Source organism: Lysobacterales bacterium (genome assembly GCA_014946745.1).
Classification (GTDB): domain Bacteria; phylum Pseudomonadota; class Gammaproteobacteria; order Xanthomonadales; family Xanthomonadaceae; genus Aquimonas.
The window spans coordinates 1,722,668-1,780,338 of the sequence record JADCRD010000001.1; the positions used below are offsets into that span (position 1 = coordinate 1,722,668).

Genomic DNA, 57,671 nt, shown 5'->3' on the forward strand with positions numbered 1-57,671 from the left:
TCTGCTGCGCAGCGGCCGTGCTGCACCAGAGCGCCAGCACCAGCAGGGCGAGCCCGCGTGCTGTCTGGCGCAGCGCCGGGCAAGCCAGCGTTCGATAGAGCTTGAGGCGAATAGACATGGGCGGATCTCGCTGCTGGCACACGGAGCGAGCACGCCCCCCGGCCGTGCACGATGGCCGCAGTATGCGCCCGCCAACATCGCGAGCAAACGCCTGCCAAGGAAGCTCGGGTTTATCGGAGCTGGCGGCGCGCCCAGGATGGCGCGCACGCGGACCAAGCGCGTCAGTGCTCGCTCCAGCGGAAGCGAGTCCGGCGACGCCGGACTCGCGACCACGCATCACCTTCGGGAGGGATTGAATCCGCCTTGCTTCAGTTCGGCTGGGCCTCGATGTGGTCGCGCACGAAGCGATCCAGCAAGCGGACCCCGTAGCCCGTTGCCCCCAGCGGCATGGTCGGCAGCGCGGGATCGTCGCGCCAGGCCATGCTGGCGATATCGAGATGCGCCCAAGGCAGCTCCGGCGCCACCCACGCGCCGATAAAGAACGCCCCCACGCCAGCGCCCGCTCGGCTGCTGCTGCCGCCGTTGCGCAGGTCGGCGATCGGCGACTCCAGATCCTTGGCATAGCTCGGGTGCAGCGGCAGGCGCCAGACCTCTTCGCCGCTGGCCGCACCCGCGGCCTGCAGCTGGGCGGCAAGCGCATCGTGACGGCTGAACAGGCCCGCGTACTCATCGCCCAGCGCCGTCACCTGCGAGCCGGTCAGGGTGGCGAGGTCGATCAGCAGGCGCGGCTTCAGCTCACGCTGCGCCCAGGCGATCGCGTCGACCAGCACCATGCGGCCTTCGGCGTCGGTGCTCATGATCTCGAAGGTCTGCCCGCTCAGCGTGCGGATCACGTCGCCAGGTCGCGCCGCCGTGCCCGAGGGCATGTTCTCGGCGAGCGCGGCGATGGCCACCGCATTCACCGGCGCGCCGCGACGCGCCAGCGCGAGCACCGCGCCGGTGACGCTGGCCGCACCGGTCATGTCGTACTTCATGCGCCACATGTCCTGCGCCGGCTTGATCGAGATACCGCCGGTGTCGAAGGTGATGCCCTTGCCGACGAAGACCAGCGGCGCCTCGCCGCGGCGCCCGCCCTCGTAGTGGACGGCCAACAGGCGCGGCGGGCGCGCGCTGCCCTGTCCCACCGCCAGCATCGCGCCCATGCCGAGCTCGGCCATGGTCTTCTCGTCGAGCACGTCGATGCGCACCTTGTCGGCGCCCGCGAAGGCCGCACGCGTACGCTCGACGAAGCTCTCGGGGTAGATCACATTGGCCGGCTCGCTGACCAGCTCGCGGGCGAAGCGCACGCCCTCGGCCACCGCGCGCCATTGCGACTCCCAGGCCCGACGCGAGGCGTCGGCATCGGCCGTGCGCAGCACTGCACTGCCCTGCCCCAGCACAGGCTGGCCGGGCTTGGGGCTGCGGTACTGGCGGAAGGTGAACTGACCGAGTTCGACACCCAGCGCCAGATGCGCGCCAGCGGCCGGCAGCGAGGCCTCCGGCCACAGCACCTCGATGCGCGAGGCCGCACTCAGCACACCGGCCTGACCGACGAGCCCGCCGACGTCCTCCAGCAGGCGTGGGCTCGCCGCATCGGTACCAGTGCCGATCACGATGACCTGGGTGTAGGGGCCGACGCCGTGCAGGTTCAGCACGGTGCCGCGATCGCCGAGGAAGCCGGCGTTGGCCACGGCCCGCGAGAGCGCGCCTTCGGCAATCGCGTCGACCTCCGCAAAGGCGCCGGCAGGCGCGGAATCGCGCGGCAGGGTCACGGCCACCGCGCCCTCGCGCGGCACGGCATAGGGCTCGAAATCGAGCGCGCGCTGGGCCTGGGCCGCGAAGGCGGCAAGGCTGGCAAAGCAGACGAACAAGACGCGGGCGACAGCAGGTCGATGGGAGAACATCAGGGCATCCGTGATCGGAAAGGGGCATGCGCCGCAGCGCGCGCCAACGCTGCAAAGTCGCGGCGATCCCGGCATGTCCCAGAAGGCCCATCTTTCACGCGTACTCGACAACTTCGACCACAGCCTGCGCCGCCGCGCGCCTGTCCGCCTGCGCTGAACCCCGGCGCCCGCTGGCTCCGACATTTTGCTGCTCAAGCCTCTGGAAATTGCCCATGTTTTCTCCGCCCGCAGGCACCCGCTGCAGCCACTTCCCCTGCCCTTCGAACCTCGCCTTATGCAAGCGGAAAAGGACGCAAAGGCTCGGTCTGACGGCCGCCCTGCTGGCCTTGCTGTGGTCCGCGACCAGCTGGGCGCAGTCACCGGCCGTCGTCGAGCTCGCCACTGTCGAGCGCAGCGCCTTGAGCGAAACCCTCAGCCTGCCCGGCAGCCTGCGCGCAGTGAACGACGCCCAACTGTCGCCGCGCATCGAGGGCCTGATCGCCGAGCTTCACGTCGATGCCGGCGCGCGCGTCGAGGCGGGCGCCGCGCTGCTGCGCCTCGACGATCGCTTGGCGCGACTCGGCATGGCAGCCCTGGAGTCCGAGGCCGCCGCCGCAGCGGCCGCCCGCGACGAGGCCCAGCGTCGTGTGGACGAAGCTGCGCCCCTGGTTGCGCAGCGCAGCCTGCCGGAGACCGAACTCGGCGCACGCCGGGCTGCGCTGGCCGAGGCCGAGGCCGCCTTGAGCGCGGCGCGCGCGCGGCTCGCCACGCAGCGCGAGCATCTGGATCGGCACCTGCTGCGCGCGCCCTTCGCGGGCGTGGTGGCGGCGCGCCTGGTCGACATCGGCGAGTGGGTCACCCCCGCCAGTCCGGTGCTGCAGCTGGTCGATCTGGACGCCGTGCGGCTTGAGCTGCAGATTCCGCAGGAGCGCTTCGCCGACATCGATGCCGAGACCCCGGTCGAGATCGAGCCCGACACCGCGCCCGGCACCCGTATCGCCGCGCGCATCAACGCACGCGTGCCGGTGTCCGGCGCCAGCGGTGCGCGCACCTTCCTGCTGCAGGTGGTGCCCGCGCAGACCCCCGTGTCCCTGCTGCCCGGCACCTCGGCGCGCGCGCACTTCCGTCTCAGTGGCGGCGCCTCATTGAGCATTCCGCGCGACGCCCTGCTGCGGCATCCCGACGGCGGCTACAGTGTGTTCGTCGCGAGCGAAGCCGAGAGCGGGCTGCGCGCGCAGCGCCGACCGCTGCAGTTGGGCCGCGAGTCCGGACAGCGCGTTGAAGTCCGCGAAGGCCTGCGCGAGGGCGAGCAGGTGGTGGTGCGCGGCAATGAAAGCCTGCAGGACGGCCAGCCGATCCAAGCGCGCGCGGCCGAGGGCTGAGGACCATGCTCGAAGCCCTGGTCAAGCGCGGCACACTGGTCACCGTGGCAGTGCTGATTCTGTGCGTGCTGGGCGTCGTCGCCGCCCTGCGCATCCCCGTGCAGATGATTCCCGACCTCGAGGTGCGCACGGTCAGCGTGCTCACGCGCTGGCCCGGCGCAACCCCGCAGGACGTGGAAAAGGAAATCCTGATCGAGCAGGAGCGCTTCCTGCGCAGCGTGCCGAACCTGAAGCGCATGGTGTCCTACGCACGCACCGGTGAGGCCAGCATCGAGCTGGAGTTTCCGTTCGGCGTCGACATCAACGAGGCCCTGATCCGCACCAGCAATGCGCTGTCGCAGGTCTCGGGCTATCCGGAAAACGTCGATCCGCCGCAGCTGCTCACCAGCAGCTTCAGCAACAACGCCTTCATGTTCTATGCGCTGGCGCCCCTGCCCGGCAATCCGCTGAACCTCGACGTCAACATGCTGCGCGACTTCGTCGAGGACGAGGTGCGGCCGCGCATGGAGCGCGTGCCCGGGGTCTCGCAGATCAACGTGGGCGGCGGCGCCGAGCGGCAGGTGCAGATCCGCGTCGATCCTGCGCGCCTGGCCCAGCGCGGGCTGAGCCTCGACGACGTGCGTCAGGCCGTTCGCGCACGCAACCGCGACAGCTCCGGTGGCGACATCGACAGCGGCAAGCGCCGCTATCTGGTCCGCACGGTCGGCCAGGTCGCCGACGCGGAGGCGCTGCAGGACCTGATCCTGCGCCGCGAGGGGGACGCCATCGTGCGCCTGCGCGACGTCGCCGAGATCGAACTGAGCCATTTCGAGCTGCGCGGCCTCGCTTTCGCCGACGGCCAGCTGCGGCTGAACCTGTCGGTGCAGCGCGAGCCCGGCTCCAACGTCGTCGCCATCAAGAACGCGATGCTGCAGGAGGTGGAGCGCATCAATCGCGATCTGCTCGCGCCGAACGGCTTGAGCCTGCGCCTGTTCAGTGACGACGTGCGCTACGTCCGCGACTCGATCCAGAACGTCTGGACCAATCTTGCGCTGGGCGCGCTGTTGGCCTCGGCGGTGATGCTCTACTTCCTGCGCAGCTGGCGCACCACGCTGGTGGCCATGATCGGGCTGCCGATCTGCACGCTTGCGGCCTTCCTCGGGCTGATGGCGGCCGGCCGCACGATCAACGTGATCTCGCTGGCCGGCGTGGCCTTCGCGATCGGCATGACGGTGGACAACACCATTGTCGTTCTGGAGGCGATCGAGAGCGCGCGCCGACGCGGACTGGCGCGGATGCAGGCGGCCGTCGAAGGCGCGCGCGAGGTGTGGCCGGCGGTGCTGGCCTCGACGCTCACCACCGCCCTGGTGTTCGCCCCCGTGCTGTTTGTGGAGCAGGAAGCCGGCCAGCTCTACTCGGACATCGGCATCGCGATCGCGACGGCGATCCTCGCTTCGATGCTGGTGGCGATCGGCATCATTCCCGCGGCCAGCGCGCGCTTCTCGCGGCCGGCGCGCAGCGAGGCCACGCTGCCGGGCGATGCGCCCATCCTGTCCGCGCCCAGCGCCTGGCTGATCGCGACCCCTCGGCGTGCGCTGGCCTGCGTGTTGGCGACAGTCGCGATCACGCTCGGCGTGGTGATCGGCCTGGCGCCCCCAGCGGAGTACCTGCCCGAGGGCGAGGAGCCCAAGGCCTTTACCCGCATGATCGCGCCGCCGGGCCAGAACCTCGCCGAGATGGAGCGCATCGCCGCCGAGATCCGCGACAAGATCAACCCGGCGGTCAACGGCGAGCAGGCCGCATTCGAGCGCGGCGAGCTGCCGATCCCGCCGATCAAGTACTACTCGATGAACGTGAGCGCCGGCAGCCTGATGGTGCTCAGCGAGCCGGTCGACGGCGATCAGCTGCAGGCGATGATGGACAGCCTCAGTGAGCTGTTCCGCAGCTACCCGGGCATGCGCGCATTTTCCGCGCGCGGCTCGATCATCTCCAGCAACGATGGCGGCACTCGCGCGGTGGCGATCGAACTCTCCGGCACCGACATGGGCGGGCTGTATCGCACCGGCGAGGCGCTGCTGCGCCGCGCCGGCGCGCTGTTCGAGAACCCGCAGCTCAGCAGCGAGCCCTCGGCCCTGTCGCTGGATCAGCCGCTGGTCGAGGTACGTCCGCGCTGGTCGAGGTACGTCCGCGCTGGGCGCGCCTCGCCGAGGTGGGCTTCGATGCCAACAGCTTCGGCTTCGCGGTGGCGGCGCTGTCGGACGGCGCCTTTGTCGATCAGATGCTGATCGAGGACCGCCCGGTCGATGTCTTCGTGTTCAGTGGCGCCGGCAATCGGCAGACCCTGCAGGACCTGCCGCAGCAGCCGGTGCTGACGCCCAGCGGTGAAGTGCTGCCGCTGTCGGCGCTGGCGGATCTGGTGGAAACGGTGGACAGCGACTCGCTGCGCCGCGTCGACGGCCGCCGCACGGTCACGCTGTTCGTGATCCCTCCGCGCGCGGTGGCGCTCGAAACCGCCGTGCAGCGCGTCCAGGACGAACTGCTGCCGGCCGCGCGCGCGGCCGGCGACATCGCGCCGGGCGTCAGCGTCGACTTGAGCGGCGCGGCCGACCAGCTCGACGCCACCCGCGAGGCCCTGGTCGGCAACTTCGCTGTGGCGCTTCTGCTGTCCTATCTGCTGCTGGTGGCGATCTTCACCCACTGGGGCTACCCGCTGCTGATCCTGGTGACCGTGCCCACCGGCGTGGCCGGCGGCATCCTCGGTCTGCTCGCCCTCAACCTTGCCGGCAGCGCCTCGGCGGCGCTGGGCCTGGGCGGCTTCAGTCAGCCCTTCGACATGATCACCATGCTCGGGTTTCTGATCCTGCTCGGCACCGTGGTGAACAATCCGATCCTGATGGTGGATCGCACGCGCACCAACCTCGACCGCGGCATGGGGCTCGACGCCGCCATTCTCGATGCCGTGCGCGCGCGCCTGCGGCCGATCCTGATGTCCACGCTCACCACCGTGTTCGGCTTGGCCCCGCTGGTGCTGGTGCCCGGCGCGGGCACCGAGCTCTATCGCGGCGTGGGCGTGGTCGTGCTGGCCGGCCTGCTGTGCTCGACCCTGGTGACGCTGAGCTTCCTGCCCTGTCTGCTGCGGCTGGTGTTGGCGCGGTTTCCCGGCCAAGGCTTGGCGGCTCGTTGAAGAGATCCCTTCCGGGGAGCTTTTCAAGTCGGCGGTCCGGCGCAGGTCCGTACCGCCCCACGACACTCCATCACTGACGCGCTTGCTTCGTGGTCTCGGCCCTCCCTGGCCGGGCTGGCAGACTGCTTTTCAACAGCCTGCCAGGGCGGCCCCGCGCTGCAGAAGCCGGAGACCCAGGCTGTGGCATGAGGCAACTCAGGCCAAGTCACGCCAACGGAAGCGGCGGCGCAAAAGCGCCGCCGCTGCCTGTCCCGACCGCTGAATCGTCACACCGGACGCGGCTCAGCTGCGCCCCAGCTCCATCACTTTGCTCCAGGCCTTGACGAAGTCCTGCGCGAACTTCTCGCCGCCGTCGCTGGCGGCATAGACCTCAGCGACCGCACGCAGCTCGGAGTGCGAGCCGAAGATCAGGTCGACCGGCGTCGCCGTCCACTTCAGTTCACCGCTGGCACGATCGCGGCCCTCGTACAGGCCCGGCTGGTTCGACGCCTTCGACCACTGCGTCGAGAGGTCGGTGAGGTTGACGAAGAAGTCGTTGCTGAGCACGCCGGGCCGCGCGGTGAACACGCCGTGCTTGGCGCCGTCGGTGTTGGCGTCGAGTGCACGCAGACCGCCGACCAGTACGGTCATCTCGGGCACGCTGAGATTCAGCAGGTTGGCGCGATCGACCAGCGCCTCGGCCGGCGACAGCGCGCTGCCTTCGCTGAAGTAGTTGCGGAAGCCGTCGGCCGCCGGCTCCATCGCTGCGAAAGACTCGACATCGGTCTGCGCCTGCGCGGCATCCGCGCGACCCGGAGTGAAAGGCACCTGCAGGCTGTGGCCCGCGGCCTTCGCCGCCTGCTCGATCGCCGCCGCGCCGCCCAGCACGACGAGATCCGCGATCGACACCTGCTTGCCGCCGGTGGCCTTGCGGTTGAACTCGGCCTGGATGCCGGCCAGTGTCTGCAGCACCTTCTGCAGCTCGGCCGGCGAATTGGCCGCCCAGTCCTTCTGCGGCGCCAGCCGCACGCGGCCGCCGTTGGCGCCACCGCGCAGATCGCTGCCGCGGTAGCTGGCTGCCGCCGACCAGGCCGCGCGCACCAGCGCCTGCACGCTCAGGCCGGAGCCGAGGATCTCAGCCTTCAGCGCGGCGATGTCCTGCGCGTCGATCAGCGCGTGCTCGACCTTGGGGATGGGGTCCTGCCACAGCAATTCTTCCTGCGGCACCAGCGTGCCCAAGTAGCGCGAGCGCGGGCCGAGGTCGCGGTGGGTCAGCTTGAACCAGGCGCGGGCAAACGCATCGGCGAACTGCTCGGGATTGTTCTTGAAGCGCAGCGAGATCTCGCGATAGGCCGGGTCCTCGCGCAGGGCAAGGTCGGTGGTGAACATGATCGGCGCGTGCCGCTTGGTCTTGTCGTGCGCATCCGGCACCAGATTGGCGCCCTGGCCATCGGCCGGAATCCACTGGATCGCACCGGCCGGGCTGCGGGTCTGCACCCACTCGAAGGCGAACAGGTTGTCGAGGTAGTTGGTGGTCCAGGCGATCGGGTTGACCGTCCATGCGCCTTCGAGGCCGCTGGTGATGGTGTCCGCGCCCTTGCCCGTGCCGCACTTGTTGTTCCAGCCCAGGCCCTGATTCTCGATCGGCGCGCCGGCCGGTTCGACCTCAAGACAGCCCTCGGGCTTGCGTGCGCCGTGGGCCTTGCCGAAGGTGTGGCCGCCAGCGATCAGGGCGACGGTCTCCTCGTCGTTCATCGCCATGCGGCCGAAGGTCTCGCGGATGTCGCGCGCGGCCGCCAGCGGATCGGGCTTGCCGTTCGGGCCTTCCGGGTTGACGTAGATCAGGCCCATCTGGGTGGCCGCCAGCGGCCGCTGCAGCTTGCGGTCACCGGCATGGCGGGCGTCCTCCAGAAACTTGCTTTCCGGCCCCCAGTACGTGATGTCGCCTTCCCAGTCGTCGACGCGGCCGCCGGCGAAGCCGAAGGTCTTGAAGCCCATCGACTCCAGCGCGACGTTGCCGGCCAGCACCATCAGATCGGCCCACGAGATCGCGCTGCCGTACTTCTGCTTGACCGGCCACAGCAGGCGGCGGGCGCGGTCGAGATTGACGTTGTCAGGCCAGCTGTTGAGCGGCTCGAAGCGCATCTGCCCGCCGTCGGCGCCGCCGCGGCCGTCGAAGGTGCGGTAGGTGCCGGCGCTGTGCCAGGCCATGCGGATGAAGAAGGGTCCGTAGTGGCCGTAGTCGGCCGGCCACCAGTCCTGCGAGGTGGTCATCAGGGTCTTCAGGTCGGCCTTGACCGCTTCCAGGTCGAGCCGATTGAACGCGGCCGCGTAGTCGAAGTCAGCGCCCATCGGGTTGGACGTCTGCGCGTGCTGGCGCAGCGGACTCAGGTCGAGGCGCTGCGGCCACCAGTCCTGCGTGTCCTTGGGGGGCTGGGCGAAAGCGGTGCCGCTCCAGCCCGCGGTTGTGAGTGCCGCGGCCAGTGCGAGCGTCAGCAGTTTTTGGGTACGCATGGAAGTCTCCAAGGGTTCATGGGAATGCGGCGAACAGCCGCGTGAAGACTAGGCACTGGCGAAACCGGCGTTAAATCGATTCTCTGAACCTCAGCGATCAAGCCTGGCTATCGCCACGGTGGCGCCTGCGGCCGCCGGGCTTGCGCACGCGCGGACACGACACGACACTGGCCACACCTTCACCCGCTTGCACTGGAATCTGACATGACAGTCTGCGGACGCCGCTGCGCGCGCGTCTTTCTGGCCGCGGTCGCACTGGGCTTGAGTGCCCTGCCTCCGACCTTCGCAGCGCCACCAGCGGAAAGTGATGCGCCGGCACCAAGCGCGGAGAGCCTCCGGCAGGCCGCCGGGCCCCAAGCGCAGATCGGTGCGCCTGTCCGATGGCTGGGGGTGCTGCGCGCCGCCACCGTCCGGCTGGACGTCGGCTGTAGCGGAACGCCTGCAAGCGAGCGCTGCATCAACCTCAATCCGGTACCCGGCCAGATCAGCAGCTTCAGCCTCGACGAACTGGGCGCCCTGCAGCTGCCCGCAGGCGCAGCGCGGAGCCTGGTCTGTGAGTGGGTGACGCCGCGCTTGAGCTACACGATGAGCAACCTGAGCGCGAGCGTGCAGAGCGCCTTCTTCCGCGTGTCGCCCGTGCTGGTCATCGAAAGCGACGCTCTGCGCGACCCCGGCCTGCTGGAGCCGGGCACCGGTCGGCCCTATGGCGGACGCATGCAGGTGCCGCTGGAGTCGCCACTGCAGGACAGGCGCAGCCTGAGCCCGGGTGAGCGGATATCGAGCCAGTCCACCCACGGCTACAGCTGCACTGAGGGCGTGCTGGATCGCGAGGCCTTGATCGCCCGACGCGGCTTCAGCGCGGCGCAAGCGGATGCCCTGTTCGCCGCCCCCATGCGACTCAGCCTGAGCCTGCAGGGATCGGTGCGCTACGTCGACAGCGCCAGCCTGAGCTATGGCCTGCGCTTTCTCGGCGATTGAGGCCGGTCGTCGAGCCGTGCGCGGCGAGCGGAATCCGCGCGCTGCCGGGACGCGCTGCGGGAAGACTGCGCGGCGCACAGGCCGAGGGCTCAGAACCGCCCGACAGTCCGCGACCCCACGCAGCGAACGTCGCGAGGCGCGCCCAGCGTCGCCCTCGCTACGACCGGGGCCGCCTCGCGGGCGGTTCCCGGTCGCACGCCGAAGCGCTTACTCGAACTGGATGACCAGTTCGTCCTCGCAGAAATCGAACTCGACCACGTCGGAGTCGCTGCCATCGGCAAACGCGGCCATGAAGTACCACACGCAGCCGCTTTCGTCGGTGCTGGAAGCCCAGACCATATCCGCGGTCACGCCCGCGGGGATGCCTGCGCCGATGTCAAATGCGCCCCAGTCTTCGCCGTCCTCGGACACGACCACGGCGACGATGTCCTGACCGCTGTTGTTCTCGATCTGGAACTGGTACTCGGCGAAGGCCGCCGGCGAGGCCAACAGCAGAACAAACGCACACAGCCATCCACGCATGGGAAACCCCTCGAACTGGCGCCGCTCGGGCCCGATGCCCGGCGTGCGCGACAGCACGACAGGCAAGAACCCTGCCACGCGCGCGCAGCGCTTCTCGACGCGCCGACCCGGCGCCGCGCCGCCGCCAAGTGACGCCAGCGCGGGGGGCTGGCTATGCTCGCGCCCCCGGATCTCGACTGGATCGACCATGCGCCCCCGAAACGCCGCCCTGCTGCTCTGCCTTTTCGGCGCCACCACGCTTCAGGCCCAGCCGCTTCCGGGCGGCGGTATCAACGCCGGAGCGCTGGCCGAGCACATCCGCGTGCTGGCCTCCGACGAGTTCGAGGGCCGCGCGCCGGCCACGCCGGGCGAGGACAAGACGGTGGCCTACCTGGCCGAGCAGTTCGAGCACGCCGGCCTCGAGCCCGGCGGCGAAGACGGCGGCTGGACGCAGCGCGTCACCTTGGTGCGCAGCGAGATCAAAGGCGCCGTCCAGGCGCAGTTCGAGATTGGCGACGCCATCCAGACCCTGGCAAACAGCGAAGACATCGCCGTCGAAAGCCTGCATCCGGCCGAGCGCGTCGACCTCAAGGGCGTACCGGTGGTGTTCGCAGGCTACGGCGTACACGCGCCCGAGCTTGACTGGGACGACTTCGGCGACATTGACGTGCGCGGCAAGCTGCTGGTGGTGCTGGTCAACGATCCGGACTTCGAGACTGGCGAGGGCCGCTTCGGTGGTCGCGCCATGACCTACTACGGCCGCTGGACCTACAAGTACGAGGAGGCCGCCCGCCGCGGTGCCGCTGGCGTGCTGATCGTCCACGAAGACGCCCCAGCCGCCTATCCCTGGGCCACCGTGCGCAACGGCCGCAACGGGCCGCAGCTCGACATCGTGCGCAGCGATGCCGAGCGCTACCATCTGAAGATGCGCGGCTGGATGCAGCGCGCCACGGCCGAGCGGCTGTTCGCTGCCGCGGGTCTTGACTTCGAAGCCGCCAAGAAAGCCGCGCAGGCGCCGGGCTTCAAGGCGCACGCGCTGGACGGGGCCGCGCTCAGCATCGCTTTCGACGTGGAACACAGCCGTATCGTCAGCCGCAACGTGCTGGGCCTTCTGCCCGGCGGAGGCCGCGCCGATGAAACCGTCATCGTCTCGGGCCACTGGGACCACTTCGGCATCACCCCGAATGCCGACACCAGCGGCGACACGCTGATCAACGGCGCGGTCGACAACGCCACCGCGCTGGCCTCGATGATCGAACTTGCACGCGTGTTCGCCGCCGGCGAACGGCCCCAACGCAGCCTGCTGTTCCTCGCGCCCACAGCGGAAGAAAGCGGCCTGCTGGGCGCCAAGTACTACGTCACCCAACCGCTGCGCCCCTTGGCCACCACGGCGGCCGTGATCAACATCGAGATGTGGAGCCCCGACGGCCCGACCCGCGACATTTCGTCCTGGGGCCTGGGCAAGGTCTCGCTGGAGCGCAGCCTGGAGGCAGCCGCGGCCATCGACGGCCGGACGCGCTCGCTCGACGAGAATCTGGCGGCGGGCCTGTTCTACCGCGCCGACCACTTCGCCTTCGCCCAAGCCGGCGTGCCGGCGCTGACGCTCGGCCCCGGCACCGATCTGATCGAGGGCGGCGTCGAAGCCGGCAAGGCCGCGCGGGCCAGGTACTTCGCCGAGCGCTACCACCAGCCGTCCGACGAGTACGACGAAAGCTGGGACATGCGCGGCCCCACGCTCGACACCCAGACGGTGTATCGACTGGTCGACTCCCTCGCCCGCAGCAGCGACTGGCCGCAGTGGGATGCCGCCAGCCAGTTCGCCGCCGAACGCGCCAAGAGCGAGGCGCAGCGCGCCTCGCGCTGAGCCCGCCCGCCCGCGCCAACGGAAACCGCCGCATGCGCACCTTCGTGCTCAGAGCCCGCGCCGCGCCCACCGACAGTCAGGCCCTGCTGGCCAACATCGGACGCGAGGCGCACACCGAAATCCTTGCGCATGCGCTGATGAATGCGATCTTCGTCGCGCAGTCGCATCGGCCGGATGTGGTGGTCTACCTCGTGCTTGAAAGCACCCGCGACTATTCGCGCACGCTGCGCTTCGAGGCCAGCGCTCTGCAGGACCTGGGCGGCTTCGATGAGCGCCGCCTGCTGGCGCGCATCGCCAAAGCGCTGGACGCTTCCGTCGGCATGGGCAAGGACGAAACGCGCGGCGTCGAGCCAGGCCTCAGCGTCGCCACGACCAGCTTCGAGAGGCTGGTGCAGCGGCTGGCCGAAGACCACACGCTGTACATGCTGGATCGCAGGGGCTCGCCGATCCGCGAGCGGGCCATCGCGGTCAACCCCTGCTTTCTGCTGACCGACCATATCCCGATGCCCAAGAACGCGATCCGCGGGCTGGAGCGTCTGGGCGCAGAGAAACTCTCGCTGGGCCCGAAGATGCTGTTCGCGTCGCAGTGCGTGGTGCTGATCCACAGCGAGCTCGACCATCGCGAAGGCTGAGCCTGGGCGGCCGGGCCCGTGCGGCGCGCTGGATCGCTACGGCTTTCGAATCGCAGCGCGCACGTCAGACATCCGCGGCCAAGCTGTCATCGGCCGTCGACCGCGGGGGCGCGGGCTGACGGGCCCGCACTCGCCATTCGCTGGGCGTGCAGCCCATCGCTGCCTTGAAGGCACGATTGAAGGGCCCCAGTGAACCGAAACCAGCATCGAGGCTGATGTCGAGCACGCTGCGTCGCGGCTGTTGCTGCAGCAAGCGGCAGGCATGCTCGATGCGATAGCGGTTCACCCACTGGTTGAAGTTGGCCGCACCCAGCACCTGATTGATTACGCGGCTGACGCGGTGCTCCTTGCTGCCGACATGGGCGGCGAGGTCCGCGACTTTCAGCTCGGGCTGGCGGTACAGGCGATCGACCTCCAAGGCCGCGACCAGAACGACCGCGAGCGCCTGCGACTCCTGGCATATCACCCCAGCCGGTGCGGGTGCGGGTGCGGGCGATACAACAGGGGATGCCCTTTCCGGCGAGCGACGCCGGAGTTCCAGGGCGATGTGGGTGAACACCAGAATCGACAGGGCGCAGCTGAGCACGACCAAGCGATGCGCCGACAGCCAGGCGGGCTCGCTCGATGCCAGAGCGCCTGACAGGGTGCCCAGCAGTACACAGCCACCGTAGACGGCCATGAAGCCCAGGCGCAGTCGTCGCTCCGCTGCCGCTGCGGCGCGATAGCCTCGAAGCGCCTCGGCGAAGGCCAGCACCAGTACGGTCGAACTGGCAAGCGTCAGCAGCTCTCCCAGCACCGACAGGGCCAAGCCCCCGGCCCCCGCGGTCTTCAGCGCGCGGTAGGCCACGATCAGCACGGCCACGCTGGCTGCCGCTGCAAGGTGCGCGGGCCCGACGCCGCCCTCGCCGCGAAACAGCGCGCGCGCGACCAGCCAGTAGGCGTTGCAGGTCGCGCACCCGCCGACCGCCAGCAGAAGCAGCGCCCAGGTCGGAGCCGTGCTCCACACGGGTCCGAGCAGACTCAGTGCAAGCGAGCCACAGAACACTGCAAACAGAAGCTCGGCGGTGGACTTCCGGGGGCGCCGCAGCAAGATCAGAACCGAAGCCAGGGCCAAAGCCACGACGAGGCCGGTAAACACCTCTTCGACACGTTCCATGCGCGCACTCCCGCGGTTCGACGCGCCAAGCCTGGGCAGCGCGGCTGCGCTTTGCAAGCCGGGGCGTCTGAACGTCCGGTTGCCGCGCGTGGCCTCATCGCGATGCGGCTGGCCGATTCGCGAATCGACAGGACTCGCCCCGACGACTGCAGGACGCTGAGCGCACGCCCTTCTGGATGCCCCTCATGCCCTACACCCCCACCGCGGGCTCACGCGCTCTGTCTCTCGCCGCCGGGCTCTGGTTCCTCGTGGCCGCCGCGGGCCAGACGGCCTTTGCCGCCTTTGTCTTGGCGTTCGTTCTGCCGCGCCTCGTCGCAGGCGACCTGCCGGGCCTCAACGACAAACCGCATATCACCGGCTACCAGCCCGGCGACACGCTCGGCAACACTCAACTGCTGGGGCATCTGCTGCTGGGTGCGCTGATGACCCTGTCCGGTCTGATCCAGCTGCTGCCGGCCCTGCGCCAGCGCTGGCCCGCGCTGCACCGCTGGAACGGACGGATATTCATGCTCAGCGCGTTCATCACCACGCTGAGCGGCTTCTACCTGACCTGGATACGTGGCTCCCAGCTCAACCTGGGCAGTGCACTCTCGACCAGCGCGAACGGCGTGCTGATCCTGATCGCCCTCGCGCTGGCCTGGCGCGCCGCCCGCAGCCGGGACCTGACCGCGCACCGCCGCCACGCGCTGCGCGCCTTTCTGCTCGTCAACGGCGTGTGGTTCCTGCGGGTCGGCATGGTGCTGACCGGCATGGCGCTGGCTGCCGTCGGCGGCAGGCTCGATGTCAACGGCCCGGTCTTCCTCGCGGTCAGCGTGCTGAGCTGGCTGTTGCCGCTGGCCCTGCTTGAGCTGTACTTCGCGGCACAGGCATCGCCGCGCGCCGGCTTTCGCTATCTCGTCGCAGGTGCTTTGGGCCTGTCGGCCCTAGCGACCGCAGCGGGCGGCCTCGCCGCCTGGCTGTTCATGTGGGCGCCCCGGCTGTAGCCGGGCGAACCTGACCCAGGCCGCACTCAAGCGCTGTCGCGAGCGCCGGCGTACAGGGCCATCAGGTGCACGTCGACATAGCGGCCGCCGCGCAGCGCATAGCCCCGGCTCGTGCCCTCGCGCACAAAGCCGTGGCGCGCGAACAGCGTCTGTGCAGCGGCGTTGTCGGTGTAGACCTCCAGCTCGATGCGGCGCACGCCCAGCCAGCCAAAGCACAACTCGATGGCGCCGCTCATCAGCGCGTGGCCAACGCCGCGACCGCGAGCCCCTTCATCCACCCCCAGGCCGATATTGGCGACATGCGCGCGCCGCGGATTCTCGAAGCGCTCGACCCCAATCTGCCCAAGCACACGGCCATCCACCTCGGCGACCAGGCTGTGGAAATGGGTGTGCAGTCGACCCAAGCGCTGCTGCCAGAGCTCGGCGCTGGGAAACGGCAGCTGCAGGGTGTTGGCATAGACCGAAGGCTGCGCGTAGAGGGCGCGGATGGCTTCGATATCGCGGGCTTCGCTGTGTCGGATGTGCATGCCCGCAGCTTGCCGCAGCGACGGCGCGTGAGACAAGCCTCGGCGCGAAGCTTGCATCCCCGCGCACCGACTGGGCGCTGCAGGTGCCAAGGCCGTACGAGCGGGGACGGCCCGGCTATGCTGCAGCGCGTTCCCACCGGAGGATGCGCGTCGCCCGCGCATCCGCCCGCAGCACATGGAGTGCGGTAGCCGCATGTTCAATTTCTTGAAGCGTCTCTTTGGCGGCGCAACCGCCGACAAGCCGGCGGATCGGGCCTTCGCCGCGCTCAATCAACAGGCACCGATCAAGCGGGAACAGGGCAAGCCGCACACGGACGGCGCCGCCAGCGAGAGCTTCATCTGCCGCGAGACCATCCTTGGCCGCGACCAGCGGGTCGCCGGCTATCACTTCCTGCTCCATCAAGCCACGCGCGCTCGCCTTGTCAGCCGTAGCCGTCGCATCCACCACGTGTACGCCGAAGTGCTGGTGCGCAATCTGATCAAGATCGACGTCGGCCGCCTGCTCGGCCACCGACTCGCATTCTTCGAGGTGCCGGATTCCTTCCTTCGGCACGAGGCCCTGATCGAGCTGCCGCCCGAAAACGCCGTGTTGACCCTGGTGGCCTTGCCCGATCCGGATGGCCCCTCGCCCGCCGAAGTGATCGAGCAGGTGCGCGAGCTGCGCCGGCGCGGATACCGGTTCGCGGTCAACGCGATGTCGCAGGAAGCCCCGGGGGCCTATCTGCTCGCGGAAGCCGACTTCGTGATCGTCCGCGCCGACCAGGCCGACCCCAAGCGCCTGCGCGACTTCTCCGAAGCGCTGGCGCGCGCCGACCACAAGCGGCAGTGGCTGGCCAGAGAGCTGCCCAGCCACGATGAGTTCACGCTCTGCTTCAACCTGGGCGCGAGCCTGTTCCAAGGTCCCTTCGTCACCCGGCGCGAGGACTGGAGCAGCAATGCACTCGGCCCCAATGCGGCGCGCATCGCCGATCTGCTGTCGCGCTTGCGCCGCGATGTCGACACCCGCGAGATCGCCGAGGTGCTGAAGCAGGATCCGGCGCTTTCGCTGCGCCTGATGCGCTACATCAACTCGGCTTCGATGGCGCTGCGCGAAGAGGTCACCAGCATCGAGCGCGCCTTACTGCAGCTGGGCCGCGAAAAGCTCTATCGCTGGCTCAGCCTGCTGCTGTACGGCGCCGACAGCCGGAACCCCGCTGCGTCCGCCCTGCTGGAAGCCGCCCTCGTGCGCGCGCGCATGCTCGAACAGCTGGGTGCGGATCGACCCACTGAAGCGCGCGACGCCCTCTTTCTGGTCGGCCTGCTGTCACTGGTCGACGCAGTGCTGCAGGTGCCGATGCCGCTGGCGCTTGCCCAGCTCGCCCCCTCGCCCGAGATCGAAGCCGCGGTCGCCCGCGGCGAAGGCGAAATGGCCGAGCTGCTCGCCCTGGCGGTGGCCTGCGAGGGCAGCGATGCGGATGCGATCCAGCGCGCAGCACTACGCTGCGGCGTCGATGCGGCGACCGCCAGCGCTGCACATGTCGAGGCCCTAGGCTGGGCGCTGCAGGTGACCCAGGAGTAGCGCGCGGCGCTGACCGCCGCGGGCGCATGCCTGCCCACGGTCCGAGACGCCTTCCGCTGCCGGCTCCATCAACGCAAACGGCCGACGGAGTACTCCATCGGCCGTTTGTGTTCATGCTGACGGGTGAACGGCGATGCGGCCGTTCGCCCGTACGCGCGGCGACGCGACTCAGGCGTTGACCGCCTTCGCCACCTCGGCGTAGTCCTCGATCTGGTCGAAGTTCATGTAGCGGTAGATCTGATCGCCGTTGGCGTTGATCACGCCGATGTCCGCCATGTACTCCTCGCGGGTCGGGATGCGACCCAAGCGCGAACAGATCGCAGCCAGCTCCGCCGAGCCCAGGTAGACGTTGGTGTTGCGGCCCAGGCGATTGGGGAAATTGCGCGTCGAGGTCGACATGGCCGTGGCGCCCTCGCGAATCTGCGCCTGGTTGCCCATGCACAGCGAGCAGCCCGGCATCTCCATGCGTGCGCCCGCCGTGCCGAAGGTGCCGTAGTGGCCTTCCTTGGTCAGCTCGGCCGCGTCCATCTTGGTCGGCGGGGCCACCCACAGGCGGGTCGGGATATCGCGCTTGCCCTCCAGCAGCTTGGCCGCGGCGCGGAAGTGGCCGATGTTGGTCATGCACGAGCCGATAAAGACCTCGTCGATCTGCGCGCCGGCAACATCGGACAGGGTCTTGGCGTCGTCCGGATCGTTCGGGCAGCAGACGATCGGCTCAACGATCTCGGCCAGATCGATCTCGATCACGGCAGCGTATTCGGCATCGGCATCCGGCTGCAGCAGCTGCGGGTTGGCCAGCCACTCCTCCATCTTCTTGATGCGGCGCGCCAGCGAGCGGGCGTCCTGATAGCCCTCGGCGATCATCCACTTCAGCAGGGTGATGTTCGAGTTCAGGTACTCGATGATCGGCGCCTGGTCTAGGCGCACGGTGCAGCCGGCGGCCGAGCGCTCGGCCGAGGCGTCGGCCAGTTCAAACGCCTGCTCGATCTTCAGTTCAGGCAGGCCTTCGATCTCGAGGATGCGGCCGGAGAAGATGTTCTTCTTGCCCTTCTTCTCGACCGTCAGCAGTCCGGCCTTGATGGCGTACAGCGGGATCGCATGCACCAGATCGCGCAAGGTGACGCCCGGCTGCATGCGGCCCTTGAAGCGGACCAGCACGGATTCCGGCATGTCCAGCGGCATCACGCCGGTGGCGGCGGCAAACGCCACCAGACCCGAGCCGGCCGGGAAGCTGATGCCGATCGGGAAGCGGGTATGGCTGTCGCCGCCGGTGCCGACGGTGTCCGGCAGCAGCATGCGGTTGAGCCACGAGTGGATGATGCCGTCGCCGGGACGCAGGGACACGCCGCCGCGGGTGGAGATGAACTCCGGCAGGGTGTGGTGCGTCTTGACGTCAACGGGCTTGGGATAGGCCGCGGTGTGGCAGAAGCTCTGCATCACCAGATCCGCCGAGAAGCCGAGGCAGGCGAGGTCCTTCAGCTCGTCGCGGGTCATCGGGCCGGTGGTGTCCTGCGAACCCACCGTGGTCATCTTCGGCTCGCAGTAGGTGCCGGGGCGGATGCCCTTGCCTTCGGGCAGGCCACAGGCGCGGCCCACCATCTTCTGGGCCAGGGTGTAGCCCTTGCCGCTGTCGGCCGGCGCCTGCGGCAGACGGAACAGGGTCGAGGCCGGCAGGCCCAGCGACTCGCGCGCCTTGGCGGTGAGGCCGCGGCCGATGATCAGCGGAATGCGGCCACCGGCGCGCACTTCGTCGAACAGGACATCGGACTTCACTTCGAACTCGGCGATCACTTCGCCATTCTTCAGTGCCTTGCCCGCATAAGGCTGCAGTTCGATGACGTCGCCGTGCTCCATCTTCGAGACGTCCAGCTCGATCGGCAGCGCGCCCGCGTCTTCCATGGTGTTGTAGAAGATCGGCGCGATCTTGCTGCCCAGGCAGACGCCGCCGAAGCGCTTGTTGGGGATGTAGGGGATGTCCTCGCCGGTGAACCACAGCACCGAGTTGGTGGCCGACTTGCGCGATGAGCCGGTGCCCACCACGTCGCCGACGTAAGCGACCAGATGGCCCTTGGCCTTGAGGTCAAGAATGGCCTGGATCGGGCCGCGCTTGCCGTCCTCTTCCGGCACGAAGGCCGCGCCTTCGCGCTTGTTCTTCAACATCGCCAGCGCATGCATCGGGATGTCCGGGCGCGTGGTCGCATCAGGCGCGGGCGACAGATCGTCGGTATTGGTTTCGCCCGGCACCTTGAACACGGTGAGCGTCAGGCTCTGCGGCACTTCAGGGCGCGAGGTGAACCACTCGGCATTGGCCCAGCTGTTCAGTACGGCCTGGGCATGGGCATTGCCGGCCCGTGCCTTCTCTTCGATGTCGTGGAAGGCGTCGAAGATCAGCAGGGTGTTCTTCAGGGCATCGGCGGCGACCGCGGCGACCGCGGCGTCATCCAGCAGCTCGATCAGCGGGTGCACGTTGTAGCCACCGAGCATGGTGCCCAGCAGCTCGGTGGCGCGGGCGCGGCTGATCAAGGGGTTGCTCTCGGTGCCGTGGGCGATCGCCGCCAGATAGCTGGCCTTGACCTTGGCCGCATCGTCGACACCCGCCGGTACGCGGTGGCTCAGCAGCTCCAGCAGGAAGGCCTCTTCACCGGCCGGCGGCGCCTTCAGCAGCTCGATGACCTCGGCGGTCTGCTGGGCGGACAGCGGCAGCGGCGGGATGCCCAGCGCGGCGCGCTCGGCAACGTGTTGGCGATAGGCTTGGAGCATGGGGAAGGTCCTTCAGGCATGGGACGCCGCGCGCATCGCAGCCACAGCCGCGGATCGGCCAGTGGCAGCGCACGGTGGAAAGTGAAGACCAAGATGGGGACCTGCGCTCGGCGGAGCAAGCCGGCCTTCACGGCCGCAGATTTTCGCCCGCCGGGCCGATGGGGGCAATACAACTTTGCGGCAGCCGCACGAGTTTCCTTGAGCGGCGGAAGCGATTCGCGCGGGCGACGCCGCGCTCAGCCGCGCTCCTGCGGATTTCCCAAACCCGCCGGCCCGGGCAGTTGCGAGCTTGCTCGCAGCCGCAGGGCTCGGGGTTGCCGCTGCTCAGACACGTGCCGATCGCCGTGTCGCCTGCAAGCAGGCTCCTACTGGGGCGCGGTTCACTCCAGCTCGCTGCCAAGCTGGGCGCGCGGCGCATCTCACGAAGCTCCAGCAGCCAGCGCCCAAGCCTGGCTGCCTTCCCTCGCTGCGCACCGATGCTTGGCTGCGGTGGGAGCGAACCAACTCGCGACCGCAGCGCTTGGGGCTTGCCACGCAAACGCAATCCGCTTGCCGTGTGCCGCGCAGGCCCCGAGCTGCCAATCCGAGACTACTTCTGCTTCCACTCGCCCGAGGCGTCCTGGTACCACCAGCCGCCGCGGGCACTCGCGATCCACTGCCGCGCAAAGGTGTCCCGGATCTGCGCTTCCCACTCCGGGTGGCCATTGGCGACAGCGATTTCGCGATAGACCGCGCTGCGGTCGCGGTTGTCGTCGGCGACCGCCTGATTCACCGCCGCGCGGTCGCGCAGGCCGATCTGGCTGGCGTCGCGCAGGCTGATCGTGCCGTCACGCGCCAAGCCCAGCGCACCGGAGTCGAAGTGCGGGGCCAAGGCTGACTGGAAACGCTCCGTCATGCGGGTCTGGATGGCCTGGATGGCCGGCGTGCGGATCTTGATGTCGGCGGTCTGGGCATGCGCCACCGGGAACACGAAGTCGAGCACCGCCGTGCCCAAGGCAGCCATACCGCCGCCCTGCCCCGCCTCGGGCTTGGCCTCGGGCTGCGGCTGCGGCTGCTCGCCGATGACGGTCTCGACAAACTCGCGCGCCGCCTGCTGCGCCTCGGCCGCCGGGAAGTAGACGTTGATGGTGACGCACGCGCTCAAGGACAGCAGCGCCGCGGCAGCGAACAGTTTCCAAGGCTTGAACATCGCGTGTCTCCCGTCGACAGGTGCGGCGAGGATAGTCGCACGGCAGCGTGACGGCAGTCGGTGTCCGTGCTTGCCGCAGCGCGGGTTCAGCCAGACGGGCACCGGGTCGGCAATCGAGGGACGCCAGATTCAGACGGCAGGCGTCGCAGCGGCGGACGCCGACGGAGCCAATCGCCCGCCGGGGCAATCAGGGCCCGATCCAATGCGCCACGCGAATCTGTCCGGCCCCGCCATCGCCGCGCATCCAGCCCAGCCAGCGGCCGTCCGGTTCGCGTCGCGCCAGTCCGCGGACCACCCCGTCGGCGTCGATCAGCAGCAGCGGCTCGCCTGTGGATTGGAGCAGCTCGAACTCGACTCGGCGCCCGGGCTCACCCAGCCGATTGTTGACGACGCTCACGCGCAGCAGATCTACCTCGACCGCGGTCCACAGCGCCGGATCGATTGTCTGATCCAGCTGCTGCGTCTGCGGCCAGGCGAACACCGCCGCGCCGGCCTGCTGCAGCAAGGGCAGCGCCTTGGCGAGGTCCTTGAGTTCGGTTTCGCCGAGCGACAGGCCGGGCTCGATCACGCCCACTGCCGCGGCCAGGGCGCTGCGTTCGGCGGTCTCGGTCTGCCCCATGCCCAGTCGATACATCCACAGCTGGCTGGGCAGCAACAGCACGCTCACCATCAGGACCAGCGCCGCGCCGCGCGCAGGCTTCAGCACGTCAAGCCCGACCAGCAGCAGCCCCGTCCAGAACAGCGAGGTCCACACCAGGTAGCGCGGAGCGAGCAACTGATCGGCGTGCTCTTCGAAGTAGCTCGCGCGCACCACCACGATCAGGCCCCCGACGCAGAGCGCGAAGGCCGCGGTCGCGGTGCCGACAACGCTGAGCGCGGCCCTGGACCTCCAGCTCCGCCACAGCGCACCAGCGAACAGACCCAGCCCGAGCAGGCCCCAGGCCAAGTGCGGCCAGCGCGCCAGCATCACCGGGCCGGCCGACTGTTCGTAGGCCGCAGCGATCGGCCCGGTGACGGCCCGTAGCAGGGTCGTTGGCACCCGGGCGGCGATCTCCGGATCCCACAGCGGCCAGCTGGCGAACAGCGACGGCCCGCCCAGCCAGCGCAGCAGTGACTCGATGCGAGCGGACACACCCGCCACGCTGACCGACTCCGCGGTGCCATCGCGCAGCGCGAACATCAGTAGCAGCACGCCGATCATCGCGCCCCCCACCGGCAGCCATTCCCGCAGCGGCGCCCGCCGCAGGGCCAGCACCAGCAGCACGGCCGGAAACACGGCGAGACCGCTGCCGAAGGACAGGCTCGCGAAGACCGCAGATGCGCCTGCCAGCACGGCCGCGCCGACGCCACCCCGCCAGGCCAGCAGCAGACCCGCGAACAGGCCCAGGGTCACCGCGTAGGCATGCACGGTCTCGTTGGCATGCATCAGCGCCCGGAAGTTGCCCACCCAGAACAGACCCAAGGCCAGCGCCAGGGCGACGGCACAAAAGCGCGCGGGCTCGAGCGCGGCGCGTCGCAGGCCCAGCACCGCGACCAGCCAGCTCAGCAGTGCCAGCAGCACACCGACGGCGGTCTGCAGGCGCTGGTTGGCGGCGAACCATTCAAGCTCGGCCACGCGCACCAGATCAGGAAACAGCTCCAGATGCCCGTTGTCCGCGCCCAGCACGTTGCGCGGAAAAGGCTCGCTCAGGAAATGCGCGAGGAAGCGCCAGGCGTCGGCATAGGGCACCTGCGGTGCCTGCAGCATGACGAACAGACCCCAGCCCACGACCAGCACGGCAGCCAGCGCAGTGGCCATCGCCCAGGCGCGCGATGGCGCTGCAGCCTGCTCAGACGTGGCGGCTCTCCAGAAGAAGAAAGGCGCGCTCGTCATGCTGCTGCGAGGACGGGTCGGACGCCCGGGTGTCGCCGACGCGGCGCTGCGCGACCACGTTCCAGCCGCAGCGATCGGCCAGCCTCAGCAGGCCCGGCATCGAGAAGATCCAGTAGTTGGTGGCGTCGTTGTTGCATTCGGTGGGGTCCAGCAGGTAGGCCAGCGGCGCCTGTTCAAGTGCCACGCGGCGGTCGACGGTGGCGCGCGCGATGCGGGTGCTCACGATGCAGTAGCGGCTATGCCGGGCCAAGCTCTCCAGCACATAGAACGGGTTCTTCAGGTGGTAGAGGATGCCGAGCAGAAAGACCAGTCCGTAGCGCTGACGCGGCAGCGCGAACTGGCTGTCGAGGTCAATCTCGTGGATACCGACGTTCGACCGCAAGAGCTCGTGCAGCCGGCGCGCGCCGCGGAGCCCGTTCCAGTTGGTGGCCGGCCAATCGAGCACATCGATATCGAAGCCCTGACGCTCGAAGAAGTAGGCGAGATCGCCATCCGCGGCACCGATGTCGGCCAAGGGCTGCCCCTGCAATGCATCCAGCAGCTGCCCGTACTCTTTGCCGAGTAGACCCTCGATGTGCCAGAGGTTGGAAAGGATGTCGTAGCCGTACCAGGTGAAGTCCTGCGGTGGATTGTCCGCCTTGATTCGCCGCAACTCGGGATGCCATGCGGCCGCACGTTCGATGACCCGCGCGTAGAAGAGCTCGCTCATGAAAACCTCGCACAAAAAGAACAAAGGCCGGCAGGTGCCGGCCTTTGAACTGTGCAGCGCAAGCTCAGCTTCGCGCAAGCTGCGTGCTATGGATCAGGCGTCGAAACCGTCCCGTCTCCACCCGTATCCACCCCGCCCTCGGAGGGCTGCGGCAGATCGCTTGCGGCGGCACCGAGGTCGGTCTCGTCCTCCTCTTCCGCCGGTACCGCTTCCACGCTGACCAGCTGCTCACCCTTGCCCAGACGGATCAGGGTCACGCCCTGGGTGTTGCGACCGACGCGGGCGATCTCGCCGACGCGGGTGCGCACCAGGGTGCCCTGGTCGGAGATCAGCATGACCTGCTGACTCTCCTCGACCTGGATGGCGCTGACCAGCTGGCCGTTGCGCTCGGTGGTCTGGATGGCGATGACGCCCTGGGTGCCGCGGCCCTTCTTGGGGAAATCCTCAAGCGGGGTGCGCTTGCCGAAACCGTTGCCGGTGGCGGTGAGCACGTCGTGCTCGCCCTGCACGCAGATCAGTGAGACCACCGACTCGCCTTCGGCCAGACGCATACCGATCACGCCGGTGGCGGTGCGACCCATCGGGCGCACGGTGCCTTCGTCGAAGCGGCTGACCTTGCCGTTCGAGGCGAACAGCATGACGTCGGATTCGCCGTCGGTGAGCGCCACGCCAACCAGGGAGTCGCCGTCTTCCAGGTTGATGGCGATCTTGCCGCGCTGCAGCTGGTACTCGAACTCCTTCAGCGGGGTCTTCTTGACCGTGCCGCGCGCGGTGGCGAACAGCACGAACTGGCCTTCGGGGAAGTCGCGCACCGGCAGCACGGCCTGGATGCGCTCGCCCGGCTCCAAGGCCACGAAGTTCACCATGGGGCGGCCGCGCGCGTTGGGGCCGGCTTCGGGCAGCTGATAGACCTTGGGCCAGAACACCCGCCCGGAGCTGGTGAAGCTCAGCAGGATGTCATGGGTGTTGACCACCCACAGGCGCTCGACGAAATCCTCTTCCTTCATCGCCGTGGCTGAACGGCCGCGGCCGCCGCGCTTCTGCGCGCGATAGGTGGTCAGCGGCTGGCGCTTGACGTAGCCGGCGTGGCTCAGGGTGACGACAACATCCTCGGGCGCGATCAGATCGAGGATGTTGAGGTCTTCCATGTTCGGCTGGATGACCGTGCGGCGGGCATCGCCGAAGTTCGTCTTGAGGTCACGCAGTTCGTCGCGAATGACTTCGAGCAGACGCTCGGGGTCCTCCAGAATGCGGATCAGCTCGGCGATGACGTCGAGGAGCTTCTTGTATTCATCGGTGAGCTTCTCCTGCTCCAGCCCGGTCAGGCGGTGCAGGCGCATTTCCAGGATTTCCTTGGCCTGCGCCTCGGACAGCTGGTAGCCGTCTTCGCTCAGGCCCAGGCCCGGCAGCAGATCCTCCGGACGCGAAGCGTCGGCACCTGCGGCCGAGAGCAGCGCACGCACGAGACCCGGCTCCCAGCGCCGCGCCAGCATGCGCTCGCGCGCTTCCTGCGGGTTCGCGGACGTCTTGATCAGCTCGATCATCTCGTCGATGTTGGCCAGCGCGACGGTCAGGCCTTCCAAGATGTGGGCGCGTTCGCGGGCCTTGCGCAGTTCGAAAATGGTGCGACGGGTGACCACTTCGCGGCGGTGGCGCACGAAGGCTTCCAGCATCTCCTTCAGATTCAGGAGACGCGGGCGGCCGTCCAGCAGGCAGACCATGTTGATGCCGAACACCGACTCCATCGGCGTCTGCTGGTAGAGGTTGTTCAGCACGACATCGGCAGCGGCATCGCGCTTGACTTCGATGAAGACGCGCATTCCGTCCTTGTCGGACTCGTCGCGCAGTTCGCTGATACCCTCGAGCTTCTTTTCCTTGACCAGCTCGGCGATCTTCTCGATCAGCCGCGCCTTGTTCACCATGTAGGGCAGCTCGGTGACGATGATGGCTTCGCGATTGGTCTTCTCGTCGACCTCGATCTCGGCCTTGGCGCGCACGTAGATGCGGCCGCGGCCGGTGCGGTAGGCCTCGTGGATGCCCGCCGAGCCGTTGATGATGCCGGCAGTGGGGAAATCCGGACCCGGCACGTGCTGCATCAGCCCGTCGATGCCGATCTCGGGGTCATCGATGAGCGCGATGGTCGCGTCGATGATCTCGGACAGGTTGTGCGGCGGGATGTTGGTGGCCATGCCCACCGCGATGCCCGAGCTGCCGTTGACCAGCAGGTTCGGCACCCGCGTCGGCATGACCGTGGGTTCGAGTTCCTTCTCGTCGTAGTTGGGCTGGAAGTCGACGGTGTCCTTGTCGATGTCGGCCATCAGCTCGTGGGCGAGCTTGGACATGCGCGCTTCGGTGTAACGCATCGCCGCGGCGTTGTCGCCATCGACCGAACCGAAGTTGCCTTGACCATCGACCAGCAGGTAGCGCAGCGAGAACGGCTGGGCCATGCGCACAAGGGTGTCGTAGACCGACTGATCGCCGTGCGGGTGGAACTTACCGATGACGTCACCGACGATACGCGCCGACTTGTAGTACGGCTTGTTGCTGTGCGCGCCCAGCTCGTTCATGGCGTACAGCACGCGCCGATGCACCGGCTTCAGGCCATCCCGCGCGTCGGGGAGTGCGCGGCCCACGATCACGCTCATGGCGTAATCGAGGTAGCTCTTGCGCATCTCGTCTTCGATGTTGACGGGAATGATTTCCTTCGCCAGCTCTGCCATGCGGGGTCTCGATTCGAGGAGTGGAGGCGCGCCCGGCACGTCAAACAGGGCCTATGGGCGCGCAAGCGGAGATTCAGTGCGTCAGCGCTGGGGGTGCAGCGGCGGGGCTTGAAATCCCGCTCCCGCCGCGCGGAGGCGCTTTCGCTAGGTGCCGCAGTCTATCACGGCCCGGTGATGCCCCCGGCCTTAACCCCGGCCATCGGGCGCGCTGCGCTGTTCTCACAGCCGGCTTTGAAATCAAGCACATACAGCTCGATGAGGGCGTCGCCGCCGGCCGCCGACGGAAAGGTCTCCCGGGCACGCACGCAGTGCGGCCATGCCGCCAGATAGCGCTGGTGGCCCTGCGCGTCCTGCAGACCGAGTCCGGGCGCCCATGCCAGCCAAGCCACGCTGCCGCCTTCGATGAAGGTTCGCCACAGCCAGTCGGTGCGCGCCTGATCCGCGGAAGGTGGGTCCTGCAGGGTCCAGGTCCAGTCGCGGTAGCGCGGTCGCCGCTCCTCAGGGGCAAGGCTGATCAAGCCCTGATGCAGCCCCCAACCGGTGGAGACGACGCGGTCGGCATCGATGCGCTTCAGGGCGTCGGCGACGCGATGCAGGCCGGGATCGAAATACGGGCGCACCCCGTGCTCGCCGCGCCAGTAGGCCAGGCTCTGCGCGTAGGTGGACCCTGAATTGAACGCCACCGCAGTGCAGACCAGCAGCGACAGGGCGACAGGCGCCCCACGGGTCAGACGCTGCAGTGGGACGCTCCAGACCCGCAGCAGCGCGACCAGCATCAGCAGCGGATAGGGCCAAAGCACCACGAGGTGATGCGATCCGCCGACTTCGCGGGTTGCCACCAGCAGGCCGAACAGCACAGGCACGGTGACCACGCAGAAGCCCAGCAGACGCAAGGGGCCGCGGTCGCTCCGGTAGTTCGCCCTGTGCAGCAGCAGGCTCAGTGCCGACACGCTCCACACAGCACACAGCGCCAGCGCGGGCCAGGCAGGCGCGATCAGGTCGACCCCGAACACCCAGCGCCGCAGCGCCAGGCCAGCGAAGGTGAGGTTGTAGAGCTCCACCACCCGGGCGATGCGCTCGGCCAAGCTCAAGGGCTGTTCGAAGCCCGGCAGCTTCATGCGCGTTGCCGGAAGAATCAGATCGATCGCGATCCACAGCATGAGCAGCGCGGCAATGCCGAGCACGACCCATGCGCCGGGGCGCAGGCTCTTGAGACGCGCGAGAAGCCAGTCCGGCAGGGCGATGGCCAGCGCCGCACCGTAGGCGATGATGATCCACACGAAGCTCAGCTTGTCGACCAGGCCGACCAGACAGAGCGCCATGGCCAGGAGGAGGTCGCGGGTGCGGCCCTGCTCCAGCCAGCGCCACAGGGCGTAGAGGCCGAGCAGCTTGCAGGCGTTGGAGATCACGAAAGGCCCCCAATCGAAGCGCACGTGCTCGATCAGCACCGGATCGATCGCCATCAGCGCCAGAGCGAGAAATGCGAGGGCGCCGAGCCGTGGCGCCAGAAACCGCCAGGTGCCCCAGAGCACCAGCGCCGTCAACAGGATCGGTGGCAGGCGCACGGTCCAGGCATCCACGCCAAACAGCGCGAAGACGGGCGCCATCAGCGCCGCCTTGATCACGCCGACGTAGGGTGGCGCCTGCATCAGCGGCAGGCAGCCATGGGCGATGCCGACCGCGGCGTCGAGATCGCAGGCGCCGAGAAAGCGCAGGCTGACCGGCACGAAGATCCACTCGTCGAAGTAGGGCCCGAGCCAGCCGAGGTGCAGGCTGGCCAGCACCGCAAAGGCCGCAGCGAGCAGGGCCGCCAGCAGCATGGCCAGACGCGATACCGCGCGCGCCCCGGCGCCCTGCGGTGAGCCGTCGGGTGAAGATCCTGCGGACATCAGCGCGATTCTCTGGCGTAGCGAGGGGGAAGACTCAAGGCAAGGCAGAGCACCAGGAACACCGGCATGGGGTGCAGATAGCGGAAGGAGACGATGTGCGAAAACAGCAGCTGGCTGGCGACCAGGCCCAGCGCCGCGAAGCCGATGACGCAGGCCGCCGCGCGACGGCGCGGGTCTTTGCGGGTCAGCCACAGACAGGCGATCGCAGCGGGCGCCAAGGCGAACAGCGCCAGCGTCAGCCACCAGCGGCTGCCGAGGAACATCTGCCCGACCACGCCCGGATGCTCGGCAAGACCACGCGCGTCGTAGCGCAGCTGGCTGGCCAGAGCGTCGAGCATGTCCGGGGCCGGCGGCGCGCTGCCGTAGTCATCGCGCAAACGCGCCTCGGCCAGCCCGTCGTCGAAGTAGTCCATCAGGGTGGCAAAGCCCATGCGCAGCAGGGCCTGCGGCTCGGCCTGCAACGCCCGCACCGCGATCTTGCGCGCGGCCTGCTGGGCGTCTCGATAGTCCAGCTCGGCTTCGAGCCTCTTCCACAGCCCATCCGGCTGCCACATCTGCGCTTCGCGCATGCGGTAATCGTGCAGGGTGGGACCGACCGTTTGCAGCAGCTCCGCCGGCAAGCCCACGCGCAGTAGATGCTCGGGCTTGACCAGCGGCGCCACCAGGCCCAGCCGCATCTGGCCGGAGGCGAGCATATGGGTCGGTTCGGTGTCGAAGCGCAGCCCGTACAGCCCCTGGTACAGGCGATGCGCGCCGAGCACGCAGGCCAGAATGACCACGGCATGTGCGCCTGCACGCAGCGCGGCCAGAACGCGCCGGCCGCGATCCTGCTCGGCCGCGGCATGCCAGCTGCGCAGCATCGGCACCAGCAGCGCGAGGCCGAACACCACCGGCAGCAGGCTCATGCGGAAGGCCACGGCCAGCACGCCGCAAACGGCCATGACCAGCGCCCAGCGCAGCCGACCGCGCTGCACATAGGCGATCGACGCCGCCACCAGCGCGAGCAGCGACAGCAAGCCCGCTGCCTCGGCCATCAGCATGCGCTCGTAGAACAGCTGCGCCGGCTCCGCCGCGATGACGGCCACCGCGAACAGGGCGATGCGCGCGTCGACACCCGCGGCACGGCGCAACATCCAGTACACCAACAGCGCGCCGATGACGCCGAACAGCGTCTGCAGCAGCAAAAGAGAGAGCGCCGACTGCGTCGCCACCGCCGACCACTCGACCAGCATCGGATAGACGAAGCTGCGGTCGGGGGGATCCCAGTCGCTGAGTGCGGCATGCAGATAGCTGGCCGAGTCGCCCATGAACAGGCGCAGATTCGGATCGACGAGCAGGAACGCGCCCTTCAGTGCCAGCAGCAGCGCGAGGGCACGCCACAGCTCGACGCGCCAGGCGGCGCCGCTGGGCTCAAGCGCGTGCTTTGAAGGCGACATGCTTGGCCCCGAGAAAGTTGACCAGCAGCCCCGCCACCGAGCCCACGGCCACCGCCAGCACCGGCCAGCGCGCTGCCGTGGCGGATACACCGACCAGCACCGCGTAGCTGCCGAGATTCACGCTCAAGCCGCCCAGCTGGGTGCCGACATAGACCAGCCACTCGCGCCACAGCGGCAGCTCGCGGCGCACGCGAAAAGTGAAGTGGCGATTGAACAGCCAGGTGCAAGTGACCGCGACCGGGAACGACAGCGCGCGCGCGCTCCAGGGATCCAGCCCGAGCACGCTGACCCAAGCCTGGGTCAAGCCCGCATCCACCGCAAACGCGAGCCCGCCGCTGACGCAGAACAGCGCGAACTGACGCACCTCGGGGCTACTCGGGAGCGCCATGGCGCAGATAGGCCAGCATCTTCAACTCGCGTCGCCCGCGCGTCACCGTGTCCAGAATCAGGCCGGCAAAGCCCGACAGCGCCGCCAGGATCATCAGGCCCGTCGACAGGATGGCGGTGGGAAAGCGCGGTACGAGCCCGGTGCGGAGGAAATCCAGGATCACCGGAATGCCGAAGCCGATGCCCGCCAGGAACAGCAGAATCGCGATGCCGCCAAAGAAGGCCAAGGGCCGTTCGGCGCTGAACAAGCGCAGCATGGTGTTGAGGATGCGAAAGCCGTCCTTGTAGGTGCTGAGCTTGCTGAACGAGCCCTCGGGCCGCTCCTTGTAGGGCGTCTCCACTTCGCCCACCGACATCTTCAGCTCCAGCGCGTGCACGGTCAGCTCGGTCTCGATGTCGAAGCCGGCAGTCAGCACAGGGAAGCTCTTGGCGAAACGCCGCGAGAACACGCGGTAGCCGGAAAGGATGTCCTGGCAGGGGCGGCCAAACAGTCGACTCAGAAATCCGGTCAGCATGCGGTTGCCCCAGACGTGCCCGGCCCGATAGGCGGCCTCGGCTTCATGGCGACGCACCGCCACCACCATGTCGTGATGGCCCTGGCGCAAACAGTCGATGAGCGCCGGCGCACTGGCCGCGTGGTAGGTGTCATCACCGTCCACCATGACGTAGACATCGGCTTCGATGTCGGCGAACAGCCGCCGCACCACATGCCCCTTGCCCTGCAGGCCCACGTGCTGAACGTGGGCGCCATGGGCGCGCGCGATTGCCGCGGTGTCGTCCTTGGAGTTGTTGTCGAACACGCAGATCTGCGCGTCGGGCAGCACAGCGCGGAAATCGGCGATGACCTTGGCGACGGTCACCGCTTCGTTGTAGCAAGGCACCAGGACAGCGATGCGCGGAGGGGCATTCATGCGATGGGATCAGTCTTGACGGGGGGCGAGAGAACGGAGCGAAGACCGGACCGGGCGAAACTCGATGCGGCGTAGCGGGTGCTTCAAGCGTCGAACAGCGCCTTCATGCCTGCCTCGTCCGGCTGCAGCACCACGCCGCGCTCGGTGACGATGGCATCGATCAGGCTGGCGGGCGTCACGTCGAACACCGGGTTCCAGGCCTTGACGCCCTCGGCCACGGTACGCACGCCGGCATAGCCCAGAAGTTCGTCGGCGCTGCGCTCTTCGATCTCGATGTGGGCACCGGTCGCGGTGGCCATATCGACCGTCGAAGACGGCGCCACCACCATGAACTTGAGGCCGTGGTAGCGCGCGGCGATGGCCAGCTGGTAGGTGCCGATCTTGTTGGCGACATCGCCATTGGCGGTGATGCGGTCGGCGCCCACGATCACCCACTGTACCCGGCCCGTACGCATCAGGTGCGAGGCCGCGGCGTCGGCGATCAGCGTCGCCGGGATGCCGTCCTGCAGCAGCTCCCACACGGTCAGACGCGCGCCCTGCAGCCAGGGCCGGGTTTCACCGGCAAAGACCTGCGTCACGCGACCCTCGGCGACGCCGGCGCGGATCACGCCGAGCGCGGTGCCAAAGCCTGCGGTGGCCAGCGAGCCGGTGTTGCAGTGCGTGAGCACGCCCGATCCAGGCCCGATGAGTTCGGCACCCAGTCGACCCATGTGTCGATTGGCGGCCAGGTCTTCGGACTCGATGGCGGCGGCTTCGGCGGCGATGCGTTCGCGCCAGTCGCTGCCGCTGCCGACCAGTGCGGCGCGCATGCGGCGCAGCGACCAAGCCAGGTTGACCGCGGTGGGTCGCGAGGCATCAAGTTCCGCCATGGCCGGAGCGAGCATTTCAGCCGCACGCGCGCCTGTGTCGGCTGTCAGGCCGCGAGCCGCGAGCACCACGCCCCAGGCGGCGGCGATGCCGATCGCCGGCGCCCCGCGCACCACGAGCGCGTGGATCGCCCGGGCCACCTCACCGCTGCTGCGGCACAGCACGCGCTCCTGCTGTTGGGGCAGAAGTCGCTGATCCAGCAGATCCAGCGCTTCACCCGTCCAGCGCACAGCGCGCACGCGGTCGTAACGGTCGTAGTCCATCGATTCGGCTCGCACCCGGCAAGGCAAAGCGCATAGGGTACTTGACGCAGTGCGGCACCAACACCTTCGCTTCTGTCGTGCGTTTGTAGTGCCGCGCCAGCGCAGTCCTGCCCTGTTGGGCAGATGCGGCGAGACACCTGCCCCGACTGGGTCTGGCCGATGCGTCTCTGTTCCAGCGGATCTCGATCCGATGCCCCGGCGCCGGAGTCACAAGGCAGGCCCATCGCCCTCCAGGCAGCTTCGCAGCCACTGCTATGCTCGCGCGCATGACAAGCCCCTCAAAGCCTCGCAGCACCGCCACTCGCCGCATCAAGGCCACTGAAACCGCCGCACCGAAGAAGCGGATGGCCGCTGCCCGCAAAGCGCCCTCGGAGTCCGAGGACGCGGCTCCGACACCGAAAAAGCGGCCAGCGAAGCCCAACCGCACGGGCACCCCTTCAGCCAGGCGCACTCGCAGCAGCGAAGCCAAGGCTGTGAGCGCGCCGCGCGCGAAGTCTGCGCGCAGCAGTACCGACAGCGGACGCCCGCGCACCGCCGCACAGCGCGAGGCAGCCTTCGATGCGCTGGTCCGCAGCGCCTGCCTCAAGGCCGGCACGGCCGCGGCGATCGCCAGCATCACCGGCCGCGTGCCGCTGTTGGGACGACTCGCCCCCACCGTACTGGGCCCGCTGGCCGAGACGGTGGCGCTGGCCCAGGTGCAGAAGCAGCTGGTGATGGAAATTGTGGAGCTGTACGAGGTCGCGCTGTCCGAGCCCGAGATGCGCGGCGTGGTGCTGCTGGCCACCGCCACCAATATCGGCGCGCAGCAGCTGTCCAAGCGCAGCCTGGACGCAATCCTGAAGCAGTTCGGCGAAGGCCTGATCGGCACCGTCGCCGCGCGCGTCCTGCCGATGGCGACGATTCTTGCCGAGATCACCGCAGCCGTGGCCAGCACCTACACCGTCGCCAAGCGCGCCCAGGCCCTGTGCAAGCTGCCGGGCACCGGCGCCGGCAACCTCGCCGACCTGCTTCGTGGGCTGTCGGGCATCGATCAGCAGCGTCTGCTGAGCTGGAGCGGCGAGGCCTTCCGTCTCGCGCTGGTGCCCTTCCGCAGCGTGCTGGGGATGTTGTGGCGGTAGAGCCGGGAGTGGGGATTCGGGGCGAGACGGCTCGTTTGCGCGGCACCGCCGCGCGAGCCGACGAACGCCCGAGCGCTGTGCGCGAGGGCCGGGCACGGGATTCGTAGAAGCGGGCCGCGGGTCCGATAGGGCCAACGGGGGCCGCCCCCAAAGCCGCAACACGTGCAGCGGTCGCAAGGCGCTCAACAGCGTTTGTCCGTCTTCTGGCTTAACCCCACGGCGGGCCGCTTCTATGGATCCACAAGCCCACAGGGCCGGCGCCAAGCGCTGGCCCTGTATAGTCGCGGCCCTTGCGGCGCAGCATCGCCGCCTGTCCAACACGAGACACGCCCATGAGCCAGACCCAGGCCGCGCCGCGGCGCTCCGCCATCGACGTCTTCCTCAACGTGGTCGAGCGGGCCGGCAACCTGCTGCCGCACCCGGCCACGCTGTTCTTTCTGCTGACCGTGCTGGTGGTGCTGCTGAGCGCCCTCGCGGCGCAGTTCGATATCGGCGTTGCCCATCCCAAGACCGGCGAGCTGGTGTCGCCGGTGAATCTGTTCAGCGCCGAGGGCCTGCAGCGGATCATGGGCAATCTCGTCACCAACTTCACCAGCTTCGCCCCGCTGGGCACCGTGCTGGTGGCGCTGATCGGCATCGGCGTGGCCGAACACTCGGGCCTGATCGGCGCCTGCCTGCGCATCGTGGTGCTCAATGCGCCGCGCTTCCTGCTGACGCCGATCGTGGTGTTCGCCGGCGTCATGTCGAACATGGCGAGTGAGATCGGCTATGTGCTGCTGGTGCCGCTGGCCGGCCTGCTCTACGTAGCCGCCGGCCGCCATCCCATTCTTGGCATCGCCGCCGCATTCGCGGGCGTCTCCGGCGGCTACTCAGCGAACCTGCTGCTGGGCACGATCGATCCGCTGCTTTCGGGCCTGTCGGAAGAAGCCGCCCGCATCGTCGATCCGAGCTACACGGTAAGCCCAGCGGCCAACATGTACTTCATGCAGGCTTCGACTCCGCTGATCACCCTCCTGGGTTGGTGGGTCACCGAGAAGATCGTGGCGCGCCGCTTTCCTGACGGAAGCTATAGCAAGGGCGACGAGAAGATCGAAGCGATAAGCGCTGCCGAGAAGCGCGGGCTGCTGTTCGCGGGCATCGCCACCCTGCTGCTCACCACCCTTCTGCTGCTGGCGACCGTGCCCGTCGACGGCGTGCTCCGCATTGCCGGCGAGACCGATACCCTGAAGGCACTTGCGCCGTTTCTGAATGCCATTGTTGCGCTCATCTTCGTAGCAGGTGCGGTGATCGGCATCGCCTACGGCATCGGCGCGGGCACCATCAAGAGCGACACCGACGTCATCAACGGGATGAACAAATCCATGCAGACGCTGGGCTCGTATCTGGTGCTGGTGTTCTTCGCCGCGCAGTTCGTCGCCCTGTTCAACTGGACCAACCTCGGCCTGATCTTCGCGGTCGAAGGCGCAGAGTTTCTGAAGACACTGGGCCTGCCGAAGATTCCTCTGCTGCTCGGCTTCATCCTGCTGACGGCCACCGTGAACCTCGCGATGGGCTCGGCCTCAGCCAAGTGGGCGCTGATGGCGCCCGTGTTCGTGCCGATGTTCATGCTGCTCGGCTACTCGCCGGAAGTCACCCAGACCGCCTACCGCGTGGGTGACTCGGTGACCAACATCATCAGCCCGATGATGAGCTACTTCGCCATCGTCATCGCCTTCCTGCAGCGCTATGAGCCCAAGGCCGGCATCGGCACAGTGATCGCGACGATGATGCCTTACTCATTCGTTTTCCTGCTCGGCTGGGCGGCGCTGTTCGCGCTCTGGATCGCGCTGGGCCTGCCGCTGGGGCCGGGCGCTTCTCTCCAGTACCTGCCGGGCGTCGAAGCCGGCTGATCGGGCGAACGCAGCCTGGGCGCCTTGGATCCCGTCGAGGCGAGCCCCGCCACTCGGCGCCCGTACGCCCGGATCGGCGTGCGGCTCGGGTACCCGCAGGCCTGATGCGCGAGGCCAGCAGCAGGCCTCGCTGCCGCGGGGTTTCACCGTGCGATGTTGGGACGCTCCTTCGGCTTGTCCCAACCTACACACCCGCGACCTCGCGGGTTGGGCCAAGGTCAGCGCGGCCCAACAGCGCACGCTGGCCCGATCCCGCAGCCCTACGCCCAGGCCTGACCACCTGCACGTTCGCGCTCGCGCCGAAGCCGGGCAGACTTCGCACCTTCTGAACGCCGGAACCGTGCATGCACCTGCCCCGCCCCACCCTGCTCCGCTCTTCGCTGCTAGCGCTTGCGCTGGCCGCTGCCCTGCCAACGGCAGTCACCGCCGCCGATCCCGTACCGGTGCATCCGGTCGTGCAGGTGTTCGGGCAATTCGAGGCCGAGCCCGCGGTGCCGCACCCCGACACCCTGCTCGGCTTCCCGCTGGGGCAGAAAGCCGCCAGCTCCGAGCAGATCCACGCCGCCCTGCAGCAGTGGGCGAAAGCCTCGAACCGCATCCGCGTGATCGAGTACGGGCGCAGCCATCAGGGCCGCCCGCTGTCCGTGGCCATCGTCTCCAGCCCGGCGAACCTCGCTCGGCTCGATGAGATCCAGAACGCGCTGGATGAGCTGGCCGACCCCCGCCGCACCTCAGCCGCGCGCGCCAGCGAGATCCTGCGCACGGCACCTGCCGTGGCTTACATCGCCCACAGCATCCACGGCAACGAGCACAGCGGCGGCGACGCCGCACTCGGCTTGATCTATGGGCTCATCGCTTCCAACGATCCGGCTCACACCGCGCGCCTCGACGACACGATCCTGTTGATCGACCCACTGATGAACCCGGACGGCCGTGCGCGTGCGATCGCCGACCTGCAGGGTTTTCGCGGCGCCGCGCCCGGCTTTGACGGCCAGTCGATGTCGCGCGGCACCAGCTGGCCCTTCGGCCGCGGCAACCACTACGTCTTTGACATGAATCGCGACTGGATCTTCGCCAGCCAGCCGGAAACGCAGGGCCGCCTGGCGTTCCTGAAGCGCTGGCATCCCCTCGTGTTCATCGACGCCCACGAGATGGGCTCGGACGACACCTTTCTGTTCTCGCCGGCGCGCGCGCCGATGAACCCGCATCTGTCGCCGCGCTTCCTGCAGTTCGCCGCCGAGTTCGGCCGCGAGCAGGCGCAGGCCTTCGACCAGCGCGGCTGGGTCTACTACTCGGGCGAGTGGAACGAAGGCTGGTACCCCGGCTATTCCGACGCCTGGGGCGCCCTGCGCGGCGCGGTCAACATTCTGTACGAGCAGGCGCGCGTGGCCGACTACGGCGTGCGCCAGGCCAACGGCGAGGTGCAGTTCCATGCCGACGGCGTGGCGCGTCAGCTGGCCAGCGCGGTCGCTAATATCGACTCGATGCGCGCGCGTCGCAACGCGCTGCTGCAGGCCTTCTGGGACGACCGCAACGCCCTGGTCAGCACCCGCGGCGACTACGCGGACAACGTTTATGCCATCGATATCAGCCAGCATCCGATGCGCGGCGAACAGCTGTTGCGCGTGCTGCAGATGCAGGGCGTGGAAGCGCGTCGGCTGTCCAGCGCGTGGGCAGTTGAAGCGCAGGGCTTTGACGGCCGCCAGCAGCGCACCGAAGTGCCGGCCGGCAGCCTGCTGGTGTCGACACGACAGCCGCTGGGCCGTCTGGCCGCAACGCTGATGGAGTTCGACCCGCGCATCGATCGCGAGTCGCTGAAGAAGGAGCGCGAGGCACTGCTGCGCGACGGTGAAGGCACGATCTACGACATCACCGCCTGGAGCCTGCCGATGTTCTACGGCCTGCCGGCCTGGCGCATCGAGGGTGGCCTACCCCAGCAGAGCGAAGCGGCAACCCCATCCACAGCACAGCCGACGCTGCCGGCGGAATCCAGCGTCGGCTGGGCGCTCTCCGGGCATGACGACGCCGCCCTTCCGGTTGCCGCGAAGCTGCTCGCCGCCGGCATCCGTCCGCGGGTGGCACGCAAAGACCTGCAATTCGATGGCCGCGACTACCCGCGCGGCAGCCTGGTCGTGACCCGCTACGACCATCCGCAGGTCGAAGCGCAGCGTCTGCGCGAAGCCCTGGCCGCAGCCGCGAAAGACGCGCCGCAAGGCTTTGCCGCCCTGCGCAGCGGCGAAGGTGCCGGCGATCTGCCCGATCTCGGCGGCAGCGAGTTCGCCCTGCTGCAGCCAGGCGCTGTCGCTGTGCTCGGTAAGGGCGCGGTCAACCCGCACACCTTTGGCGCGGTCTGGCACTACCTCGAGCATGGCCTGGGCGTGAACCCGAGCCTGCTGGACGAAAGCGCGGTGGCGCGCATGGACCTGCGCGCCTATCGCGTGATCGTGCTGCCCGAGCGCTGGGGCGGCAGCTTGCCCAAGGAAGTCAACGACGCGCTGAAGCCCTGGGTCGAAGCCGGAGGCACCCTGATCGCACTGGGCAATGCCTCGACCGCACTCGCCCGCGAGGAAGGTCTGTCGGCCGCACGCGGCTTGCCCGATGCGCTGAAGGAGCTCAAGCCCTATCGCGATCAGCTCGCCCGCGAGTGGCTGGCGCAATCGGCGCGCAGCGATCTGGAAGCCGACCCCTACGCCCGCGGGGCCGCCAGCGGTCGCCACGGCGCCTTCAGCCTGGATCCGGACGCAGATACCTTGGACGCCGATGCGCTGGCCGAGCGCGACAGCTTCCAGCAGGTCTTCATGCCGGTCGGCAGCTTTGTGGCGACGCGCTGCGACGACACCCACTGGCTGGGCTTCGGCTGCCGTGATTCGCTGCCGGTGCTGGTGGATTCCAGCACCCCGCTGATGTCCTCGGGCGGCGTCGAAGCGCCCTATCGACACGGCGTCTGGCGCGCGGACTCCGGCAGCAAGGCCAGCGAGCACTGGAGTGCCTACGGCTGGGCCGGATTGCCGCCGGGACAGACACTGGAGCTGCGTTTGGGTGGCCTGCTGTGGCCGGAGGCACAGGAGCGCATCGCCAACACCGCTTGGGTGACGCGCGAATCGAAGGGTGCTGGCCAGATCATCCTGTTCGCCAGCAACCCCACCTTCCGCGGCGCCAGCCTCGGCATGCAGCGGGTGCTCGGCAACGCCGTCGTCTACGGACCGGGCTTCGGCACTCGAACAGCGGTGCCGGTGCACTAGCTCGCGCGTCCAAAAGCTCCCCTCCTGGGAGTTTTTCAAGTCGGCTGTCCGGCACAGGTACGTACCGCCGCCCGCCAAAGCAAGCGCTTTCCGCGCTTGCCTACTCGACTCGGCCCTCCCAGTCCGGACTTGCAGCCTGTCTTTCGACAGGCTGCTCGCGCACCGACCGGGCGGCATCCCGGAAGCCACCTCGGCTCGCCTGCGACCCCGGCAAACCGGGGCGCTCGCGTGGGTGTCCTCCGGGGCAATCCTCAGGCCGACGCCTGCACCGGCAGCGCATGACCGTTGAGCAGCGAGGGCTTGCCTGCGCCCAGTCGCTGCCCTTCGAAACGACGGATCAACGGCCGCGCTGGGTGCAACGCGCTGCTCTTCATCCGCTCCGCAAGGGACCGGAAGCCATCCATCGCCGCCTTGCTGGCAGCCCGGGTCGGGGCAGCGCTTCGCGCCCGTCCGGGCAAAGACGCGCGCTCGAACCGCTGCGCGTTTACGCATGCCGCCCGTCCCAAAAGACTCCGCCGCGAACGCAACGCGGAGCCGCCGCCAGCGAGGGCTGGCAGGTTTCGCGCGCCTTTCGCCGGGTTGCTGCGGGATATCCAACCCGATCGAGCCCGGCTTCGTACGCGCATGCGCCCGCCTACGGCCTTTCCGGCCCACCGCCCTTCCGGCGATTCGGGGGCGTTTTCGTGCCTATCACACAGAATGGTGAAGCCGGTCACGCTGTTACGAATTGTGAATCGGTATCGTGCCCCCGCCGGGTGACATCGCTGTCAGGCAGAGTCACCTCACGACACCCAAGGGCACGACAGGACGCAAAAGGCGCCAGGGGGGCGCGACCTGCACACCCGTGTTTCCTGGGATCGACGAGCGCCAGGGCCTCAGGCTCCAGTCCGGCAATCGAGATGGCATAAGCGTCGAGGCACCTCAGGTTCTCAGAAGGCCGCACAGGCCCGCGCACTGTCCATGGGGCAGCGCGAGGTGAACGTGTACCCGAAACCCGGGGAGCTGGCACGACTTGTCGCAGGCGCGCACCGAGCGAGGGCTCGGCGGCCATCCGCCCACATTCACCGCAACTCAGGGGTTCGTCGATGCAACTTCTACGTTTGGGCCTGCGCGGCCTGGGTCTCGCAACACTGTTATTCAGCGCGGCAGCGGCCGGACAGGGGGCGAAGATCACACCGGCTTCGGCCTACGGCAGCACCAACCTGCAGCCGGCGGCCAACGCCATCGACAGCAACCCGCGGACCCGCTGGGAATCCGCTTACGGCGTCACCCCGAGCAGCCTTACGCTGGATCTCGGGCGCCAGCAGGCGCTCTCGCAGATCGTCATCGACTGGGAGGCCGCCAACGCCTCCGATTACACCGTGCTGGGCTCGAACGACAACAGCGTCTGGACCCAGATGGCTGTGCGCAACGGCGGCACCTTCGGCACCCGCACCGATACCCTGCCGCTGAGCGGCAGCTACCGCTACGTGCGCATCAACACCCTGCAGCGCAGCGCCGGCAACAGCTGGGGCTACTCGATCTGGGAAGCCAGCGTGTTTGGCGCGGCGCCGGCCTCAGGCGGCAACTGCAGCGATGGCTGCGTGAGCGCATTGAACGCGAGCACCATGCGCGCCACCGTGTCCCAGGGCAACATCGTCGACATCCACTACCGGGTCAACAACGGTGCGCAGCAGAACGTGCGCATGAGCAACAGCGCCGGGCAGTGGAGCTTCGACATCACCGGCCTGTCGGCGACCACGCCGGTCGCGATCAGCCACACCATCATCACCAACGGCGTTGGCCGCACCACGCCCTGGCGGACCTACACCCTGGCCTCGCTGGGCGGCAGCTCGTCGAGCAGCAGCTCTTCCAGCAGCTCCTCCAGCAGTTCTTCAAGCAGCAGCTCGTCGAGCAGCAGTTCCAGCAGCAGTTCGTCCAGCAGCTCGGCGCCGAGCTTCACCCTGTTCCGCGAAGCCGAGTCCTACACCAGCATGTCGGGCGTGGACGTGGAGAACACCACGGACACCGGCGCTGGCCGCAATGTGGGCTGGATCGACACCGGCGACTGGATGGCCTACGCGGGTGTCGGCATCCCGACCTCCGGCCGCTACCTGGTCGAGTATCGTGTCGCCAGCGCCAACGGCGGACGCCTCTCGCTCGATCTCAATGCCGGCAACATCCGCCTTGGCGAAGTGGCGATCCCGCCGACCGGCGGTTGGCAGTCTTGGGCCACGGTTTCGCAGACGGTCGATCTGACGGCCGGCACCTACAGCCTGGGCATCTACGCTGCGCAGGGCGGCTGGAACTTCAACTGGTTCCGCATCACCCGCATCTCCAACACGCCCGGCCGCGAGCTGGTGTGGTCGGACGAGTTCGACCGCATCGACGCGAGCAACTGGACCTTCGAAGTCAATGGTGACGGCGGCGGCAACCAGGAGCGGCAGTACTACACCAACGGCCAGAACGCCTCGATCCAATTCGACTCACTGGTCGGCAGCAATGTGCTGGTCATCGAAGCGCGCCGCGAGAACCCCGGCAACTACAACTGCTGGTACGGCCGCTGCGAGTACACCTCCTCGCGCATGATTTCGCGCGGCAAGCGGTCCTTCCAGTACGGTCGCATCGAAGCGCGAATCCGCCTGCCCAGCACGCAGGGCATCTGGCCGGCGTTCTGGATGCTCGGCAACAACCTGACCCAGGTCGGCTGGCCGCAGAGCGGCGAGATCGACATCATGGAGCACGTCGGGTTCGAGCCGAACCTGACCCACGGCGCGCTGCATGGCCCCGGCTACTCCGGTGGCAACCCGATCATTGGCACCTACAACGCCGGCGAACTGGTCAGCAACCGCTACCGCGTGTTTGCGGTGGAGTGGGACGCAGGCAGCATCCGCTGGTTTGTCGACGGCCAGCAGTTCCACAGCGTCACCCGCGCTCAGGTCGAAGCCCGCGGCGCCTGGGTCTATGACCAGCCCTTCTTCATGCTCTTGAACGTCGCTGTGGGCGGCGGCTGGCCGGGTAGCCCCAACGCCAGCAGCGTCTTCCCGCAGCGCATGTTTGTCGACTACGTCCGCGTCTATCGCTGATCGACGAGCTGCCGGGGGCGGCAGCTTTGCGAGCCTCAGCGCGTGGCGACACCGCTGAGACACCGCGGATCACAGCCTCCGGCAGCGCGGCGCTGGAGTCATCGGCCAGGGAAGGCCGATGACTGCGGCAGCCACTGAATGAACACGCGCCTGGACCGCGGTGGCCGGCGTCGTGGCAATGCACAACTGACGAGGACATCTGCAATGCGCTTCCTTCGAGCGAGCTTCTGCGCTTTCGGCCTGCTGGCGCTGTGCACCAGCGCTGCGCTGCACGCCCAGACAGTCAAGATCACACCGGCTTCGGCCTACGGCAGCACCAACCTGCAGCCGGCGGCCAACGCCATCGACAGCAACCCGCGGACCCGCTGGGAATCCGCCTACGGCGTCACCCCGAGCAGCCTCACGCTGGACCTCGGACGTCAGCAGGCGCTTTCGCAGATCGTCATCGACTGGGAGGCCGCAAACGCCTCCGACTACACCGTGCTGGGCTCGAACGACAACAGCGTCTGGACCCAGATGGCCGTACGCAATGGCGGCACCTTCGGCACCCGCACCGATACCCTGCCGCTCAGCGGCAGCTACCGCTACGTGCGCATCAACGCGCTGCAGCGCAGCGCCGGCAACAGCTGGGGCTACTCGATCTGGGAAGCCAGCGTCTTCGGCCCGGCGCCGGTCTCGGCCCCCAACTGCAGCAACGGCTGCGCGACGGCACTGAACGCAAGCACCCTGCGCGCCACCGTCAGCCAGGGCACCACAGTCGACATCCACTACCGCGTCAACAACGGTGCGCAGCAGAACGTGCGCATGAACAACAGCGGCGGGCAGTGGAGTTTCGACATCACCGGCTTGTCGGCGACCACGCCGGTCGCGATCAGCCACACCATCATCACCAACGGCGTCGGCCGCACCACGCCTTGGCAGACCTACACGCTTGCGGCGCTGGGTGGCAGTTCGTCGAGCAGCAGTTCGTCCAGCAGCTCCTCCAGCAGCTCCTCAACCAGTTCTTCAAGCAGCAGCTCGTCGAGCAGCAGTTCCAGCAGCAGCTCCGCGCCCGGCTTCACTCTGTTCCGCGAGGCCGAGTCCTACGCCAGCATGTCCGGGGTCGAGCTTGAGAACACCACGGATACGGGCGGCGGACGCAATGTCGCCTGGATCGATGCGGGCGACTGGATGGCTTATTCCGGCATCACGATTCCGACCACAGGGCGCTATCTGGTCGAGTACCGCGTCGCCAGCCCCACCGGCGGACGCCTCTCGCTCGACCTGAACGCAGGCAGCATCGCGCTGGGTCAGCTGACCATCCCGGCCACCGGCGCCTGGCAGACCTGGACCACGGTATCGCACACGGTCGACATCAACGCCGGCAGCTACAGCCTGGGCGTGTTCGCCGCGCAAGGCGGCTGGAATTTCAACTGGTTCCGCATCTCACGCGTCGGCCCGATCAGCTCCAGCAGCTCATCGTCGAGTTCGTCCAGCAGCTCAAGCAGTTCGAGCAGCTCAGCCGGCGCGGCGGTCGTGCCGCTGTACAACGCATCGACCGTGCTGGAGCCCGCGGGCCGTGTCCAGATTGGCAACCGCCTGATCACCCGCATTGCCGACCGCGCGCGCGATCGGCACGCGAAAGAAAACCAGTTCCAGGCCTACGACCACTACCTGAGCTTCTACTGGGAGCACCGCACGGCGGGGATCGAGATCATCGAGGAGCAGTTCCCGGACGGCACGGCCTCGATCCGCATGAATGTGCGCACGCAGTGGCGCTTGAACGACACCGAGGCCGAGAACCGCTGGTTCTACCGCGGCATCGGCACCGTCGCCGAGTTCTGCGACAACGGCACCATGGTGGTGGTTGATACCTTCAACTACTGGAAGCAGCGCACGCACAACTGCCGCACCGGCCAGCGCATCCGCCGAGGCGACAAGTTGGAGTTCGAGGTGAGCCAGTTCCTCGACCCGAGCGTGCCTCGCGGCCGTGCGCCCTACTACGGCACCACCTTCCTCTACATCGTCGGCGAAGGCATCGTGCCCTGGGACATTCTGCCCGGCACCTTCAACACGCCGATGTTCGGCGGCGGCACCAAGGACTCGGTGAAGATCCCCGAGGAAGCCTGGCTGGGTGGCCGCACCACCCTGCCCTACATGCACTCGGGCGAGCCGGACAATCACTTCCTTCAGATGGCTACGAACCTGAACTACGACAACGGCCAGCCCTTTGTGCTGGGCCGTCGCGTGCACCACAGTTCGTTCGTCAGCGGCCTGCACGACGAACACCCCGAGAACGGCGTGTTCAGTGACACCGTCGGCCGCGCTGGCCCGCGCTACGTCAACGAGCGCTGCACCGACTGCCACGTGCGCAACGGTCGTGCCGCGCCAGAAGCGCCGGGCGTGCCGCTGAGCAAGTGGGTGTTCAAGGTGGGCGACAGCCAGGGCAACCCGCATCCGAACCTTGGCCGCGTGCTGCAGCCGCGCGGCGCTGGTGGCGTCGCTGGCGAAGGCAGCGTCGCGATCGGCAGCTGGACCGAAGCGAACGGCCTGCGCTCGCCCAACTACCAGTTCAGCAACGGCGCGCCGGCGCGCTTCTCGGCGCGCATCGCCCCGCAGCTGGTCGGTATGGGTCTGCTCGAAGCGATTCCCGAATCCACCATCCTGGCGATGGAAGACCCGAACGATGCGAACGGTGATGGCATCTCCGGCCGCGCGAACCGCGTGCGCGATCCGGTGACCGGCGAGCTGCGTCTCGGCCGCTTGGGCTGGAAGGCCGGCACCAGCAGCGTGCGTCACCAGGTCGCCAGCGCCCTGAACAACGACATGGGCGTGACCACCTCGGTGCTGCCGAACCCGGACTGCGGCACGTCGCAGACCGGCTGCGGCCCGAGCGGCGTCGAACTGTCCGACACCCACCTCAACAACCTGGTGAAGTACATCGCCCTGCTGGGCGTGCGCCCGCAGCGCGACATCAACAACCCGGCCGTGCAGCGCGGTGAAGCGACCTTCGGCCGGATCGGCTGCGCCGACTGCCATCGACCGACGCTGCAGACCAGCCCCCACCATCCGCTGTCCGAACTTCGCGACCAGACGATTCACCCGTACAGCGATCTGCTGCTGCACGACATGGGACCTGGTCTCGCGGACACCCTGGGCGAAGGCGAAGCCTCGGGTTCGGAATGGCGGACCACGCCGCTGTGGGGCCTGGGCCTGTCGGCCTGCGTCACCGGCGGCACTACCAATGGCCCGCAGGGCACCCAGGTCTGCACGCCGGTGCACAGCTACCTGCACGACGGCCGCGCCCGCACCATCGATGAAGCGATCCTGTGGCACGGCGGCGAAGGCGAAGCCTCAAAGAACGCTTATCGCGCACTCAACGCCACCGAAAAGCAGGACCTCCTGCGCTTCCTCGAAAGCCTCTGAACTAAGCGGCGAGGAAGGCCTTGCCGGCCTTCCTCGCCGCATCGGCCCATCCCCAGGCTGCGCTGCTCTTTTCTGAACCTGACTGACCCACGGTGACCCCATGAAAACCCCCGCATTGAAGCGTCTGCTGATCGTGTTCGTGGGCGGGCTGTTTGCCGCCGCCACCGCCCAGGCCGACGTGCCTGCCATCTCCACCCAGGGCAACAAAGTCCTGTTCGGCGGGCAGCCGGGCAGCATCGCCGGGCCCAGCCTGTTCTGGAGCAACAACAACTGGGGTGGAGAGCGCTACTACACCGCCGGCGCAGTCGCCACGGTCAAGCGCGACTGGAACGCGAAGCTGATTCGCGCCGCGATGGGCGTCGAGGATGGCGGCGGCTACCTGCAGAACCCGACCGAGAACGTCGCCCGTGTCCGTCGCGTCGTGGAGGAAGCCATCGCCAATGACATGTACGTGATCATTGACTGGCACAGCCACAACGCCGAGCAGCACACCCAGGCCGCCGTGCAGTTCTTCCGCCAGATGGCGCAAGAGTACGGCCGCTACAACCACGTGATCTACGAGATCTACAACGAGCCGCTGCAGGTCAACTGGAGCACCACGATCAAGCCCTACGCCGAGACCGTGATCAATGCCATCCGCGCGGTCGACCCGGACAACCTGATCATCGTCGGCACGCCGCGCTGGTCGCAGGACGTCGACGCCGCCGCGAACGACCCGATCCGCAACCAGCGCAACATCGCCTACACCCTGCACTTCTACGCCGGCACGCATAGGGGTGAGCTGCGCAGCAAGGCGCAGTACGCGCTGGACCGCGGCATCCCGCTGTTCGTCACCGAGTGGGGCACGGTCAACGCCAACGGCGACGGCGGAGTCGATGCCGGCGAAACCCAGGCATGGATGAACTTCCTGCGCACCAACCAGATCAGCCACGCCAACTGGGCGCTCAACGACAAGAACGAAGGCGCCTCGGCGCTGCGCCCCGGCGCCAACCCGAACGGCGGCTGGACGGCGGCCGACTACACCACCTCGGGCAACCTGGTGCGCGGCATCGTCCGTGACTGGCCGGCGATCGGCGGCACCCCGGGCCCCAACCCGACGCCCTGCACCACCCGCGCCGTGCCGGGCACGATCCAGGCCGAAGACTTCTGCAACATGAGCGGCATCCAGACCGAGCCCACCACCGACGCAGGTGGCGGCCGCAACGTCGGTTGGACCGATGCCGGCGACTGGATGACCTATCGCGTCAACGTGCCGGCAGCAGGCCGCTACCGCGTCACCTATCGCGTGGCCTCGCAGGCCAGCACCGGCCGCCTGCGGCTGGAGCGCGCCGGCGGCTCGCCGGTCTTCGGCGACGTCACCGTGCCGAACACGGGCGGCTGGCAGCGCTGGGTGGATGTCTCGCACGAAGTCTCCCTGAGCGCAGGCGAGCAGGACCTCGCGATCTCCGCGCAGGGCGGCGGCTGGAACCTCAACTGGTTCCGCATCGAAAGCACCACGCCGACCCCGCCGCCGCCGACCAACACCGTGATCGCCACGATCCAGGCCGAGGACTTCAGCTACATGAGCGGCGTGCAGACCGGCGGCACCGGCGATGAAGGTGGCGGTCGCGTGGTCGGCTACATCGACGCTGGCGACTGGATGTCGTACTACAACACCCCGGTCACCATTCCGGTGAGCGGCACCTACGAAATCAGCTACCGCGTCTCCAGCGGCGCCAACGGCGGCAGCTTCAAGCTGGAGGAAGCCGGTGGCTCGCCGGTCTACGGCAGCATCAGCTTCCCCGCCACCGGCAGCTGGGAAACCTTTACCACCATCAGCCACCGCGTCCAGCTGCCGGCGGGCACCCGCCGCTTGGCCATCGCAGCCACCTCGGGCGGCTGGAACATCAACTGGTTCCGCATCACCCGCGTCAACTGAAGCCGGAAGCTCGGCCCGTGCGCCCCTGCGTCGCCAGACGTTGCAGCTCGGGCGATAAAGCGCGCGGCAGGGGTTGGCTGAACGAAGGCCACAAGGTTTTCCTTGTGGCCTTCGCCTGCGGCTCCATATACTCCCCCGACGCGCGGCACCGGCTGATCGAAAGCCCGCCGCGCAGCGACAAACCCCGGGGGCGACCAGGCTTCGACGGGGGTGTGAAACCGGAGGTGCGTGTCGAGGGGGCAGCTTTCCTCGTTAATCCAGCGGCAAACAAGCTAGTTGCGAACGACGACAACTACGCACTCGCCGCCTAAATAGGCGAGTCCGACTCCCATCGGTGCCTGTAACGGTGGATCAGTCGGTCATATTTACGGGATCGTCCGAAGGCTGCTGTCTGACAGCCAAGGCCTAAAACTTCCAGACTGGTTCCAGGGTGTTCTTCGTGCGCTGTGTTGCCCTGAAACGAGACCTGACAACGCACTACACACGTAGATCCAAAGATGTAATGCCTTCGGACGGGGGTTCGATTCCCCCCGCCTCCACCAACACCTTAAAGGGCCCGGATAAGCTCCGGGCCCTTCGTGCTTTTGGGGAGCTTTGGTTGCGCAGCTCTGGGCACCGTCAGTCTCGGATCAGCGCCGCCATCAGCATCTTCCTCAACACCCCCTGCAACCGCCCCGCCCTCACCGCGTCGTAGCGATAGCTGCGTTCGTCCATGTAGGTGAGCTGGGCGAGTTCGAGCTGGATGGCATCGACGCCTTCGGCGGGGCGGCCGTAGTGGCGGGTGATGTAGCCGCCCTTGAAGCGGCCGTTGGCGATCCAGCTGTAGTCGGTCTGCTGGCCGAGCAAGGTGGTGATGCGGTCGAGCCGCGCGCTGCTGCAGCTGGCGCCATCGGCGGTGCCGAGGTTCAGATCCGGCAGGCGGCCTTCGAACAGCAGTGGCACTTCGCTGCGGATGCTGTGGCCCTCCCAAAGCAGGGCATGGCCATGGGCGGACTTCAATCGCGCGAGTTCGCCAGCCAGGGCCGCGTGGTAAGGCTGCCAGTAGCTCAAGCGACGGCGTTCGATTTCCTCTGCATTCGGCGCATGGCCTTCGCGATAAATGGGCTCACCGCTGAAGGCGATCGTCGGGCACAGGCCGGTTTCGGTGCGCCCCGGATACATCGCGCCGCCGTCGGGCGGACGGTTCAAGTCGATGACGTAGCGCGAGTAGCGAGGCACAAGAAGCGAGGCCCCCAGCTCGCGCGCGAAGTCGTACAGCGTGGCCACATGCCAATCCGTATCGGGCACGCGACGCGCGGCGTCCTGCATGTGCGGGGCGATGTCGTCGGGGATCGCCGTGCCGTCGTGCGGCAGGCTGATCAGCAGCGGGGCGCTGCCTGGGTGCAGCTGGTAGACGTCGCTGGCGGAGTGGTTCACGCGGGGCGGCGGGGTGGCAAGGGTGGACACAGCCTAGCGGGTAGCGGGGCGGAATGAATACCTTCGCGGGCGAATGGAGTTGTGCTCCGCCTGCAATGCCGATGTCGGCGGGGCGCTTGATCTGCGGGCCGCTGTGTTGGCGCGCATGTACCCGTCGCTTCGCACGTGCTCTGGAGACCAGCCGTGGCAGGCCTCAGCCGCTGATGCGTGGACTGCCTTCGGGGGCGTTCGACAAAGCAAGGCTTCGCAGGACGAGACGGATCGGAGCGCGACGGCCGTACCGAAGCGTTCGATAGGGCTCAGGCCATGGTGGGCCAGGCCCACTTGATGTGGCCCACGTCATGGTGGGCCAGGGCCCACCTTACGCGCGCGTCGGACTGACGATCTCGGGATCGATGATCGGCTCGCGGCCGCAGATCAGATCGGCGACGAGATGGCCGCTGACCGCAGACATGCTGACGCCCATCATGCCGTGGCCGGTCGCGATCACCAGGTTCTGCGCGCGCGGGGCGCGGCCGATGTAGGGCAGGTCGTCCCAGGTCATGGGGCGCCAGCCGAACCATTCCTCCTGCTTGCTGCCGCCTACAGGCTCGTGCAGGAACTCGGCGGCGCCGCGCTCCAGGGCAGCGAGGCGAACGCGATTCAGGCTGTCGTCGTAGCCGCTGAACTCCATCGTGCTGCCCAGCCGGTAGCCGTCGGACCAGGTGGTGACGCAGACCGAGCGCTCCTTCAGCACCATCGGTCGCCGCGGCGCGAGGCCGGGGCGGGTGTAGGTGATCGAGTAGCCCTTGCCGGGCTGGATCGGCAGCTTCAGGCCGAGCTGATCGGCGAAAGCGGGGCTCCAGGCGCCCAGCGCGAACACGACATCACGGGGACGCCTCACGCCCTGGCTGGTGAGGACGCCTTCCACCCTGCCCTGCGCGGTGTCGATGCGCTCGACGCTCACGCCTTCCTCGATCTCGCCGCCCAAGGCACCAATGCGCTGAGCCAGCGCCTTGAGGTAGCGATCCGGCCGCAGGTGGCCGTCATCAGGAAAGTAGATGCCGCCCGCGACGCCGGGCTTGAGTGCGGGCTCGTCGCGCTCGACGCGTGCGCCTTCGTGGACCTCGGCGCGGATGCCGAACTCGGCAAGTGCGGGCAGGTCCGCGGCGATCTCGTCGAACAGCTGCTGCGTGCGGAAGACGTAAGTCAGACCGGTATCGCTGTGCTCGCAGTCGAGCCCGTGGCGCACCACCGCTTCGGCCAGCAGCTGGCGCGAAGCGTTCAAGAGCACCGCGCGCTTAGCCGTGGAGTCGCGCCAGTCTTGACGGTTGCAGCGCGCCGAGAAGCGGAGCAGCCAGCGCCACAGCGCGGGATCGAGGCGCGGCTTGATGTACAGCGGCGCATCCGGCTTGAGCATCCAGCGCAGGCCCTTGCGGATCACGCCGGGTGCAGCGAGCGGCGGTGCGTGGCTGGGCGTCAGCGTGCCGCAGTTGCCGTGCGAGGCGCCGGCGCCGATGTGGCGGCGCTCCAGCACGCGCACCCGGCGACCGGCTTCGAGCAGATACAGAGCGCTGCACAGGCCGATCACGCCGCCGCCGAGAATCAGCACTTCGTCTTGAGGAATGCCGGGCTGCGACACGGTGCGGGGGCTCCTTGGGTTTCGGACCACGCGCCGGACTTTAGCGACCGCAGTGCGGCGAGCGTGTCGAGGTCGTGCGACCGCGACGAATGCGCATAGGGTGAGCCGTAGCCCGCCCTATGCGATCGTTGCTGCGCGGAGGTGGTGGTGGGTCGAGACCCACCCTTATGGGGTTGGGTCGACGCGTTCGACGCTGTAGCCGCGGGCGCGCAGCAGCTCGACCAGGCCGATATCGCCGACGAGATGCAGGGCGCCGACGATGACCAGGGTGTCCTCATCGCCCGCGAGCAGGGCTTCGATCTGCGGCAGCCAGCGGCGATTGCGGTCTTCGTTGAGCAGCTTGGCGGAAACCGGCGTCTTCTCGACCAGCTCCTCCACCATCAGCCGCTCGATCGCGTCAGCGTCACCCGCACGCCAGAAGCCGTGCAGCTCGTCAAAGCGCTGAATCATCTCCTCGCGCGGGCGCAGCGACTCCTCCAGCCCGAGGATCTGTTCGTTCATGGGCGCGCCCGAGAGTGCAGCGATCTGGTCTGCGACGGTCTCCAGCCCGCGGGTGGGCTTGGCGTCGGCTTCGGCGCGCTGCATGAAGTGCATGTCCATGCCCAGCGCCGGGTTGAATCCAGCCTGCACAATCATCGAAACGGCCAGGTTCAAGGTGATGAACCAGGGCTTCATGCCGTCCGATCCAAGCACGGCCGCTTCGCCCATGAAGGCTTCGAGTTTCTTGCGGGTGTCTGCCGGCAGCACGGCGCGCAGGCTGCCGCCGTCTTCAAAGCGCGCGGCCTGCATCAGGCCCCGCGACAGATCGGGCGACTTCATCTCAGCCGGCGCGATCTCGAACACCAGCGCTTCGGCACCGGCATAGGCCTGCTCGATGCTCGGGTCCATCGGATAGTCGCCCTCCTTCAGCATGTGGAAGCTGCCAAGCAGATGGACTTCGGTCTCGCCTTTCTTCGCGACCCACAGCAGGGGCACGGGACGGGCCAGCGCGGTGGCGGCGAACAGCAGGCCGGCGGCGGTCAAGGCGAGACGGACGAACAAGCGATTCATAGAGCAGGCTCCAGGCAAGGGTGGCGCGTCAGGAAGCGGGACGGTCGGAGGTGTGACCGTAGCGCGCCTCGCCCGCCGAGACGAACGCGCGAAGGCGGTTCTCGGGCGGCGGCAAGGGACAGGTGCTGAATTCGGTGTAGGCGCAGGGCGGGTTGATCGCACGGTTGAAGTCGAGCCGCACGCGGCCATCGACCACCTTGTCCGTGTAGAGGAAACGGCCGGCGCCATAGCTTTCGCGACGGTTGCTGCGGTCGGCGAAAATCAGGAACAGCGCCTCTTGCGGATCGCCCAGCGCTTCGAGCGCGTAGTTCTCGCCCTCGATCTCGAACACGAGCCTTCCCGGATTGGGCATGGGCTCCACCTGACCCAGCACATTGACGATCGGAATCGTCTGACCCGGCGGATGCGCTTCGAAGCGGGCTTCGGTGACAAAGCGCGACGCCGGCGCGAACCAGTTCAAGCCCTTGAAGGCCAACAGCGTGGGCGCCTGCGGGCTGCGCACGCGCAGGGCGTAGCGGCCGCCGCGCTCGATCAGGCCCAGGCTGCCGCCGTCGAAGTCGAGCCGGGTGGGCGCTTCGGTCGTGTCTGCAAGGACGAGGACCTCGCGGCTCGCGACCTCGGCGCCGTCGCGCAGCACGCGCGCGCCCTCGGCCAGGACAAGCCGCACGGCCATCGCTTCGGGCAGGAGTTCGATCCGCCCAAGCCGATCAGGACCCACCGCGAGCCGGACCGCGCTGCCCTCTTCGCTGCCGAGGCTGTGCTCGCCGGGTTCCAGCCAGTGCAGGCCGACCAGGGCCATCCAGCCGTCCGGGCTGCGCAGGCCCTCCTCGCGCTGGCGGCGGAAGCTCTGCAGCGCTTCGAGCCAGTCCGCAGGCGGCGCCTGCGTCGTGCCCGCAGGCGGCTCAGAACGCTGCACGCCGGGCGCCGATGCGTCCGCGCGCTCGGGCTGGCGTTCGCCAACGCTGCAGCCCGACAGCGCCAGCGCCGAGACGCCCAGCCACACGAGTGATACGCACATGCTTCGATGCATCGCTCAGCGCCCCCGCAGAAACAGTTTGTCGAGCTCGGCCACGCTGAGTTGTGTCCAGGTCGGCCGGCCGTGGTTGCACTGGCCGCTGCGCTCGGTGGCCTCCATGTCGCGCAGCAGTGCATTCATCTCGGCCACCGTGAGCTGGCGATTGGCGCGCACCGAAGTGTGGCAGGCCAGGGTCGACAGCAGCGCGTTGCCGGCCTCCTCGATGCGCCGCGTGCGGCCGTGCTCGGCAAGGTCCGACAGCACATCCAGCACCAGCTGCTTGGCATCGGCGCCGGCCAGCAGCACCGGCACGCTGCGGATGCTGAGCGACTGCGGGCCGGTGCGCTGCAGTTCGATGCCGAGCGCGGCCAGCGCTTCAGCTTCGCCCTCGGCGAGATCCGCCTCGCGCTCGCTGATGGCCAGCTCGATCGGCACCAGCAGCGGCTGCGCGCGAATGCCCTCGCCTTCGCGCTGGCCCTTGAGCCGCTCATAGGTGATGCGCTCGTGGGCGGCGTGCATGTCGACCAGCACCAGGCCCTGCGCGTTCTGCGCGAGCACGTAGACGCCGTGCAGCTGGGCCAGGGCGTAGCCCAGCGGCGGCGCCTGGCTGGGGTCCTGCTGCGGCAGCGGATTCGCCGGCGTGGACGGAGCCCCATAGAGCGCGCCGTAGGCGGCGATCTGCTCGCGCAGCGGCATGCCGACCTGCTGCGGACGCTGACCGAAGCCGGCCGACTGCAGGCCGTAGCCAACGGGTCCGACACCCGGGGCCTGGGCGGAACGCTCGGCAAACGCCCCGACCATCGGCGTCGCTTGAAACTCGACTGCAGGCCCGTTCACAGCGCTGCCACCGGGCTCGCCACCCTGCCCCACGGCCAGCGCACCGGCGCGCGTCCCGGCCAGCGCCTCGTGCAGGCTGCGGAAGATGAACTCGTGCACCAAACGGCCGTCGCGGAAGCGCACCTCATGCTTGGCCGGATGCACGTTGACGTCGACCTTGCGCGGATCGATCTCCAGAAACAGCACGAAGGCCGGATGGCGGCCGTGGTAGAGCACATCGGCATAGGCCTGCTTGACCGCATGCGCGACCAGCCGATCCTTGACGTGGCGACCGTTGACGAAGAAGAACTGCTGATCGGCCTGGCTGCGCGAGGCCGTTGGCAGGCCCACCCAGCCGTGCAGGCGCAGGCCCGCGGCCTCGTGCTCGATGCGCAGCGCGCCGCGGGCGAAGTCCTCGCCCAGCGCCTCCGACAAGCGCTTGCCCAGGCTGGTCTCGTCCTCGACCGGACGGTAGTGCTTGCTGATGCGGCCGTTGTGCTTGAGCTTGAGCTCCACCTGCATGCGCGCCAGCGCCAGCGTGCGCACGAGGTCCTCGGCATGGCCGTACTCGGTGCGCTCGGCGCGCAGGAACTTGCGTCGCGCCGGAACGCTGTAGAACAGATCGCGCACTTCGATGGTGGTGCCCGGCGGATGCGCGGCGGGCTCGGGCGCGCGCAGGCGGCCGCCTTCGACCTCAACGCGCGTCGCCGTGGCCTGCTGTGTGGGGCGCGAGGTGATGCTGAACTTGGAGACGGCGGCGATCGAGGGCAGCGCCTCGCCGCGGAAGCCGAGGGTGCCGACCTGCTCCAGATCTTCCAGCGACGCAATCTTGCTGGTGGCATGCCGCGACAGCGCCAGCGGCAGCTCCTCGGCGGGAATGCCACAGCCATCGTCGCGGATACGGATCAGACGGATGCCGCCCTCTTCCAGATCGATCTCGACCCGCGAGGCGCCGGCATCGATGGCGTTCTCCAGCAGCTCTTTGATCACCGAGGCCGGACGCTCGACGACTTCGCCGGCGGCGATCTGGTTGATCAGGGTGTCGGGCAGCAGCTGGATGGGCACGGCGAGCGGCAGTCGGAATGCGGCCCGTCATGATACGCGGCTGCGGGCGCCGGGCCCGCAGCCGCGCGGTGGATCCATCAGTAGCGCAGATCCAGGCTCAGGAAGAACTGCCGCGGCGCGCCGGCCAGCAGGGTGTAGTTCAAGCCCTCGGGGTCGCTGGTGACGAAGCCGTTGCTGCCGACCGTGGAGAAGTACTGTTTGTCCAACAGATTGGACACGTTGAAGGCGAGCTGCAGGCTCTTGAATCCAGCGACCTCTTCCCAGGTGTAGGCGAGGCTGGCATCCATCAGCCAGAAGCCGGGCACCTTGCTGTCGTTGGTGTAGGTGATGAAACGCTCGTCGGTGTACTTGCCGCCGATCGATGCCTCAAGCCCGCCTGCGCGATAGCTCAACTCGGAGGCGAACAGCAGCTCCGGCGCATCGACCACGCGCTTGCCGCTGACCGCCACCCGGGTCTGGCCGTCGAGGTAGTCGGAGCGGTACTCCGAGCGGTTGTGCGACAGCGAGTTGAACCACTCGATCGACTCGCCGGCGCGCAGCACCAGGGTGGCCTCGGCGCCGCGTGAGCGCACGTCGCCGACGTTGGCGAAGGAAGACGGGCAGCCGACGATGCCGGCGCAGCGTGCGATCGACAGCAGGCGGTTCTGGAAGTCGACGCTGTACACCGCCAGCGAGGCCTGGTAGGCCTCAGCGCTCATGCGCAGGCCCAGTTCGACGGTGTCCGAGGTTTCCGGCTGCAGGCTGTCGGCGAAGGTGTTGAAGGCCGTCTGGCTGGTGCTGAAGGGGCCGTTGACGCCGCCGCGAAAGGCCGACAGGTTTTCGGTGTAGGAAGCGAACAGCTCCATGCCTTCCGCCAGGCCGTAGCGCAGACCGGCCTGCGGCAGGAAGCTGTCCTTGGCGACGATGCGGCCACCGGCACGGCCGCCGATCAGGTTGGTCGAGCGCACTTCGACCTCGGTGCCCTTGAAGCCGATATCGGCGGTCAGGCGACCGTCGAGCAGGTCGATGCGATCGCTCAGCCAGTACTGCATCGTCTCGATGTCGAAGCGCTGGCGGAACACGCGGAGATCAGGATCGCGATAGAAGAAGATCCGGTCCGGCGCGCCGCTCAGGAAATAGAAATTGCGCTGCAGGCCGTGCACATTGTCCTCGCGCCACACGCCGGCGCTGAGGGTGTGCGCATCCAGCACCAGGCTCAGGCTGGGAATCAGGCCCGAGCGCTCGATGTCGTATTCGGTGGTGCGGATCGAGATCGGCACGGCCGCGGACGAAGCCGTGTAGGGCGTCGCCCACTGGCCCTGGCCGTCGTTGCGGTGGTAGTAGCCGAGCAGCTGCAGCGCCAGCGCATCGCTCGCCTGCCAGTCGAGGCTGAGCGAGGCGAGATCGTCGTCGCGCAGGCCGCGGCCCAGGTAGTAGGCATCGTCCAGCGAGTTGACTCGGCCGCTGAACTGGCCGCGCGCCGCGTTCAGGGCGCGCTGCCAGTCCGGGGCGTAGTTGTCCCAGTCCCAGCCCAGACGCCGCTGCGATTCCAGCGAGAGATCGCCGTAGTCGGTCTCCTGCCGGCGCGAGGTCGCCGCGTAGACGCTGAGCATCCACGCATCGCCGGCCGCGACCGCTTTGCCGTTGAACTGCCACTGCTCCTGCGGACCGTCACCCTTCCATTTGTCGGTGCTGGCGTACGCGCCGCTGAAGAAGGCCGACAGGCCGCCGCGCTCGCCGGTGTCCACGCTCAGCAGGCTGCGCTGGGCGGAGTCGCTGCCCAGCATCTGCGAGACGCGCAGCTCGGGGTCGCGCGCTGGCATACGGGTGAAGAACTGGGCCGTGCCGCCGAGGTTGCTGGTCGAGGCCGTGCTGATCGCGCCCGCGCCCTGGGCCAGTTCGACGCGCTCGACGTTCTCGGACAGCACAGCACGGCTGATGTGCAGGCCGTTGTGGTTGCCGTAGCTCATGTCGCCGAGAGGGATGCCGTCGAGGGTGAAACCCAGCTGGTTCTGGTTGAAGCCGCGCACCGTGATGCGGGTCGACCACTCATAGGCGCCGAAAGGGTCGGAGGACGTGAAGTTCACCCCCGGCAGGCGGCTCATCACCTTCAGCGGGCTGGTGCCCGGCGCGCTGCGTTCGAGCTCGGGGAGGGCCAGGGCCTGCACTTGGCGGGTTTCGCCCTCGCCGATGACAGAGATGACGTCCAGCTCACGTGCAGTGGCGGCCAGATCGGCCGCGGCATCGGCATGGACGAGGCCGGCCTGCAGGGCCAGCGCAATGGACAGCGACAACAGATGGATTCGGTTCACGGGGGAGGTCTTCAATCGAGTCGCCATGCCTTGGAATGAAGACCGTCGGCGGATGGCGTCGCGCAGCGGCCTGAGCGCAGCCACGGGCCGCGCGCCGCGCACACTGCCCTGCTGGATTGACGGCACGGCGACATCTGGACGTCAGTTAGTTGACACTGAAGCTAGGCGTGAGTGTGGCCGTGCATACGTATGCGCGAGGCCCGAACGCGTCAGGCTGCTGGCTTGCAGACGGAATGCGGCTACTCTTCGCCGCTTACGCAAACGCACCCTGTGCAGGATTCCCATGGGCCTGATCCACACCCTGGCCGCCGATGTCGGTGGCACCAATGCACGGCTCGCCTGGGTCGAAGTCGATGCCAGCGGCGCCAGTGCGCCGATGGTGCTGTCGGCGCAGGCCTACCGCTGCGCTGACTTTAGCGGGCTGCCCGCGATCATCGAGCGCTTTCTGGTCGAGCATCCCGGGCGACCTGCGGCGCTCGCGCTGGCCTGTGCGGGCTTGCGACACGGCCGCGAGGTGATCAATCGCAATCTGCCCTGGCGGCTCATGCTCGATCCGCTGGAAGCGCTTGCCGGCGACGCGCCGCTGCACCTGAGCAACGATTTCGAGGCGCTGGCGCGAGCCACCCGCTGGGTCGCAGCGGATGCTGGCCAAAGCCTGTTCGAGGGCGCCGGTGCTGCCACGCGCGCGCCGGTGCTGGTGCTCGGGCCCGGCACCGGACTGGGCGCAGCCCTGCGCGTACCGGTCGGACAGGGCGAAGTCGTGGTGCCGACGGAAGGCGGACAGGCCGGCTTTGCGCCGGCCACCGATCTGGAGTCCGCGGTGCTTGACCTGCTCCGCGACGAGCTTGGACACGTGTGTACCGAGTCCGTGCTGTCTGGCCCCGGGCTGCTGCGTCTGTACCGCGCGCTTGCGCTGCTGCGCGATCAGCCCGCGGCGCTGGACACGCCCGAAGCGGTCGGCAGCGCAGCCCTGGCCGGCGATGAGGATCTGGCGGTTGAAGCGGTGCGGGTGTTCTGGGGCGCGCTCGCCAGCGTCTGCGGAAACTCGGTGCTGGGCCTGGGCGCGTATGGCGGTGTGCTGCTCGCCGGCGGCATCCTGCCGCGACTCATGCCGCTGTTCGACGCTCAGGCGTTCGCTCGACGTTTCTGCGACAAGGGCGGCTTGTCACCCGTGTTGGCCCAGGTGCCTGTGCGTCTCATCGAGCATGGCCAGCTGGGTATCGTCGGCGCGGCGATGGCGGCGAGCACGCGCGTCTAACTGCCGCAGCCCTGCGGCCGCGCGGGGCTCAGGCGGCAATGCGCCTCGGAACCTGTCCTGACCACCACGCCTCGCGCGGTTGCCCGCACCTTGCGTCCACGCCGCGGGCTCGACCGAAGCGCGTCAAGAACAGATCCCGGGCGGTGAGCACGCCACGCCGCTCGCGCTGCCATCCACACGCACTTTCAGACGATTCAGGGACGACTCCCGGTCGTCCCGTGAGGACAGGAGGCCGCGCTGAGCCAGAACCCGCGGCCGCGGAGAGCTCTCAGGCAGCGATCTGCAGAACGTCGACCAGCCGGCGCTCGATATCGATCAGATCCGGGATGTACGAGTACT

At 68.3% G+C, this 57,671-nt stretch carries 36 protein-coding genes, 1 other RNA gene and 2 pseudogenes (2 of these 39 running past the window's edge); 16 read left to right on the forward strand and 23 right to left on the reverse strand.

Annotated features, from left to right (window positions below; genetic code table 11):
• A protein-coding gene (locus H4O13_06625) for a hypothetical protein (protein ID MBE5315062.1) crosses the window boundary here: on the reverse strand, positions 1 to 118 show its 5' portion. 1,388 nt of this gene lie to the left of the window's left edge; only the first 118 of its 1,506 coding nucleotides appear in the window; it begins with the start codon at positions 116 to 118; the stop codon falls past the left edge of the window.
• Positions 119 to 368: 250 nt separating this feature from the next.
• Positions 369 to 1,943 (reverse strand): leucyl aminopeptidase, encoded by a 1,575-nt coding sequence (locus tag H4O13_06630; GenBank protein MBE5315063.1) that lies wholly within the window; start codon positions 1,941 to 1,943, stop codon positions 369 to 371.
• A 398-nt stretch (positions 1,944 to 2,341) separates the two neighbouring features.
• Here H4O13_06630 and H4O13_06635 point away from each other — a divergent pair, with 398 nt between their 5' ends.
• Together H4O13_06635 and H4O13_06640 are read left to right on the forward strand one after the other, a co-directional pair.
• Positions 2,342 to 3,304, forward strand: coding sequence for an efflux RND transporter periplasmic adaptor subunit (locus H4O13_06635; GenBank protein MBE5315064.1), 963 nt, complete (start codon positions 2,342 to 2,344; stop codon positions 3,302 to 3,304).
• Between the two features lie 5 nt (positions 3,305 to 3,309).
• Positions 3,310 to 6,467, forward strand: a pseudogene (locus tag H4O13_06640) (efflux RND transporter permease subunit).
• A gap of 282 nt (positions 6,468 to 6,749) precedes the next feature.
• On the opposite strand, the gene katG reads toward H4O13_06640, so the two are convergent.
• Positions 6,750 to 8,960: a catalase/peroxidase HPI gene (gene katG / locus H4O13_06645; GenBank protein ID MBE5315065.1), complete on the reverse strand. Its 2,211-nt coding sequence runs from the start codon at positions 8,958 to 8,960 to the stop codon at positions 6,750 to 6,752.
• Between the two features lie 204 nt (positions 8,961 to 9,164).
• Here katG and H4O13_06650 point away from each other — a divergent pair, with 204 nt between their 5' ends.
• A complete protein-coding gene (locus H4O13_06650) occupies positions 9,165 to 9,938 on the forward strand; it encodes a hypothetical protein (protein MBE5315066.1) in 774 nt (257 codons plus the stop codon).
• 207 nt (positions 9,939 to 10,145) lie between these two features.
• Here the strand turns inward: H4O13_06650 and H4O13_06655 are convergent, their stop codons facing one another.
• Positions 10,146 to 10,526 carry a hypothetical protein gene (locus H4O13_06655; protein ID MBE5315067.1) on the reverse strand — a complete coding sequence of 127 codons (381 nt, stop codon included), beginning with the start codon at positions 10,524 to 10,526 and terminating at the stop codon, positions 10,146 to 10,148.
• Between the two features lie 121 nt (positions 10,527 to 10,647).
• On the opposite strand from H4O13_06655, the gene H4O13_06660 reads away from it, so the two are divergent.
• Both H4O13_06660 and trmY read left to right on the forward strand, forming a co-directional pair.
• Complete coding sequence (locus H4O13_06660) at positions 10,648 to 12,303, forward strand: M28 family peptidase (GenBank protein ID MBE5315068.1); 1,656 nt, start codon at positions 10,648 to 10,650, stop codon at positions 12,301 to 12,303.
• A 32-nt stretch (positions 12,304 to 12,335) separates the two neighbouring features.
• Entirely contained in the window at positions 12,336 to 12,935 is a 600-nt protein-coding gene (trmY, locus tag H4O13_06665) for a tRNA (pseudouridine(54)-N(1))-methyltransferase TrmY (GenBank protein MBE5315069.1), read from the forward strand.
• A gap of 64 nt (positions 12,936 to 12,999) precedes the next feature.
• On the opposite strand, the gene H4O13_06670 is transcribed toward trmY, so the two are convergent.
• Positions 13,000 to 14,091: an AraC family transcriptional regulator gene (locus H4O13_06670; GenBank protein MBE5315070.1), complete on the reverse strand. Its 1,092-nt coding sequence runs from the start codon at positions 14,089 to 14,091 to the stop codon at positions 13,000 to 13,002.
• A 185-nt stretch (positions 14,092 to 14,276) separates the two neighbouring features.
• Between H4O13_06670 and H4O13_06675 the strand changes: the two genes are divergently transcribed.
• Positions 14,277 to 15,074 (forward strand): DUF2306 domain-containing protein, encoded by a 798-nt coding sequence (locus H4O13_06675; protein MBE5315071.1) that lies wholly within the window; start codon positions 14,277 to 14,279, stop codon positions 15,072 to 15,074.
• Between the two features lie 26 nt (positions 15,075 to 15,100).
• On the opposite strand, the gene H4O13_06680 is transcribed toward H4O13_06675, so the two are convergent.
• Positions 15,101 to 15,601, reverse strand: a complete 501-nt coding sequence (locus H4O13_06680; GenBank protein MBE5315072.1) for a GNAT family N-acetyltransferase — start codon at positions 15,599 to 15,601, stop codon at positions 15,101 to 15,103.
• Between the two features lie 193 nt (positions 15,602 to 15,794).
• Between H4O13_06680 and H4O13_06685 the strand changes: the two genes are divergently transcribed.
• The gene (locus H4O13_06685; protein MBE5315073.1) at positions 15,795 to 17,159 is read left to right on the forward strand and encodes an HDOD domain-containing protein; all 1,365 of its coding nucleotides are present in this window, start codon (positions 15,795 to 15,797) and stop codon (positions 17,157 to 17,159) included.
• Between the two features lie 168 nt (positions 17,160 to 17,327).
• On the opposite strand, the gene acnB is transcribed toward H4O13_06685, so the two are convergent.
• The 10 genes from acnB to mtnA form a co-directional block, all read right to left on the reverse strand.
• Entirely contained in the window at positions 17,328 to 19,919 is a 2,592-nt protein-coding gene (gene acnB, locus H4O13_06690) for a bifunctional aconitate hydratase 2/2-methylisocitrate dehydratase (GenBank protein ID MBE5315074.1), read from the reverse strand.
• Between the two features lie 589 nt (positions 19,920 to 20,508).
• A complete protein-coding gene (locus H4O13_06695; GenBank protein MBE5315075.1) occupies positions 20,509 to 21,108 on the reverse strand; it encodes a YdbL family protein in 600 nt (199 codons plus the stop codon).
• Between the two features lie 187 nt (positions 21,109 to 21,295).
• Positions 21,296 to 22,906 carry a hypothetical protein gene (locus tag H4O13_06700; protein MBE5315076.1) on the reverse strand — a complete coding sequence of 537 codons (1,611 nt, stop codon included), beginning with the start codon at positions 22,904 to 22,906 and terminating at the stop codon, positions 21,296 to 21,298.
• 31 nt (positions 22,907 to 22,937) lie between these two features.
• Positions 22,938 to 23,690 carry a hypothetical protein gene (locus H4O13_06705; protein ID MBE5315077.1) on the reverse strand — a complete coding sequence of 251 codons (753 nt, stop codon included), beginning with the start codon at positions 23,688 to 23,690 and terminating at the stop codon, positions 22,938 to 22,940.
• An 86-nt stretch (positions 23,691 to 23,776) separates the two neighbouring features.
• Positions 23,777 to 26,410, reverse strand: a complete 2,634-nt coding sequence (gene gyrA, locus H4O13_06710; GenBank protein MBE5315078.1) for a DNA gyrase subunit A — start codon at positions 26,408 to 26,410, stop codon at positions 23,777 to 23,779.
• Positions 26,411 to 26,571: 161 nt separating this feature from the next.
• On the reverse strand, positions 26,572 to 28,299 hold the full coding sequence (locus H4O13_06715; protein MBE5315079.1) for a glycosyltransferase family 39 protein: 1,728 nt from the start codon (positions 28,297 to 28,299) through the stop codon (positions 26,572 to 26,574).
• Positions 28,299 to 29,735, reverse strand: a complete 1,437-nt coding sequence (locus H4O13_06720; protein ID MBE5315080.1) for a glycosyltransferase family 39 protein — start codon at positions 29,733 to 29,735, stop codon at positions 28,299 to 28,301. Before H4O13_06720 ends, H4O13_06715 begins: the two co-directional genes overlap by 1 nt.
• Positions 29,710 to 30,123, reverse strand: coding sequence for a GtrA family protein (locus tag H4O13_06725; GenBank protein ID MBE5315081.1), 414 nt, complete (start codon positions 30,121 to 30,123; stop codon positions 29,710 to 29,712). Before H4O13_06725 ends, H4O13_06720 begins: the two co-directional genes overlap by 26 nt.
• Entirely contained in the window at positions 30,107 to 31,033 is a 927-nt protein-coding gene (locus tag H4O13_06730) for a glycosyltransferase (GenBank protein ID MBE5315082.1), read from the reverse strand. The genes H4O13_06725 and H4O13_06730 overlap by 17 nt, the downstream gene beginning before the upstream one ends.
• 83 nt (positions 31,034 to 31,116) lie before the next feature.
• Positions 31,117 to 32,163 (reverse strand): S-methyl-5-thioribose-1-phosphate isomerase, encoded by a 1,047-nt coding sequence (gene mtnA / locus H4O13_06735; protein ID MBE5315083.1) that lies wholly within the window; start codon positions 32,161 to 32,163, stop codon positions 31,117 to 31,119.
• 473 nt (positions 32,164 to 32,636) lie between these two features.
• Here mtnA and H4O13_06740 point away from each other — a divergent pair, with 473 nt between their 5' ends.
• From H4O13_06740 to ssrA, 8 genes and pseudogenes are all read left to right on the forward strand, one after another.
• Positions 32,637 to 33,281 carry a hypothetical protein gene (locus tag H4O13_06740; protein ID MBE5315084.1) on the forward strand — a complete coding sequence of 215 codons (645 nt, stop codon included), beginning with the start codon at positions 32,637 to 32,639 and terminating at the stop codon, positions 33,279 to 33,281.
• Positions 33,282 to 33,613: 332 nt separating this feature from the next.
• A complete protein-coding gene (locus H4O13_06745) occupies positions 33,614 to 35,170 on the forward strand; it encodes an AbgT family transporter (GenBank protein ID MBE5315085.1) in 1,557 nt (518 codons plus the stop codon).
• Positions 35,171 to 35,514: 344 nt separating this feature from the next.
• The gene (locus H4O13_06750; GenBank protein ID MBE5315086.1) at positions 35,515 to 38,412 is read left to right on the forward strand and encodes a hypothetical protein; all 2,898 of its coding nucleotides are present in this window, start codon (positions 35,515 to 35,517) and stop codon (positions 38,410 to 38,412) included.
• 1,085 nt (positions 38,413 to 39,497) lie between these two features.
• Positions 39,498 to 40,349, forward strand: a pseudogene (locus H4O13_06755) (discoidin domain-containing protein).
• A gap of 36 nt (positions 40,350 to 40,385) precedes the next feature.
• Positions 40,386 to 41,477, forward strand: a complete 1,092-nt coding sequence (locus H4O13_06760) for a family 16 glycosylhydrolase (protein ID MBE5315087.1) — start codon at positions 40,386 to 40,388, stop codon at positions 41,475 to 41,477.
• Between the two features lie 204 nt (positions 41,478 to 41,681).
• A complete protein-coding gene (locus tag H4O13_06765; GenBank protein MBE5315088.1) occupies positions 41,682 to 44,882 on the forward strand; it encodes a carbohydrate-binding protein in 3,201 nt (1,066 codons plus the stop codon).
• A gap of 100 nt (positions 44,883 to 44,982) precedes the next feature.
• Positions 44,983 to 46,800 carry a carbohydrate-binding protein gene (locus tag H4O13_06770; GenBank protein MBE5315089.1) on the forward strand — a complete coding sequence of 606 codons (1,818 nt, stop codon included), beginning with the start codon at positions 44,983 to 44,985 and terminating at the stop codon, positions 46,798 to 46,800.
• 186 nt (positions 46,801 to 46,986) lie between these two features.
• Positions 46,987 to 47,342, forward strand: a transfer-messenger RNA (tmRNA) gene (ssrA, locus tag H4O13_06775).
• A gap of 76 nt (positions 47,343 to 47,418) precedes the next feature.
• On the opposite strand, the gene hutG is transcribed toward ssrA, so the two are convergent.
• The 6 genes from hutG to H4O13_06805 form a co-directional block, all read right to left on the reverse strand.
• Positions 47,419 to 48,216, reverse strand: coding sequence for an N-formylglutamate deformylase (gene hutG / locus H4O13_06780; protein ID MBE5315090.1), 798 nt, complete (start codon positions 48,214 to 48,216; stop codon positions 47,419 to 47,421).
• A gap of 361 nt (positions 48,217 to 48,577) precedes the next feature.
• Positions 48,578 to 49,837, reverse strand: a complete 1,260-nt coding sequence (locus tag H4O13_06785) for an FAD-dependent oxidoreductase (GenBank protein ID MBE5315091.1) — start codon at positions 49,835 to 49,837, stop codon at positions 48,578 to 48,580.
• 165 nt (positions 49,838 to 50,002) lie between these two features.
• Positions 50,003 to 50,887, reverse strand: coding sequence for a TraB/GumN family protein (locus H4O13_06790; GenBank protein MBE5315092.1), 885 nt, complete (start codon positions 50,885 to 50,887; stop codon positions 50,003 to 50,005).
• A gap of 28 nt (positions 50,888 to 50,915) precedes the next feature.
• Positions 50,916 to 51,905: a DUF1684 domain-containing protein gene (locus H4O13_06795; protein MBE5315093.1), complete on the reverse strand. Its 990-nt coding sequence runs from the start codon at positions 51,903 to 51,905 to the stop codon at positions 50,916 to 50,918.
• 15 nt (positions 51,906 to 51,920) lie between these two features.
• A complete protein-coding gene (gene mutL / locus H4O13_06800) occupies positions 51,921 to 53,783 on the reverse strand; it encodes a DNA mismatch repair endonuclease MutL (protein MBE5315094.1) in 1,863 nt (620 codons plus the stop codon).
• Positions 53,784 to 53,860: 77 nt separating this feature from the next.
• Entirely contained in the window at positions 53,861 to 56,101 is a 2,241-nt protein-coding gene (locus H4O13_06805; GenBank protein ID MBE5315095.1) for a TonB-dependent receptor, read from the reverse strand.
• 256 nt (positions 56,102 to 56,357) lie between these two features.
• Here H4O13_06805 and H4O13_06810 point away from each other — a divergent pair, with 256 nt between their 5' ends.
• On the forward strand, positions 56,358 to 57,332 hold the full coding sequence (locus H4O13_06810) for a glucokinase (GenBank protein MBE5315096.1): 975 nt from the start codon (positions 56,358 to 56,360) through the stop codon (positions 57,330 to 57,332).
• A gap of 268 nt (positions 57,333 to 57,600) precedes the next feature.
• On the opposite strand, the gene H4O13_06815 is transcribed toward H4O13_06810, so the two are convergent.
• Positions 57,601 to 57,671: the 3' portion of a chemotaxis protein CheW gene (locus tag H4O13_06815; GenBank protein ID MBE5315097.1), read on the reverse strand. It continues 397 nt past the right edge of the window; the window shows 71 of its 468 coding nt (coding positions 398–468); its start codon lies off the right edge, out of view; its stop codon occupies positions 57,601 to 57,603.

What these genes read in the sequence shown, in the direction of transcription:
- H4O13_06725 (MBE5315081.1), bottom strand. Translation starts at nt 30,123, where the DNA reads ATGGCGCTCCCGAGTAGCCCCGAGGTGCGTCAGTTCGCGCTGTTCTGC.
- H4O13_06695 (MBE5315075.1), bottom strand. Translation starts at nt 21,108, where the DNA reads ATGTTCAAGCCTTGGAAACTGTTCGCTGCCGCGGCGCTGCTGTCCTTG.
- H4O13_06810 (MBE5315096.1), top strand. Translation starts at nt 56,358, where the DNA reads ATGGGCCTGATCCACACCCTGGCCGCCGATGTCGGTGGCACCAATGCA.
- katG (MBE5315065.1), bottom strand. Translation starts at nt 8,960, where the DNA reads ATGCGTACCCAAAAACTGCTGACGCTCGCACTGGCCGCGGCACTCACA.
- H4O13_06660 (MBE5315068.1), top strand. Translation starts at nt 10,648, where the DNA reads ATGCGCCCCCGAAACGCCGCCCTGCTGCTCTGCCTTTTCGGCGCCACC.
- H4O13_06700 (MBE5315076.1), bottom strand. Translation starts at nt 22,906, where the DNA reads ATGGCCACTGCGCTGGCTGCCGTGCTGGTCGTGGGCTGGGGTCTGTTC.
- H4O13_06715 (MBE5315079.1), bottom strand. Translation starts at nt 28,299, where the DNA reads ATGTCCGCAGGATCTTCACCCGACGGCTCACCGCAGGGCGCCGGGGCG.
- H4O13_06720 (MBE5315080.1), bottom strand. Translation starts at nt 29,735, where the DNA reads ATGTCGCCTTCAAAGCACGCGCTTGAGCCCAGCGGCGCCGCCTGGCGC.
- H4O13_06675 (MBE5315071.1), top strand. Translation starts at nt 14,277, where the DNA reads ATGCCCTACACCCCCACCGCGGGCTCACGCGCTCTGTCTCTCGCCGCC.
- H4O13_06770 (MBE5315089.1), top strand. Translation starts at nt 44,983, where the DNA reads ATGAAAACCCCCGCATTGAAGCGTCTGCTGATCGTGTTCGTGGGCGGG.
- H4O13_06680 (MBE5315072.1), bottom strand. Translation starts at nt 15,601, where the DNA reads ATGCACATCCGACACAGCGAAGCCCGCGATATCGAAGCCATCCGCGCC.
- H4O13_06790 (MBE5315092.1), bottom strand. Translation starts at nt 50,887, where the DNA reads ATGAATCGCTTGTTCGTCCGTCTCGCCTTGACCGCCGCCGGCCTGCTG.
- H4O13_06765 (MBE5315088.1), top strand. Translation starts at nt 41,682, where the DNA reads ATGCGCTTCCTTCGAGCGAGCTTCTGCGCTTTCGGCCTGCTGGCGCTG.
- H4O13_06630 (MBE5315063.1), bottom strand. Translation starts at nt 1,943, where the DNA reads ATGTTCTCCCATCGACCTGCTGTCGCCCGCGTCTTGTTCGTCTGCTTT.
- H4O13_06705 (MBE5315077.1), bottom strand. Translation starts at nt 23,690, where the DNA reads ATGAGCGAGCTCTTCTACGCGCGGGTCATCGAACGTGCGGCCGCATGG.
- H4O13_06760 (MBE5315087.1), top strand. Translation starts at nt 40,386, where the DNA reads ATGTCGGGCGTGGACGTGGAGAACACCACGGACACCGGCGCTGGCCGC.
- H4O13_06670 (MBE5315070.1), bottom strand. Translation starts at nt 14,091, where the DNA reads ATGGAACGTGTCGAAGAGGTGTTTACCGGCCTCGTCGTGGCTTTGGCC.
- H4O13_06745 (MBE5315085.1), top strand. Translation starts at nt 33,614, where the DNA reads ATGAGCCAGACCCAGGCCGCGCCGCGGCGCTCCGCCATCGACGTCTTC.
- acnB (MBE5315074.1), bottom strand. Translation starts at nt 19,919, where the DNA reads ATGCTCCAAGCCTATCGCCAACACGTTGCCGAGCGCGCCGCGCTGGGC.
- H4O13_06685 (MBE5315073.1), top strand. Translation starts at nt 15,795, where the DNA reads ATGTTCAATTTCTTGAAGCGTCTCTTTGGCGGCGCAACCGCCGACAAG.
- H4O13_06730 (MBE5315082.1), bottom strand. Translation starts at nt 31,033, where the DNA reads ATGAATGCCCCTCCGCGCATCGCTGTCCTGGTGCCTTGCTACAACGAA.
- H4O13_06750 (MBE5315086.1), top strand. Translation starts at nt 35,515, where the DNA reads ATGCACCTGCCCCGCCCCACCCTGCTCCGCTCTTCGCTGCTAGCGCTT.
- gyrA (MBE5315078.1), bottom strand. Translation starts at nt 26,410, where the DNA reads ATGGCAGAGCTGGCGAAGGAAATCATTCCCGTCAACATCGAAGACGAG.
- trmY (MBE5315069.1), top strand. Translation starts at nt 12,336, where the DNA reads ATGCGCACCTTCGTGCTCAGAGCCCGCGCCGCGCCCACCGACAGTCAG.
- H4O13_06795 (MBE5315093.1), bottom strand. Translation starts at nt 51,905, where the DNA reads ATGTGCGTATCACTCGTGTGGCTGGGCGTCTCGGCGCTGGCGCTGTCG.
- H4O13_06805 (MBE5315095.1), bottom strand. Translation starts at nt 56,101, where the DNA reads ATGGCGACTCGATTGAAGACCTCCCCCGTGAACCGAATCCATCTGTTG.
- H4O13_06650 (MBE5315066.1), top strand. Translation starts at nt 9,165, where the DNA reads ATGACAGTCTGCGGACGCCGCTGCGCGCGCGTCTTTCTGGCCGCGGTC.
- mtnA (MBE5315083.1), bottom strand. Translation starts at nt 32,163, where the DNA reads ATGGACTACGACCGTTACGACCGCGTGCGCGCTGTGCGCTGGACGGGT.